Annotated in this window: 56 protein-coding genes and 2 pseudogenes (1 of these 58 running past the window's edge); 46 read left to right on the forward strand and 12 right to left on the reverse strand. The window is 40.8% G+C overall.

Annotated features, from left to right (window positions below):
• From A3GS_RS11830 to A3GS_RS0109660, 6 genes and pseudogenes are all read left to right on the forward strand, one after another.
• Window positions 1–121, forward strand: a pseudogene (locus A3GS_RS11830) (IS200/IS605 family transposase); the annotation flags it as partial.
• Between the two features lie 242 nt (window positions 122–363).
• Window positions 364–705, forward strand: coding sequence for a type II toxin-antitoxin system RelE/ParE family toxin (locus tag A3GS_RS0109640; RefSeq protein ID WP_018365185.1), 342 nt, complete (start codon window positions 364–366; stop codon window positions 703–705).
• Window positions 695–1,786 carry a HigA family addiction module antitoxin gene (locus tag A3GS_RS0109645; RefSeq protein ID WP_018365186.1) on the forward strand — a complete coding sequence of 364 codons (1,092 nt, stop codon included), beginning with the start codon at window positions 695–697 and terminating at the stop codon, window positions 1,784–1,786. Before A3GS_RS0109640 ends, A3GS_RS0109645 begins: the two co-directional genes overlap by 11 nt.
• Window positions 1,787–1,861: 75 nt before the next feature.
• Window positions 1,862–2,134, forward strand: coding sequence for a type II toxin-antitoxin system RelB/DinJ family antitoxin (locus tag A3GS_RS0109650; RefSeq protein WP_018365187.1), 273 nt, complete (start codon window positions 1,862–1,864; stop codon window positions 2,132–2,134).
• Between the two features lie 87 nt (window positions 2,135–2,221).
• Entirely contained in the window at window positions 2,222–2,329 is a 108-nt protein-coding gene (locus tag A3GS_RS13125; RefSeq protein WP_240430911.1) for a type II toxin-antitoxin system mRNA interferase toxin, RelE/StbE family, read from the forward strand.
• A gap of 72 nt (window positions 2,330–2,401) precedes the next feature.
• The gene (locus A3GS_RS0109660; RefSeq protein ID WP_018365189.1) at window positions 2,402–5,464 is read left to right on the forward strand and encodes a type I restriction endonuclease subunit R; all 3,063 of its coding nucleotides are present in this window, start codon (window positions 2,402–2,404) and stop codon (window positions 5,462–5,464) included.
• 414 nt (window positions 5,465–5,878) lie between these two features.
• On the opposite strand, the gene A3GS_RS0109670 is transcribed toward A3GS_RS0109660, so the two are convergent.
• A complete protein-coding gene (locus A3GS_RS0109670; protein WP_018365191.1) occupies window positions 5,879–6,172 on the reverse strand; it encodes a YciI family protein in 294 nt (97 codons plus the stop codon).
• Window positions 6,173–6,262: 90 nt separating this feature from the next.
• Between A3GS_RS0109670 and A3GS_RS0109675 the strand changes: the two genes are divergently transcribed.
• Together A3GS_RS0109675 and A3GS_RS11840 are read left to right on the forward strand one after the other, a co-directional pair.
• Complete coding sequence (locus tag A3GS_RS0109675) at window positions 6,263–6,577, forward strand: winged helix-turn-helix transcriptional regulator (protein WP_018365192.1); 315 nt, start codon at window positions 6,263–6,265, stop codon at window positions 6,575–6,577.
• 703 nt (window positions 6,578–7,280) lie between these two features.
• A complete protein-coding gene (locus A3GS_RS11840) occupies window positions 7,281–8,426 on the forward strand; it encodes a low temperature requirement protein A (protein ID WP_018365193.1) in 1,146 nt (381 codons plus the stop codon).
• 134 nt (window positions 8,427–8,560) lie between these two features.
• Here A3GS_RS11840 and A3GS_RS13350 read toward each other — a convergent pair whose 3' ends face one another.
• A complete protein-coding gene (locus A3GS_RS13350) occupies window positions 8,561–8,722 on the reverse strand; it encodes a transposase (protein ID WP_420805170.1) in 162 nt (53 codons plus the stop codon).
• A gap of 307 nt (window positions 8,723–9,029) precedes the next feature.
• Here A3GS_RS13350 and A3GS_RS0109685 point away from each other — a divergent pair, with 307 nt between their 5' ends.
• The 9 genes from A3GS_RS0109685 to recN all read left to right on the forward strand — a co-directional run bounded on the left by A3GS_RS0109685 (window position 9,030) and on the right by recN (window position 17,215).
• Entirely contained in the window at window positions 9,030–10,757 is a 1,728-nt protein-coding gene (locus A3GS_RS0109685; protein WP_026216364.1) for a glycosyltransferase family protein, read from the forward strand.
• 84 nt (window positions 10,758–10,841) lie between these two features.
• Window positions 10,842–11,228: a hypothetical protein gene (locus tag A3GS_RS0109690; RefSeq protein ID WP_018365196.1), complete on the forward strand. Its 387-nt coding sequence runs from the start codon at window positions 10,842–10,844 to the stop codon at window positions 11,226–11,228.
• Between the two features lie 25 nt (window positions 11,229–11,253).
• A complete protein-coding gene (locus A3GS_RS0109695; protein WP_018365197.1) occupies window positions 11,254–11,739 on the forward strand; it encodes a hypothetical protein in 486 nt (161 codons plus the stop codon).
• A gap of 112 nt (window positions 11,740–11,851) precedes the next feature.
• A complete protein-coding gene (xseA, locus tag A3GS_RS0109700; RefSeq protein WP_018365198.1) occupies window positions 11,852–13,192 on the forward strand; it encodes an exodeoxyribonuclease VII large subunit in 1,341 nt (446 codons plus the stop codon).
• Window positions 13,170–13,385 carry an exodeoxyribonuclease VII small subunit gene (locus A3GS_RS0109705; protein WP_018365199.1) on the forward strand — a complete coding sequence of 72 codons (216 nt, stop codon included), beginning with the start codon at window positions 13,170–13,172 and terminating at the stop codon, window positions 13,383–13,385. The genes xseA and A3GS_RS0109705 overlap by 23 nt, the downstream gene beginning before the upstream one ends.
• A gap of 3 nt (window positions 13,386–13,388) precedes the next feature.
• Complete coding sequence (locus A3GS_RS0109710) at window positions 13,389–14,255, forward strand: polyprenyl synthetase family protein (protein ID WP_018365200.1); 867 nt, start codon at window positions 13,389–13,391, stop codon at window positions 14,253–14,255.
• Entirely contained in the window at window positions 14,248–15,075 is an 828-nt protein-coding gene (locus A3GS_RS0109715) for a TlyA family RNA methyltransferase (RefSeq protein WP_018365201.1), read from the forward strand. Before A3GS_RS0109710 ends, A3GS_RS0109715 begins: the two co-directional genes overlap by 8 nt.
• On the forward strand, window positions 15,062–15,532 hold the full coding sequence (locus tag A3GS_RS0109720) for an arginine repressor (RefSeq protein WP_018365202.1): 471 nt from the start codon (window positions 15,062–15,064) through the stop codon (window positions 15,530–15,532). The genes A3GS_RS0109715 and A3GS_RS0109720 overlap by 14 nt, the downstream gene beginning before the upstream one ends.
• Before the next feature lie 24 nt (window positions 15,533–15,556).
• The gene (gene recN, locus A3GS_RS0109725) at window positions 15,557–17,215 is read left to right on the forward strand and encodes a DNA repair protein RecN (RefSeq protein WP_018365203.1); all 1,659 of its coding nucleotides are present in this window, start codon (window positions 15,557–15,559) and stop codon (window positions 17,213–17,215) included.
• Between the two features lie 559 nt (window positions 17,216–17,774).
• On the opposite strand, the gene trhA is transcribed toward recN, so the two are convergent.
• A complete protein-coding gene (gene trhA, locus A3GS_RS0109730) occupies window positions 17,775–18,413 on the reverse strand; it encodes a PAQR family membrane homeostasis protein TrhA (RefSeq protein ID WP_018365204.1) in 639 nt (212 codons plus the stop codon).
• An 82-nt stretch (window positions 18,414–18,495) separates the two neighbouring features.
• Between trhA and A3GS_RS0109735 the strand changes: the two genes are divergently transcribed.
• From A3GS_RS0109735 to A3GS_RS0109755, 5 genes are all read left to right on the forward strand, one after another.
• Window positions 18,496–19,332 (forward strand): DegV family protein, encoded by an 837-nt coding sequence (locus A3GS_RS0109735; RefSeq protein ID WP_018365205.1) that lies wholly within the window; start codon window positions 18,496–18,498, stop codon window positions 19,330–19,332.
• Window positions 19,325–20,164: an SGNH/GDSL hydrolase family protein gene (locus tag A3GS_RS0109740; RefSeq protein WP_018365206.1), complete on the forward strand. Its 840-nt coding sequence runs from the start codon at window positions 19,325–19,327 to the stop codon at window positions 20,162–20,164. The genes A3GS_RS0109735 and A3GS_RS0109740 overlap by 8 nt, the downstream gene beginning before the upstream one ends.
• Entirely contained in the window at window positions 20,139–20,741 is a 603-nt protein-coding gene (locus A3GS_RS0109745; RefSeq protein ID WP_018365207.1) for a YpmS family protein, read from the forward strand. The genes A3GS_RS0109740 and A3GS_RS0109745 overlap by 26 nt, the downstream gene beginning before the upstream one ends.
• Window positions 20,742–20,823: 82 nt before the next feature.
• Window positions 20,824–21,099, forward strand: coding sequence for an HU family DNA-binding protein (locus A3GS_RS0109750; RefSeq protein ID WP_018365208.1), 276 nt, complete (start codon window positions 20,824–20,826; stop codon window positions 21,097–21,099).
• A gap of 97 nt (window positions 21,100–21,196) precedes the next feature.
• Window positions 21,197–21,385 carry a hypothetical protein gene (locus A3GS_RS0109755; RefSeq protein WP_018365209.1) on the forward strand — a complete coding sequence of 63 codons (189 nt, stop codon included), beginning with the start codon at window positions 21,197–21,199 and terminating at the stop codon, window positions 21,383–21,385.
• Window positions 21,386–21,430: 45 nt separating this feature from the next.
• Here A3GS_RS0109755 and A3GS_RS0109760 read toward each other — a convergent pair whose 3' ends face one another.
• Entirely contained in the window at window positions 21,431–22,366 is a 936-nt protein-coding gene (locus A3GS_RS0109760; protein ID WP_018365210.1) for a dihydroorotate oxidase, read from the reverse strand.
• A gap of 242 nt (window positions 22,367–22,608) precedes the next feature.
• Here A3GS_RS0109760 and A3GS_RS0109765 point away from each other — a divergent pair, with 242 nt between their 5' ends.
• From A3GS_RS0109765 to A3GS_RS0109845, 16 genes are all read left to right on the forward strand, one after another.
• Complete coding sequence (locus A3GS_RS0109765) at window positions 22,609–22,917, forward strand: ArsR/SmtB family transcription factor (RefSeq protein ID WP_018365211.1); 309 nt, start codon at window positions 22,609–22,611, stop codon at window positions 22,915–22,917.
• Between the two features lie 2 nt (window positions 22,918–22,919).
• Window positions 22,920–24,800, forward strand: coding sequence for a heavy metal translocating P-type ATPase (locus A3GS_RS0109770; protein WP_018365212.1), 1,881 nt, complete (start codon window positions 22,920–22,922; stop codon window positions 24,798–24,800).
• Between the two features lie 122 nt (window positions 24,801–24,922).
• On the forward strand, window positions 24,923–25,615 hold the full coding sequence (locus A3GS_RS0109775; RefSeq protein WP_018365213.1) for a phosphoglycerate mutase: 693 nt from the start codon (window positions 24,923–24,925) through the stop codon (window positions 25,613–25,615).
• Window positions 25,616–25,692: 77 nt separating this feature from the next.
• Window positions 25,693–26,208 (forward strand): transcription repressor NadR, encoded by a 516-nt coding sequence (locus A3GS_RS0109780; RefSeq protein ID WP_018365214.1) that lies wholly within the window; start codon window positions 25,693–25,695, stop codon window positions 26,206–26,208.
• Between the two features lie 166 nt (window positions 26,209–26,374).
• A complete protein-coding gene (locus A3GS_RS0109785; protein WP_018365215.1) occupies window positions 26,375–26,929 on the forward strand; it encodes a hypothetical protein in 555 nt (184 codons plus the stop codon).
• A 175-nt stretch (window positions 26,930–27,104) separates the two neighbouring features.
• Window positions 27,105–29,159, forward strand: coding sequence for a penicillin-binding protein PBP2B (gene pbp2b / locus A3GS_RS0109790; protein WP_018365216.1), 2,055 nt, complete (start codon window positions 27,105–27,107; stop codon window positions 29,157–29,159).
• A 14-nt stretch (window positions 29,160–29,173) separates the two neighbouring features.
• Window positions 29,174–29,770 (forward strand): recombination mediator RecR, encoded by a 597-nt coding sequence (recR, locus tag A3GS_RS0109795; protein WP_018365217.1) that lies wholly within the window; start codon window positions 29,174–29,176, stop codon window positions 29,768–29,770.
• Between the two features lie 682 nt (window positions 29,771–30,452).
• Window positions 30,453–31,499, forward strand: a complete 1,047-nt coding sequence (locus tag A3GS_RS0109800) for a D-alanine--D-alanine ligase (RefSeq protein ID WP_018365218.1) — start codon at window positions 30,453–30,455, stop codon at window positions 31,497–31,499.
• 125 nt (window positions 31,500–31,624) lie between these two features.
• Window positions 31,625–32,992 (forward strand): UDP-N-acetylmuramoyl-tripeptide--D-alanyl-D-alanine ligase, encoded by a 1,368-nt coding sequence (locus tag A3GS_RS0109805; RefSeq protein ID WP_018365219.1) that lies wholly within the window; start codon window positions 31,625–31,627, stop codon window positions 32,990–32,992.
• The gene (locus tag A3GS_RS0109810) at window positions 32,992–33,669 is read left to right on the forward strand and encodes a YwaF family protein (RefSeq protein ID WP_018365220.1); all 678 of its coding nucleotides are present in this window, start codon (window positions 32,992–32,994) and stop codon (window positions 33,667–33,669) included. Before A3GS_RS0109805 ends, A3GS_RS0109810 begins: the two co-directional genes overlap by 1 nt.
• 185 nt (window positions 33,670–33,854) lie before the next feature.
• Window positions 33,855–35,399 carry a peptide chain release factor 3 gene (locus A3GS_RS0109815; RefSeq protein ID WP_018365221.1) on the forward strand — a complete coding sequence of 515 codons (1,545 nt, stop codon included), beginning with the start codon at window positions 33,855–33,857 and terminating at the stop codon, window positions 35,397–35,399.
• A gap of 199 nt (window positions 35,400–35,598) precedes the next feature.
• Window positions 35,599–37,989 (forward strand): LD-carboxypeptidase LdcB/DacB, encoded by a 2,391-nt coding sequence (gene ldcB / locus A3GS_RS0109820; RefSeq protein WP_018365222.1) that lies wholly within the window; start codon window positions 35,599–35,601, stop codon window positions 37,987–37,989.
• Between the two features lie 84 nt (window positions 37,990–38,073).
• On the forward strand, window positions 38,074–38,454 hold the full coding sequence (locus A3GS_RS0109825) for a PH domain-containing protein (protein ID WP_018365223.1): 381 nt from the start codon (window positions 38,074–38,076) through the stop codon (window positions 38,452–38,454).
• Between the two features lie 320 nt (window positions 38,455–38,774).
• Complete coding sequence (cshA, locus tag A3GS_RS0109830) at window positions 38,775–40,358, forward strand: degradosome RNA helicase CshA (protein WP_018365224.1); 1,584 nt, start codon at window positions 38,775–38,777, stop codon at window positions 40,356–40,358.
• 876 nt (window positions 40,359–41,234) lie between these two features.
• The gene (locus A3GS_RS0109840) at window positions 41,235–41,876 is read left to right on the forward strand and encodes a TMEM175 family protein (RefSeq protein WP_018365226.1); all 642 of its coding nucleotides are present in this window, start codon (window positions 41,235–41,237) and stop codon (window positions 41,874–41,876) included.
• Window positions 41,877–41,894: 18 nt separating this feature from the next.
• Window positions 41,895–43,016 (forward strand): low temperature requirement protein A, encoded by a 1,122-nt coding sequence (locus A3GS_RS0109845; RefSeq protein ID WP_018365227.1) that lies wholly within the window; start codon window positions 41,895–41,897, stop codon window positions 43,014–43,016.
• A 337-nt stretch (window positions 43,017–43,353) separates the two neighbouring features.
• Here the strand turns inward: A3GS_RS0109845 and queA are convergent, their stop codons facing one another.
• Window positions 43,354–44,382 (reverse strand): tRNA preQ1(34) S-adenosylmethionine ribosyltransferase-isomerase QueA, encoded by a 1,029-nt coding sequence (gene queA / locus A3GS_RS0109855; RefSeq protein WP_018365229.1) that lies wholly within the window; start codon window positions 44,380–44,382, stop codon window positions 43,354–43,356.
• A 360-nt stretch (window positions 44,383–44,742) separates the two neighbouring features.
• Between queA and A3GS_RS0109860 the strand changes: the two genes are divergently transcribed.
• Window positions 44,743–45,444, forward strand: a complete 702-nt coding sequence (locus tag A3GS_RS0109860) for a glucosamine-6-phosphate deaminase (RefSeq protein ID WP_018365230.1) — start codon at window positions 44,743–44,745, stop codon at window positions 45,442–45,444.
• 39 nt (window positions 45,445–45,483) lie between these two features.
• Here the strand turns inward: A3GS_RS0109860 and A3GS_RS0109865 are convergent, their stop codons facing one another.
• Complete coding sequence (locus A3GS_RS0109865) at window positions 45,484–46,440, reverse strand: glutathione S-transferase family protein (protein WP_018365231.1); 957 nt, start codon at window positions 46,438–46,440, stop codon at window positions 45,484–45,486.
• Between the two features lie 94 nt (window positions 46,441–46,534).
• Here A3GS_RS0109865 and A3GS_RS0109870 point away from each other — a divergent pair, with 94 nt between their 5' ends.
• Complete coding sequence (locus tag A3GS_RS0109870; protein WP_018365232.1) at window positions 46,535–47,251, forward strand: pseudouridine synthase; 717 nt, start codon at window positions 46,535–46,537, stop codon at window positions 47,249–47,251.
• 131 nt (window positions 47,252–47,382) lie between these two features.
• Here A3GS_RS0109870 and A3GS_RS0109875 read toward each other — a convergent pair whose 3' ends face one another.
• Window positions 47,383–48,213: an alpha/beta hydrolase gene (locus tag A3GS_RS0109875; protein ID WP_026216366.1), complete on the reverse strand. Its 831-nt coding sequence runs from the start codon at window positions 48,211–48,213 to the stop codon at window positions 47,383–47,385.
• A 135-nt stretch (window positions 48,214–48,348) separates the two neighbouring features.
• Between A3GS_RS0109875 and A3GS_RS0109880 the strand changes: the two genes are divergently transcribed.
• From A3GS_RS0109880 to asnS, 5 genes and pseudogenes are all read left to right on the forward strand, one after another.
• A complete protein-coding gene (locus A3GS_RS0109880) occupies window positions 48,349–50,808 on the forward strand; it encodes a bifunctional DnaQ family exonuclease/ATP-dependent helicase (protein ID WP_018365234.1) in 2,460 nt (819 codons plus the stop codon).
• Between the two features lie 29 nt (window positions 50,809–50,837).
• Complete coding sequence (locus tag A3GS_RS0109885; protein ID WP_018365235.1) at window positions 50,838–51,308, forward strand: cell wall elongation regulator TseB-like domain-containing protein; 471 nt, start codon at window positions 50,838–50,840, stop codon at window positions 51,306–51,308.
• Window positions 51,305–52,486, forward strand: coding sequence for a pyridoxal phosphate-dependent aminotransferase (locus A3GS_RS0109890; protein ID WP_018365236.1), 1,182 nt, complete (start codon window positions 51,305–51,307; stop codon window positions 52,484–52,486). Before A3GS_RS0109885 ends, A3GS_RS0109890 begins: the two co-directional genes overlap by 4 nt.
• A pseudogene (locus tag A3GS_RS11845) lies at window positions 52,487–52,954 on the forward strand (VOC family protein). It begins immediately after the preceding gene.
• On the forward strand, window positions 52,947–54,293 hold the full coding sequence (asnS, locus tag A3GS_RS0109905) for an asparagine--tRNA ligase (protein WP_018365239.1): 1,347 nt from the start codon (window positions 52,947–52,949) through the stop codon (window positions 54,291–54,293). Before A3GS_RS11845 ends, asnS begins: the two are co-directional and overlap by 8 nt.
• 356 nt (window positions 54,294–54,649) lie before the next feature.
• On the opposite strand, the gene A3GS_RS0109910 is transcribed toward asnS, so the two are convergent.
• From A3GS_RS0109910 to A3GS_RS0109930, 5 genes are all read right to left on the reverse strand, one after another.
• Window positions 54,650–55,072, reverse strand: coding sequence for an arsenate reductase ArsC (locus A3GS_RS0109910; RefSeq protein ID WP_018365240.1), 423 nt, complete (start codon window positions 55,070–55,072; stop codon window positions 54,650–54,652).
• Window positions 55,056–55,322 carry a thioredoxin family protein gene (locus A3GS_RS0109915; protein ID WP_018365241.1) on the reverse strand — a complete coding sequence of 89 codons (267 nt, stop codon included), beginning with the start codon at window positions 55,320–55,322 and terminating at the stop codon, window positions 55,056–55,058. Before A3GS_RS0109915 ends, A3GS_RS0109910 begins: the two co-directional genes overlap by 17 nt.
• A 12-nt stretch (window positions 55,323–55,334) precedes the next feature.
• The gene (locus tag A3GS_RS0109920) at window positions 55,335–56,330 is read right to left on the reverse strand and encodes a permease (protein WP_018365242.1); all 996 of its coding nucleotides are present in this window, start codon (window positions 56,328–56,330) and stop codon (window positions 55,335–55,337) included.
• A gap of 65 nt (window positions 56,331–56,395) precedes the next feature.
• Entirely contained in the window at window positions 56,396–56,725 is a 330-nt protein-coding gene (locus A3GS_RS0109925) for an ArsR/SmtB family transcription factor (protein ID WP_018365243.1), read from the reverse strand.
• 341 nt (window positions 56,726–57,066) lie between these two features.
• Entirely contained in the window at window positions 57,067–57,435 is a 369-nt protein-coding gene (locus tag A3GS_RS0109930) for a winged helix-turn-helix transcriptional regulator (protein WP_240430912.1), read from the reverse strand.
• 32 nt (window positions 57,436–57,467) lie between these two features.
• On the opposite strand from A3GS_RS0109930, the gene A3GS_RS13130 reads away from it, so the two are divergent.
• On the forward strand, window positions 57,468–57,671 hold the 5' portion of the coding sequence (locus A3GS_RS13130) for a hypothetical protein (RefSeq protein ID WP_240430913.1). It continues 405 nt past the right edge of the window; only the first 204 of its 609 coding nucleotides appear in the window; the start codon lies at window positions 57,468–57,470; the stop codon falls past the right edge of the window.

Consider the following 57,671-nt stretch of genomic DNA (forward strand, 5'->3'; position numbering starts at 1 on the left):
AGTTGGACTGAACGAAGCCACTATCAAAAAATATATCCAAGAACAAGAAAAACATGACCTCGCCCTAGATAAATTGAGCGTAAAAGAATACGAAGATCCCTTTAGGGATGATGGCAAGTAATACCAACGCCTCTTTAAGAGGCAAGTGACGAGTCAAAAGCAGTGAGGCTTGAACAAAGTGAAAGCCAGCGTCTTTAGGCGCTGGCTGGTGATGTGGGCTTATAGCCCCTGTTCAAACCACCCGTTAGACGGGTGGTCATGATTTTGAAAGGGTCTTACTTGAAAAAATGCGTCAAAGTTTGTATAATAAAATTACCAAAAAGGTAATTTATTTATCTTTTGGGAGATTGTAAAGGAGAATGAATGCAGGTTCAATATACCAATAAGACTGTTGAAAAACAGTGTACAAGTTTGAAACAGGCTAAGAAAGATTTCTCCGATAAGATTGCCAAAAAGTTGCTTAAATTGGTCAATTTTATAGAAAGTGCTGACAATCTAGCTTCAGTAGCAGCCTTTCCGACTTATCATTTTCATGCTTTGAAGGGTAAGCGAAAAGGGCAGTATGCTCTGGATATTGATGGCCGTCGCAGTTCCTATAGACTGATTGTTTGTTTTCATGATTATGATCCAAAAACAATCTTTTCGGATGCGGCTTCAATAGAAATTATCCAAATTGAGGAGGTTAGCAATCACTATGAGTCATAATGAACAAATCTATGAAGATTTAATCGCCTTTCATCCAGGCTCTTATGTTGAAGATATCATTGATGATATGAATATGTCACAAAAAGAATTTGCTGAAAGGCTGGGAGTCTCTCCTAAGACAGTCAGCAAGATTGTTAATGGGGAGGAGTCCATCAGTAAGGATACCGCTAATAAACTCTCAAAATTGACAGGTATTTCTATCACAACTTGGCTAAATCTGCAAAACACTTATGATATGAAGCTGATAGAAATTGAAAATCAGAAAAATGAAGATGAACGACGCATTTGTCAGATGATTGATTTCACTTATTTTAAAGAACATCATTTTGTTGAAACAAAAAAATACAATATGCCTGAAAAGTTAGCAGCACTTAGAAAGCTGTTACAAGTTTCTAGTCTTTCTTATTTAACTCAATTCAACACAAATGTTAGCTATCGAAATACCAAAGGATTCGCTGAAAAATCAATTGTCAACTCCAATATCATGCTTGAACTTGCAACTGGAATGGCTAAAGACGCTACGGATAATAAATTGGACAGAAGAAAATTAGAACGATTGCTCTCAGAGTTAAGAGCTATGACGCTTCAAGACGTAGAGACTTTTTATCCTGTCTTAAAAGAAAAATTATTAGCTTGTGGGGTTGTTCTAATCGGACTTCCTAAATTGAGAAATGCCAGTTTGAATGGTGCAACTAAACGTTTTAAAAATGGCAGTGTGCTTCTCATGATGACTGATAAGAATAAAAGTTCTGATATTTTCTGGTTTTCCCTGTTTCATGAGTTGGGACACATTTTGAATAATGATTTTTATTCGGACTATTCAGATGATGAAGTCTACCAGCAAAAAGAAGCAACGGCAGACCAGTTTGCTCAAGATTTACTGATCCCTTCAAGGGATTATGATAGGTTTATATCAGAAAAGCAGTTTGACAGAGCGTCTATTAGACATTTTGCTGAAGAAATAGGTATCCATCCTAGTATTGTAGTGGGAAGATTACAACGGGAAGAATTTATCAGTTATACACAATTTTCAGATATGAAAATCAATTACAATATTGTCATCACCCCATCTCTCTGTTGATAGTTGTTTGAAGCAAGAAAAATTATTATTTTCTCTTGCTTTTTTGATATAATGAATTCAAAAGGAGCTAATGATATGGTAGTCAAAAATAAGGCAAATATTAATATTAAAATTAATTTAGAAGACAAGGCGGCAGCAGATGCTATTTTTGCCCACATGGGTCTAACAACAAGTGCTGCTGTCAATATGTTTATTAAACGTGTCATTGATGACCAAGCTCTGCCATTTACGCCAAGGGTGAAAAATACTTTAGACATTGCTTTAGAGCAGGCTAAAATTGATGATGTTGAAAGGTTTGATAGTCTTGATGATTGGAAATCAGAGATGAGTGCCTATGCTAAAGATTAAGCAAACCAAGCAATTTAAAAAGTCTTTTAAACGTATGGTAAAGCAAGGAAAAGACATTGAGAAGCTGTTTGCGATTGTGGAACTCTTATGCAAACAATCCAATTGCCAGCGTCTTTGAAAGACCATGAGCTAAAGGGCAAGTGGCGAGGTATTCGAGAACTTCATATCGAATCAGATTGGCTTTTGGCTTATTAGATTGAAAAGGATGAGCTTGTGTTTTTGCTGATTGACACAGGCAGCCATGCACAGATGTTAGGAATGTAAGACATGAAACCAGTAGATTATTCAAAAGTAGTACTCCCTGTTGCAGAGCTAACCAACGGGATTATCTTAGAGGAATTTGTCAAAACTAATCGTTATAATCGTGATGCTTATCAGACAGAGGCTGAACTTGAAAAGCAGTTGATTGAGGATTTGTTGCAAGGGCAGCAGTACGAGCGTTTTTCTGGCAAAACCGCAGAAGACTTACTAGCCAATCTTAAGCAACAGATTGAGCAGTTAAATAGCGTCAGCTTTTCTCCTGTAGAATGGCAGCGCTTTTTGGATGAGTATCTTGATAAAGCAAATGATGGCATGATTGAAAAGACTAGAAAAATTCAAGAAAATCATATTTATGATTTTATCTTTGATGATGGTCGTATCAAGAATATCATGCTGATTGACAAAAAGAATATCCATCACAATAAGCTTCAAGTAGCCAATCAAATCACACAAAAAGGCAGTCATACCAATCGTTATGATGTGACTATTTTGGTGAATGGGCTTCCCTTGGTGCAAATTGAACTTAAAAANCGTGGTATTCCTATGACGGAGGCTTTTAACCAAGTTCATCGCTACAGCAAAGAGTCTTTCAATCAGCAGCATTCGCTGTTTCAGTATATTCAAATTTTTGTCGTGTCAAATGGGACACGTACGCGCTATTTTGCCAATACGACAGCTCAGAATAAAAATAGTTTTGAATTTACCTGTGAGTGGGCAGACCGTAAGAATAAGGTTATCCATGATTTAGAAGATTTTGCACAGACTTTCTTGAATAAACACGTTCTTTTATCTGTTTTGACCAAGTACTGTGTCTTTGATACGAATGATACACTTTTGATTATGCGTCCTTATCAGATTGCAGCAACGGAAGCTATTTTGAGACAAATTCACCTTGCACATGAAAATAAGCTTTATGGCAGTGTGGCAGCAGGAGGCTATATTTGGCATACGACAGGTTCTGGTAAAACTCTGACTAGTTTTAAAGCTGCTAGACTGGCAACAGAGTTAGATTATATTGATAAAGTTTTCTTTGTGGTTGACCGCAAGGACTTGGATTATCAGACCATGAAGGAATATCAAAAATTCCAAAAAGATTCTGTCAATGGCAGTAAGGACACGAAAGAACTTAAGCGTGCGATTGAGACCAACGATAGTAAGATTGTTGTGACAACTATCCAGAAGTTCAATGAATTCGTGAAAAAGAATCCCAATCATCCTATTTTTGAAAAACAATGTGTCATGATTTATGATGAATGTCATCGGTCGCAGTTTGGTGAGGCACAAGGAAGAGTCCGAGAGAGTTTTAAGGCCAATTATCAATTTGGTTTTACAGGGACACCTATTTTTCAAGCGAATAGTTTGACAGGCAGACAGACCAGTGATGTCTTTGGTAAACAACTTCATGCTTATATCATTACAGATGCTATCCGTGATGAAAAAGTATTAAAATTTAAGGTTGACTACAACTATATTAAGTCTTTTACACCTTCGACAAAATATCAAGAAATTATGGCAGCCGAGCAGGAAGCAGGCCACGAACGAGATGAGAAAAAACTTAAAAAGCTGGAGAAAAAATTATTGCTTCATCCAGAGCGTATTGCAACCATTTCTGAATATTTATTGAGTGTCTATGGTGATAAAACGCATCGAAATACTATTTATCAGCGAAAGCAAAAGCGTCTTAAAGGCTTTAATGCTATGTTTGCAGTTCAAAGTGTGCAGGCAGCAAAAATGTACTATGAGGAATTGAATCGTCAGCAAGATCATTTGCCTGAAGAGAAACGACTGAGAATTGCAACGATCTTTAGTTTTGCTCCTAATGAAGCCCAAGAGGCTTATGGTGCCATTGAAGATGAAACATTTGAGCCAACAGCAATGGATGCTTCAGCTAAAGAATTCTTAAGCAAGGCGATTTCAGATTATAATCAGCTTTTCCGAACGAATTTTTCAACAGAGGGCAAAGAATTTCAAAATTATTATAAGGATTTGTCTAAGCGTGTTAAAGAAAAGGAAGTTGATCTGCTGATTGTAGTAGGGATGTTTTTGACAGGTTTTGATGCGCCGACCATGAATACTCTATTTGTTGATAAAAATTTGCGTTATCATGGTTTGATTCAGGCTTATTCACGAACCAACCGTATTTTGACGAAGGAGAAACCTTTTGGCAATATCGTTTGTTTCCGTGATTTAGAGCAGGCTACTAAAGATGCCTTGACTTTATTAGGTCAAGAAAATAGTATTCAGGTGGTGTTGGAAAAGAGTTTTTCCGAATACATGGATGGCTTTACTGATGAAGAAACTCAGATTACGGTGAGAGGTTACAAAGAAGTCTGTCAAGAACTTCTTGAGCGGTTTTCTGATCCAACAGAGATTGTCTTGGAATCTGAAAAGAAAGCATTTGTCGAACTGTTTGGTCAAGTGTTGAAATTGGAAAATGTCCTCCGTAATTTTGATGAATTTACGTCAGAAGAACGTCTGATTTCAGAAGGGATGATGCAGGATTTCCGAAGTGTTTATGTGGATATTCGTGATGAAGCATACGGAGGCGGTCGTCAGGGTAAGAATGAGGAGACGGGCATTGATTTATCGGATATTGAGTTTGAAATTGAACTCTTAAAGACAGATGAAATTAGCTTGGATTATATTATTGCCTTGATTTCTGAAAAGTTAAAAGAAGACGAGTCAAAAGATGCTTTGAAAACTGAGATTTCCCGTGTTATCCGCTCAAGTATTGATATGCGGGCGAAAGAACAGTTGGTTCTTGATTTTATCAATGAGACAGATTTAGAAGAACTCAAAGATCATAATACGATTTTAGAATCTTTTTATCGTTATGCTCGAATCAGAAAATCTAATGCGATTACCTCGTTAGCCGAAAAAGACCAATTACAAGGAAATTATCGTCCGTTCATTGAAAGAGCAGTTGAAAAAGGTTTTGTCTCCCATACTGGGACAGAACTCAATGACTTATTGCCACCAACTTCGCGTCGTCAAGGGGCACGTGAACGGAAGAAACAAGAAGTATTGTTGCATATTCAAGCATTAGTAGAGACTTATACGGGAATATAAACTTGTCACAAATGATCAACACCATGGCGCCTATTGCCATGGTGTTGTTGCTTTGGTTGGGTGTAATAAAATTATCACATCAATTAGCAGACTAATCTAAAACTCTCTACCCTATACTATTTGTCATCTCTTGATGGCTTTTGACAAATGGCTGAGCGATGAGCAGATTTTGTCCATGAGCCGCCTGAAAGACATTCGATTATTTATGTCCTCCTTCTTTGCTGCGCTATTCTCCAAAGACGGACCGGTAGCTATCCAGCACCTTAGCAAATTCAAGAAAAGCACTGGTCTGATTATTGTTAATATAAAGATATTTGATGATTTTGTGCGTGTGAGCTTTCAGTATGACTATGCAGGTTTTAATTTGCCGTGCTTTGTGGTGCTTAACGAGCAGCATCTCTTATTTTGTTCATCTTATTCAGCTTCGACAAGTACTTTCAAGGACTTGGCATATTTACTTGGGACAAATTCGGTGATGTCGTACCGAGCAATGTGTTCTCTATAAAAGGGATCATGTCTGATGATGGCCTTAATCTCATCTTTACTGTCAGCCTTGGCTAAAATCACACCGCCAACACGAGGCACTTGACGGCCAGAAGCGATGAAGTGACCATTCTCATAATAGCGATCCAAGTATTCAACGTGCTCAGGCAGAAATCTTTCCACTTCTTCAAGAGGTTTTAGATAAGTTAAGTTAATGATAAACATACATCTCTCCTTGTTTCTATAAGATAATTTGATTATAATACAAGGCAAAAGGTCTGAAAAGTAGGCACATTTTTGTTAGTGGGAAGAAATATGGCACAAATTTCTTGGGATTGTAGTATCGCACCTGTACTTGAAATGATTGGTGTCAAATGGACAATCAATGTCCTTTGGCAAATTCAAAAGCATGAGGGAATTCGTTTCAATCAGCTCAATCGAGATGTTAAAGGAATTACAACGATTATGCTGACGCGGACGCTGGATAAACTTATGGCAGATGGGCTTGTCTCAAAAAAAGATTTTCAAGAAAATCCTCCTCATGTGGAGTATTTTCTGACAGATAAGGGAAGTAGTCTGATGCCTCTTTTGAGAGAGCTGAGCCAGTGGGGGCAAGATTGGAGAGATTAGCAGCTTTGTGGTGCTTTTATTTTTTTACCAATGTTTGGATATGCAGTAGGTTTTTAGGTGACAGTTTTGAAGGACAAGAGACCGGATAAAAGCGAACTTGTAAATAAAACCACACTATAACTTTAGTCTTGAAAAGAGCATTAAGATGAAGTAAACACCGTGTGGTCTTTGATTTTTAGCCCCTCAACCGCTGATTTTTCCCTAGCTCAAGTAGCAATCCCTCTTTTCTATCGTTTGAAAGCCAAGCTTATCGATTAGTTGACCTTCAGTTCTAAATTTAGAGCACAACCTATTAATTGAGCTTTAATTTTAAATTAGAGTACAACTTATCGAAGCCTTGCTATTGGCAATGAGAGCCTCGTCAATCAATCGTTTGACCTTTATTTTCAGAGACAGTCCTTAATGGACGGATGGGTGGGGGAAATCCTTGTGGTAAAAGGGTGCTACAAGCTGTCAGAACAGTGTTACAAGAGTTGTTTTATGGAAAATAAAAACGGCATCAAAGATCTGCTACGGAAAAGTTAGTTATTAAGGAAAAGAGGACAGTAATTTGACAACAAGGCGCTAGGGTGCATCAGAAACGGCTCTTTGACATGTCATCAGTGTTGATTTAGCATTCTGTAATCTCCTTTGGTTGCCAAGTGATGACTTCTTTTTTATAATATGGTCAGTATTGTTTTAGCATGATAGATTTGGAGGAATCATGGCAAAAGTAATTGCAAAGCGCGTGTCTAACTACGAGCTCTTTTATGATTTGGTTTTTGTTTTAGCCATTTCACAGCTGACATCAACACTTCACCATATCACAGACAACCCTCGCTCGATTATTGTTTTTATTGTCAATAGTCTTATGGCACTCAGTATTTGGATGCAGCAGACTTTTTATCTGAATAAATACGGTGAGCGCGACCGTCTGGATATTTATATTAATATCGGTGCTATGTTTATTGTGGGAAATTTTGCCCAGATAATCGGTAAAGTTCAATACACTAATGCGGATGTGCTGCGATACAATGGTCTTCTGGTCGCATCTTATGTATTGATTATCCTGCAATATTATCTGCGGAGTCGCAGGATTGGCCTGACACGGGACATTAAGGCTGGTATTTTAAGTTTGTCCTTGTCCGCGGCTTGTTTTGCAGTTTTGACTGCTGTTTACTTGTCTTTTCCTAGCGTTCAGGGGGCGCCTTATTTTTTCATCTTGTGGATTTTCCCACCTTTTATTCCTTGGATTTTAGCCAAGTATTTTGATTATCGGCTGATTAATTTTCCCCACCTGGTTGAGCGTTGCCAATTGATTACCATCATTACCTTTGGAGAGGCGGTTTTAGCCATTATTCGGTCTTATCCCGTGACAAGCCGACCGTTTATCGGTTTTATGGTTTTTGTCGGCATGTCCTTTATGTTCATTTCCTATATTTCACAGACTTATCTCAATATCAATCACCATCAGGTGACGCGAGCCAATGCTCTGATTTTTGCCCATATCTTCCTGATTACGGGGCTTAATATTTTTACCGTTTCCGAGGAGCTCTGGGCAAACAATCACCATCGTGAGTGGGGCATGGTTCTCTTTGTTGTTGGTTTTCTGATGTATTATACCAGTCTCATGGTGACCTCTATCTACAATGATTCTAGCTTGCGCCTTCACAAAGGCCATCATGTTCTCTATGCTGTGGTTGGCTTACTTGGGATGACACTCATTATTTTACTCAATAAGTATCGCTTTATTTCGGTGACGATCTTTGTCGCTACAGCTTACGCCTATAATCTTATCAGCCTTATACATCGTCGAAATGTTCGTCGCAAACTGGCTAAGAAATTGGCAACACATGCCCATCACAAATAAGATTGGACAATCATTAAGGAGAAGCTCTGTGAGGGTTTCTTTTTATTATTGCGAGCAATATACCAACTTCCTTTGATTTTTTACACTTTGAGAATCAATAATCGCGTAGTTTGGAGAGACGACCCTACCAGCTTTCACTCGCTTTTTTTAATAAGTTCTGTCAAAACGGAACCCCACAGACCAGTTGCCTTAGCACAACGAAAGAAGCTCCATATAGTTGGATTAGGAGGGAAGTTATGTTGGAGCATACGCCAGTGACAGCCTGTTTTGGTCATGTACAAAGTCGCATTAACCAGCTCCCGTTTAGATCATTTATAGGTGCGGTGTTTTGAGAAACAGGGTTCAAGCTTGGTATTCTTTATCAGTTAAATCAGTTTCATACGTTTGTCTTGGCATATGTTTAGTTTGACATTTTTTGTGAATACAGGTTCTCAGTTTCATTCTTCCAGTTGTTGAAATAAGAAGAGTGGGTGAGTTCATCTAGAGAAAAGGTAAATCATTGCAATAATCGCCTATTTTTGCAACAATAGTAGCATCAAGTGATTTTAAGAAGGAGAAGTGGTTTTTTTAATTCAAACTCACACTTTTTGAAGACAAGCGATCATGATAAAACATCTTAAGACTAAGCACTCGACCTACTGCCTGATGATAGCCTTCGTCGCTTTTATCTTGATATTACCACAACTCATATCTGGAAATATGGTGCTGGGGTCGGATGTCATTTTTCATTTTAATCGATTTTATGATGCGGCGGAGCAAGTGCGGCATTTGAACTTTGATTATTTTATATCTTTGTATGGTTTTCAGCAGTCGGGACGGATTGTCAATGCTTTATATGGTCCAGTACTTTCTTATTGCCAGGGAGTGCTGGTCTTGGTGAGCAGGAATTGGTTCACTTATCAACTGTTATCAAACTGGATTTTGTATTGCCTGGCTGGTCTATCAATGTATATCTTTTTGATAAAGACAAAGTTGAAAAAGCCTTATGCGTTGATAGGAAGTTTGGTTTATCTGTCCACCTATTCTATCCAGTATTGGATTATCAAGCAGGGCTTTACCAGCTGGGGAGCGGCTTTGTTACCCCTAGCGTTGAGCATTCTCTTTCAACTGACAGAGACTAAGCAAGTTCCCAAGTGGCTATTGGGGATTTACACAGCTATGATGGTTCAGACTCATATGTTGACCTCGCTTATCTTGGTGTTGATTGACATTCCTTTCTTTGGCTATGCCTTTTTCCAAAATCGCCAAAAGGGTAAATTTATCAGAGATTTGGTCAGGGAGATAGTAATCTTTATTTGCTTGACCTTAAATGTCGGGCTAGCTTATGTGAGTGTCTTTGCTCGCAATCAGATGGCTAGACCTTTCATTAATCATGAGATGAGTTATTCTACCATCAACCAGCACAGTTTTTATTGGCTCCTAAATCCTGCTATCCTTGCTCCCATTTTAGTTGTGATTTATCTTGTTTTTGTATGGAAATGGTGGTCAATGACGGCTAGTAACAGAATTTGGCTTGGGGTAATGACCTTTATGTTGCTATTGTCGACTAGTCTTGTTCCTTGGGACTGGCTAATTAAGCAGAATAATTCGGTGGCAGAACTGGTGCAATTTCCTTTTCGTTTTTTTGTCCCTGTGTCTGTCATTGCCATTTACCTGATTTTGAAGATTTGCAGTCGGGTTCAAGGTCTACAACCTTATCTGAAAATCCTGCTCCCGATTGGCCTGGTGATTAGTCTTATGCAGTCTCTGTTTCTTTTGGTTAGTGCGACAGCACATTGGAATACTGAGACAAATTTCATGCCTTCACAGTACAAGGTGATCTTTAACGGTGATATTGCTAGCGTTAAGCAGTCTTTTTACGATAGAGATAAGAAGAAAGCGTTGGACTTGGTTGCCAAGGGAACACCTGATTACTTGCCCATTTACCCCAAGCGGTCAGGTGATAAGCAAAATCGTTACGACCTCTACCTGTCGAAAATTGTGGCAGCCAATAAGAAGTTTACAAAAACAGTTACTCATGGGGGACTGCAGGTTGAGTGGCAAGGAACGTCAAGCACTGAGATGGAGGTTCCTGTGGTAGTCTATAAGGATACGGTAGTCATTCTCAATGGTAAAGAAATAGCACACAGGCAGCTGAATCTGAGTAGTATAGGAACCCCATCTGTTAAGCAAAAAAACCATCAAACAAATACTCTCTTTATCTACTACAGGACTGGGCTGTTAGAAAAAGCGATGCTGGCAGGGACAGTCTTATCATGGCTAGTTGTTTTATACCATTTAGCCCATCGCCTTGGTCGCAAGCAACTGGTGACACAGATATTTAAGAAATAAAGTCAAAAAGAGAGCGAATTATATTAGTACACTTTGAAGAAGTGATAATGCAGGCTCTAAGCAAATAAACGAAGGAGGAAATTGATGTTACTCGTTGGTGTAAAAGAAGAAAAGGGGTGGCTCACATCCAAGTGGCAATTAACCTATCCAGTAGGCTGGCAGCGAATTTGTAAGGCGGCAAATTCAGCCTATGATTATTATGATAATCTAGAAATTTTAATTGATAATGTGAAGGTTGATTTGTCATCCAAAAACGACCTTCTAAAACTTGAAGAGGGGGGAGCGATGACCATCCGAGGTATGTCAAAAATTATCAGGGTTCCGCTGATGATTACATTTTTCAACCAGTCAGATGTTGTCAATGTCTGGGTGGCTTGTGCCTCAGAAGAATTTAAAGAAGCTGACTATCAAAACTTTAATCGCTCTCTGGGACAATACCTCGGCAGTATGGAATTAGCCATGTATTATTAATGTCATAGAGTAAAGGTGAGATACTATGAATCTTGGATTTTCCTATGTCGGTCTAATGTTTCTTATCATGCTGATCATACCAAATCTAATTTGGACAAAGAATAAACCTAAAGATTATGACAGATATGTTGTTAGCGAAAATAAATTGCTTTTAGTCTTAGAGAGAATTGGGGAAGTTTCAGTATCCTGTCTCTCACTCATCTTTTTAGATTTTAACTTAACACCTTGGTCAAAATGGTCTTGGTGGTTAGTGTTGGCTTTCGTCCTCATGATCTTTTATGAGATGTTCTGGTTAAGGTATTTTAGAAGCAAGAAAACTCTGCAAGACTTTTACAGCAGTTTTTTTGGAATCCCTGTTGCAGGTGCGACCCTCCCTGTTTTAGCATTCTTTCTTTTAGCTGTTTACGGAAAAAATCACTTACTTGCCTGTGCTGTTACAATTCTCGGAATAGGACATGTTTGTATTCATTTAGAGAATAAAAGAAAATTAGGTTTTAGAGAGAATGACTGATATTAACTAGAGTGGCAATGTAGCGCTTTTCGTATTTTATATCTACTAAGTTTACTATTTTTTGGTATAATTGTATGAGTATGCAAATGAGTACAGAAAGAAGGGTGTCTGCGTGTCCGATTATTTATCGGTTAGTTCTCTGACCAAGTATTTGAAATTAAAATTTGACCGTGACCCTTATTTGGAGCGGGTTTATCTGACTGGGCAGGTTTCGAATTTCCGTCGGCGTCCTAATCACCAATATTTCTCACTGAAGGATGAGAAGGCTGTGATTCAGGCTACTATGTGGTCTGGTATTTACAAAAAACTTGGCTTTGAGTTGGAAGAAGGCATGAAGATTAATGTCATTGGTCGTGTTCAGCTTTATGAGCCAAGCGGTTCCTATTCCATCATCATTGAAAAGGCAGAGCCAGATGGCATCGGTGCTCTGGCTATCCAGTTTGAACAGCTCAAGAAAAAGCTAGCTGAAGCGGGCTATTTTGATGACCGCCACAAGCAGCCCCTACCTCAATTTGTCAAGAAGATTGGTGTGGTGACTAGCCCTAGCGGTGCGGTTATTCGAGACATTATCACGACCGTTAGCCGTCGATTCTCTGGCGTTGAGATTTTGCTTTTTCCAACCAAGGTGCAAGGCGAGGGCGCAGCGCAGGAAGTAGCGGCCAATATCGCGGCTGCCAACCAGCGTGATGATTTAGACTTGCTTATCGTCGGGCGGGGCGGTGGCTCTATTGAGGACCTCTGGGCTTTCAATGAGGAGATTGTCGTGCAGGCCATTTTTGAAAGTCGGTTGCCAGTGATTTCTTCTGTGGGTCATGAAACCGATACGACCTTGGCGGACTACGTCGCCGATCGCAGAGCAGCCACACCGACAGCGGCAGCAGAGTTAGCAACGCCTGTCACCAAGGCTGATATTGTAGCCTGGATAGCAGAGCAGCAAAATCGAGCCTACCAAGCTGTCCTGCGACATATCCAACAAAAAGAAGAACGGATAAACAAGCTCAGTAACTCAGTTATTTTCCGCCAGCCAGAGCGACTCTATGACGGTTATGTTCAAAAGCTGGATAAGTTGACGACCAGTCTTGTGCATTCAATGCGCCAGCAGTACGCCGACAGTTTACAGCAGCAGCGTCTGCTCAGTCAACGCTTATTGGCGGTAGATTTGCTAGGGCGTGTTGACCGCTATGTAGAGCGCTTGGCGACACAAAAACGCCTTTTGCTGAGTAACATGACCAGCCAATACGACAGCAAGTTGGCTAGGTTTGAAAAGGCACAGGATGCGCTGCTCTCGCTGGATACCAGCCGTATCGTGGCACGGGGCTATGCCATGGTTCAAAAAAATGACAAAGTGGTGGCCAGCACCAAGGATATAGAAAAGGGCGATAAGGTTAGTGTGCTCATGCGTGACGGTCGTCTGGAAGTTGAGGTAAAAGATGTCAAACAAGAAAACATTTGAAGAAAATTTACAGGAATTAGAGGCTATTGTGGCGAAATTGGAAAATGGTGATGTGGCCTTGGAAGATGCCATCGCTGAATTTCAAAAGGGCATGGTGCTGTCAAAAGACTTGCAAGCCACCTTGAAGAATGCGGAAGAAACCCTCGTCAAGGTCATGCAGGCAGATGGCTCTGAAAAGGAAATGGATGCTTAATTAATGGATAAAGTTGCAGGAATTGACGGTGCTATCCGCCGTTATTACGGGCAGAAGGCCGTGTCAGATGATTTGATTGAGGCCATTCTCTACTCGGTTGATGCTGGTGGCAAACGCATCCGTCCGCTGGTGCTTTTGGACTTGTTGGAAGGCTTTGGGCTGGCCTTGACAGCAGCTCACTTTGATGTGGCAGCGGCAGTCGAGATGATTCACACAGGCAGTCTCATTCATGATGACCTGCCAGCCATGGACGATGATGATTACCGTCGTGGTCGCTTGACCAACCATAAAAAATTTAACGAAGCAACTGCTATTTTGGCTGGTGACTCGCTTTTCCTTGATCCTTTTGGTCTGGTGGCAGAGTCGGATTTACCAGCTGATATCAAGGTTAGGTTATTGCGTGAGCTGTCTTATGCGGCTGGAACTTACGGCATGGTTGGTGGTCAGATGTTGGATATGGAGGGCGAAAAGCAGCAGCTTAGTCTGTCTGAACTTCAGCTCATTCATGCGAACAAGACAGGTAAACTGCTGGCTTTTCCTTTTGTGGCGGCAGGGATCATAGCAGAGCTGGCAGCGGATGACTTGGCTGATTTGCGGACAGCAGGTGAGCTGGTTGGTTTGGCTTTTCAAGTGCGTGACGACATCTTAGATGTGACCGCGACTTTTGAGGAAATCGGCAAAACACCGCAAAAAGATTTGGCGGCGGAAAAATCAACCTATCCAAGCCTGCTGGGCTTAGACAAGTCACGTCAGATTTTGGACGACTCGCTCAACCAAGCGCTAGCTATTTTCCAAAAACTAGAGGCTAATCAAGGCTTTAACCCAGATAAGATTGAGAAATTGATAGAAAGGTTGCGACTGCATGGCTAAGGAAAGAGTAGACGTGCTGGCTTATAAACAAGGGCTTTTTGAGACGCGTGAACAAGCTAAACGTGGTGTCATGGCAGGTCTGGTGGTCAATGTCATCAACGGCGAGCGCTATGATAAGCCAGGCGAAAAGATTGCAGACGATACCGAGCTCAAGCTAAAGGGTGAAAAACTCAAATACGTCAGCCGCGGCGGACTGAAATTAGAGAAGGCGCTGCAAGTTTTTGACATCTCGGTGACTGGCCTGACAACCATTGATATTGGGGCTTCAACAGGCGGATTTACCGATGTCATGCTGCAAAATGGCGCTAAGCTAGTCTACGCAGTTGATGTCGGTACCAATCAACTGGTTTGGAAATTGCGTCAGGATGAGCGCGTTCGTTCTATGGAACAGTATAACTTCCGCTACGCAGAGCTGGCTGATTTTAACGAAGACCGTCCTGCATTTGCCAGTATTGATGTCAGTTTTATCTCACTAAGATTGATTCTGCCAGCGCTAGCGACGGTGCTGGCTGACGGCGGACAGGTGGTGGCTCTCATCAAACCCCAGTTCGAAGCGGGGCGCGAGCAGATTGGCAAAAACGGTATCGTGCGTGATAAGTCTGTCCATGAAAAGGTTTTAGAAACTGTTATAAATTTTGCGACAGATGACGGTTTTACAGTTAGGGGGCTTGATTTTTCGCCAATTCAGGGTGGCCACGGTAATATTGAATTTTTGGCGCATTTGGAAAGATCAGCTGCGCCGCAAAATATGGTTGGCGATAGAATTCCTCAAATCGTCGAAAATGCACACAAGGAATTTAAAAGTAATGAAGAAAAGTGAACGATTAGAACTGATTAAAAGGATTGTTCTGGCTAATACGATTGAAACACAGCATGATTTGGTGAAGTTGTTGCAGGAGCAGGGCTTGAATTTGACTCAGGCCACCATTTCTCGCGACATGAACGAGATTGGTATTGTCAAGATTCCGTCACAGAATGGCCGCTATGTTTATGGTCTGTCTCAGGAAAATGGCAAACGTATTTCAGCGCGACCAACACCTATTAAAAGTACGGTTTTGGCTATATCTGACAAGCTTCCTGGTTTGGAACACATGTTGCATTTGGACGTTGTGCCAGGCAATAGTCGCCTGATTAAACGCCTGCTGCTGAATGATTTTGCCCAGCAGATTTTTAGTTTGATTGCGGATGATGACAGTCTCCTGCTCATCGCTAAAACACCTAGCGATACGGATGCTATTCGCCAGCAAATCATCCTATGGATGACGCCGCAAGATTAAGAAGGTTGGTAAAGAGGAAGAAGCATGCTTTTAGAAATTTCCATTAAAAATTTTGCCATTATTGAGGAAATTTCCCTCAATTTTGATCAGGGCATGACGGTGCTGACGGGTGAGACTGGTGCTGGCAAGTCCATCATCATTGACGCTATGAACATGATGCTGGGGGCGCGTGCTAGCACGGAAGTCATTAGGCATGGCACGGCCAAGGCGGAGATTGAAGGGTTCTTTTCCATTGAGAAAAATGCTGCGCTGGCTCAGTTGTTGGAAGAAAATGGCATTGACTGTACGGATGAGCTTATTATCCGTCGTGAAATTTTGCAAAATGGGCGTTCCATCAGCCGTATCAACGGTCAGATGGTCAATTTGACCACTCTGCGTGCCATTGGTCAATACTTGGTGGATATTCATGGTCAACATGACCAGGAAGAACTTATGAAGCCCAACATGCACATTGCCATGCTGGATGAGTTTGGTGATGAGGATTTCTGGGCTAGTAAGAAGTACTATCGTCAGCTTTTTGATGCTTATCGCGACCTGCGCAAGCGTGTTCTTGATAAACAAAAAAATGAGCGGGAACATAAGGCACGCATTGAGATGCTGGAATTTCAGATAGCGGAGATTGAGGCTGTTGCCCTCAAATCTGGCGAAGATGTGGCGCTTAATCAAGAAAGAGATAAATTGCTCAACCATAAGCACATTGCGGACACCCTGACCAATGCTTATATCCTGCTGGACAACGAAGATTTTTCTAGCCTGTCCAACGTTCGTTCTGCCATGAATGATCTTATGACGTTAGAAGAATTTGACCCTGAGTACAAGGAGATGTCGTCCAGTCTGGCTGAGGCTTACTATGTCATGGAAGAAGTGACCAAGCATCTTTCAGATGTTATAGATGATTTGGATTTCGATGGTGGACGTTTGCAGCAGATTGAATTACGCTTGGATGTTATTAATAGCATCACCCGTAAATATGGCGGCAGTGTAGATGACGTCTTGGATTATTTTGCCAATATCACCAAGGAATACAATCTTTTGACGGGCAATAATGAGTCTTCTGACAGTATGGAGCGGGAACTCAAGTGTTTAGAAAGAGATCTAGTTGAGGCAGCAAATGAGCTTAGTCAAAAGCGCCACGAGCTAGCTCAAGGTCTGCAAAAAGAAATCAAGCAGGAGTTGGCCGACCTCTACATGGAAAAGGCTAATTTTCAAGTTCAATTCAACAAGGGCAAGTTCAACCGCGATGGTAATGAGCTGGTTGAATTTTACATTTCAACTAATCCTGGTGAAGGTTTCAAGCCCCTAGTCAAGGTAGCTTCAGGTGGCGAATTGTCCCGTCTCATGCTGGCCATCAAGTCAGCTTTCTCACGCAAGGAAGATAAAACCAGCATTGTCTTTGACGAGGTGGATACAGGTGTGTCTGGCCGTGTAGCGCAAGCCATTGCCCAAAAAATCTACAAAATTGGCAGTCATGGACAAGTTTTAGCCATTTCTCATCTGCCACAAGTTATTGCTATTGCAGATTATCAATTTTTCATTGAAAAACGCAGCGATGAAGCAACAACTGTCTCCACCGTGCGCCTCTTATCATTTGATGAGCGCGTGGAGGAAATTGCTAAAATGCTTGCAGGCAGCGATGTGACCGAAGCAGCGCGCGTGCAGGCCAGAGAACTTTTGAAAAAATAAAAAGATAGGACGTGTTTTTCAAGCTTTCAGTCTCTTTATTTCCATTTGAAATGAAGTTGTTGAACAGTTTGAAAGACTGTCTTTTTAAATTTAGCTGGAAGCGGAAACTAATTTTGACAGCTGCAGGCTAACTTGATCAGAAAAATCAGCCATCTATCGGATAATTAGGGAAGGTTTGGTCAAATACTGAAGTATCTTAAATATAGGCTGTGAAGCCTTGTTAATCTTGATTTTCTTTGAGGATTAAAAAGTGTCTGTTGTCCCCAGCCTCTCCTCAAGTTTCCAAACTGGGAAACCTGTCTTTTCAGTTTGCCATGAATTTGCGAGAAGTCGACAATAGAATTTTTAGCCTGTCCCCAATTTGTGAGAAGATAGAGATTGACATTCTGGTTTGCTAATAAGTTGTAGAGAAGCTGTCGATTGAGTTTTCGGGCTGTCAACAGTTGTATAGAAAACAGTAACTGAGTATTGAATTAGTTTCCTTTATTTCTTCAAAATAGAAAAAAGTCTCCTAAGTTTCATAAACTGAATTTTAGGAGACTTTTCATATATTAAAAATTTAAATATAAAGGTAAACGGAGAACCACATGAGGATGGCTGCTGCGATGATGAAGAGGTGCCAGACGACATGGTTGAAGGGGAATCTGACGCTGTAAATGATAGCGCCGACAGAGTAGGCAATACCACCCGCAAGCAAGAGAAGGGCGCCGTGACTACCTAGAGCTTCCCAGATGGGTTTAGCGGCAAAAATGACCAACCAGCCCATGACGATGTAGAGTGAGGTGGAGATTTTTGGAACTTGCTTTTGCTTTGGGAGATAGATCGCTTTGAGAGTAATGCCTATGATAGCACAGATCCAAACAATGGCAAACAGTAACCACCCCAACCATCCACGTAAAGCGACTAAGCAGTAAGGAGTATAGGTGCCAGCGATGAGGAGGTATATGGCAGAATGGTCAAAAACCTGAAAAACTGTAGAGGCTTTGGTAAAAGCTAAGCTATGAGCCAAAGTCGAAAAAAGAAAGAGCAAGATAAGGGTACTACCATAGATAGTGTAGGAGACAATCTCTAAGGCCGAGCCGTTATGGGCACCTTTGACAAGGAGCAGCACCAGGCCAGCGATAGCGAGACCAAAACCGATGCCGTGGGTGACGCTGTTGAAGACCTCGTTGACAATGCGATAAGCTTTTGAATTCATAAAATTACCCCCAATAGCTAAAAATCTGTTATAATATCAATGATAACATAAAAAATTATAAAAACTTAGAATAGGATAGGAAATGGGTAAAATTAAAATTGTCACCGACTCGTCAATTACCATTGAGCCTGAATTAGTCAAAGAACTCGATATTACAGTTGTGCCTCTATCAGTTATGATTGATGGCGTGCTTTATTCTGACGCAGACCTCAAGGAGGAAGGAAAGTTCCTCAACATGATGCGACACAGCAAGAACTTACCCAAGACCAGCCAACCGCCTGTTGGCTTGTTTGCGGAAGTCTATGAGAACTTGGCCAAGGATGGAGCTGAGCACATTGTTTCCATTCACTTGACCCATACCTTGTCTGGAACCATTGATGCAGCACGTCAGGGAGCTAATCTGGCTGGCGCAGATGTGACAGTTGTCGACTCTACTTTCACAGACCAATGTCAAAAATTCCAAGTGGTTCAGGCTGCAAAATTAGCTAAAGAAGGTGCTAGTTTGGATGAAGTTCTGGCTAAGATTGAAGAGGTTCGTCAAAAATCAGAATTATTTATCGGTGTGTCAACGTTGGAAAATCTTGTTAAGGGTGGACGCATTGGACGCGTGACAGGCCTTTTGAGTTCGCTGCTCAACATCCGCGTTGTCATGGAAATGAAAGATCATGTTTTGGTGCCAGTCGTTAAGGGACGCGGTGTCAAAACCTTTAATAAGTGGCTGGACAACTTCATTGAACATGCCAAAGAAAGGGCTGTTGCTGAAATTGGTATTTCTTATTGCGGAACCGTCGAGATGGCTAATGGTTTCAAGGAAAAACTAGAAGTTCTGGGTGCACCAATTGCGGTGTTGGAAACAGGATCTATTATCCAAACCCATACTGGTGAGAATGCTTTTGCAGTCATGGTGCGTTATGAATAAAGGTCAATTTATTAAAGGACTTGCTTTTTTTGTAGCAAGTCTTCTTCTTTCAATTTTTTTACTTAATGCTCTCATTCCCAAGTCAAATTCAAAATTGACTAAGAAGGATTTTCTGGCTAAGAAGACCAAACAGCTAAACTATGTGGCTATCGGAGATTCTCTGACAGAAGGTATTGGCGATAGTACCAACCAAGGTGGTTTTGTACCCCTACTCAGCCAAAGTTTGACTCAGTCTTATGACTACAAGGTCAGCTACAAAAACTATGGCATTGCGGGCAATACCAGCCAGCAAATTCTGACCCGTATAAAGAAGCAGAAGACTATCCAGCAAAATCTGTCCAAGGCCGATGTCATGACTCTGACAGTTGGTGGTAATGACGTTATGGCTGTTATTCGTAAGAAACTCACCAATTTGACTGTCTCATCTTTCAAGAAGCCCGAGTCTACTTACCAGAAAAAATTAAGACAGATTATTGACCTTGCTCGTAGGGATCAACCTGACCTACCGATTTACATTTTGGGTATTTACAACCCGTTCTATCTTAACTTCCCTGATATGACTGAAATGCAGGACATTATCAATAATTGGAATGATGCAACGCAGACTGTGACAAAAGAATATAAGCGGGTCTATTTCGTTCCTATCAATGACTTGCTTTATAGGGGAATTGACGGACAGGAAGGAATCGTCCAGACGTCTGGAGATCAGACTACGGTGGTTAACGATGCTCTGTTTACAGGGGATCATTTTCACCCCAACAATACCGGCTATCAAATCATGTCTGATGCCGTGATGGAGAAAATCAGTGAAACAAAAAAACAATGGAAATAAATTCAATTGGTGGAAGTGGGGCTTTCTCTTTATTTTAGCCTTTAACTTGGCCTTTATTGGTGTGGCGGCCAGTCGTCTTATTCAGGTCAGGGAGCCTGATGCTGAAAAAGTGACAGCCAACAAAGTTAAGGGTGTTAAAATCGGTACCTTTTCTACCAACAAGGAACAGCTCAACGATACAATTGCAACCTACTTGACAGACTATCAGAGTAAAAAAATGTCTTACAAAATTTACGTTGCCTCATCGGAGATTCTTTTTGAAGGTTCTTATGAATTGTTGGGCTATGAAGTGCCCCTTTATATTTATTTTAAACCTTATCGTTTGGCAAATGGAGCTGTGCAGCTTCAGATAACTTCTTTCTCAGTTGGTACTCTTTCTTTGCCAGAAGCAGAAGTGCTCCAGTATATCAAGTCCAGTTATAAGCTCCCTTCCTTTGTACAAATTGTCCCAAAGAAATCTGTCATTAACATTAATTTGCAAAAATTAGATAATAGTGAGGGCTTGTATTTAAAAGCTACTAGTATTGACTTGGTGAATGACAAAATTAGCTTCGATATTTTTAAGAAAAAACGTTAAATACTTGACCTTATCGCTATTTTTAGATATGATATAACCTGTTAAAGCAATTTGCTTATAAATTAATTGGAGGATTTGTTAAATGGCTAACAAACAAGATTTAATCGCAAAAGTAGCAGAAGCTACAGAATTGACTAAAAAAGATTCAGCGGCAGCTGTAGATGCAGTTTTTGCAGCAATCGAAGGTTTCCTCGCTGAAGGTGAAAAAGTTCAATTAATCGGATTCGGTAACTTTGAAGTTCGTGAACGTGCAGCTCGTAAAGGTCGCAACCCGCAAACTGGTGAAGAAATCGAAATCGCAGCTTCAAAAGTTCCAGCATTCAAAGCTGGTAAAGCTCTTAAAGACGCTGTTAAATAATATTATAAACAGTTAAAAAAAGCCATCTGCCTTTCCAAAGGAGAGGCTTTTTTAGCATAAGAAATCATTTTTATGACACAATGAAAGTTGGATAAATATGGACAAAGGTTTATTGCTGGTTGTTATCTTTTTAGGTATTTTTTCAATTATTAAGGTTATTATGATTGTTGCCTATAGTTTTATCATGAAACCTAAAGTTGATGAGAATGGGAATTTTATCAAGCCAGCAGAAAGTAGGCCTGAAAAAAAGAAAAAAGATGATTTCTGGGATGATGACGATTGGTGAGTATAAAAAAGTGGGATTGATTTGAAAATCAATCCCGCTTTTTTATTAGTTCATGTATTGTAATTTGCCGCGAAAATCTTCAATGTTTTTATAGCCTTTCTCATCCATGATGGCCTTGAGTTCGTTGGTGATGCGTTCAAATACAGCAGGTCCTTCTTGATGAAGAATGGTTCCAAGTTGCACCATGCTAGCACCACAAAGGATATGTTCAAAGGCATCGCGACCAGTCTTAACACCGCCTGTCCCTATAATCTGAATAGACGGATTGAGACGTTGATAAAAGGCATGAACGTTGGCGAGGGCGGTTGGTTTAACATAGTCACCACCGATACCGCCAAAGCCATTTTTAGGTTTGATAACAACTGTCTCGTCGTCAATGACCAGACCATTGCCAATGGAATTGATACAGTTAACAAAAGTCAGAGGAAATTTATTAAAAACAGCAGCTGCTTGGTCAAAATGAACGATGTCGAAGTAAGGAGGAAGCTTAACACCGAATGGTTTAGTGTAGTAAGTGAAGACTTCGGTTAAAATGGCTTCCGTTGTCTCAAAATCGTAGGCAATTTGCGGCTTGCCAGGAACATTTGGACAAGAGAGATTGAGCTCAACTAGGCCGTGATAATCAGAGGCTTGTACAGCTTTTAAAATGGTGTGTGTTTCCTCTGGAGACATACCAACCAGCGACAAGAAATGATTTTTGCTATTGGGTTGATTTTGCAACTCAATCACATAATCAAGATAATATTGATAACCAAGATTTGGCAAACCCATAGAGTTAATAGAGCCCAAAGTTGTGTCAGCATAGCGTGGTTCAGGGTTACCAGCTCGCTTGGTCAGCGTTCCTGTTTTTGTCACAAATGAACCAGCAGCTGAAGCGTCGACTTCAGCCAATTCTTCACGCGTCATGCAGTAAACACCAGCTGCGTTCATGAGGCAATTATCAAAAGTAAAGTCACCAATTTTAGTATGTGTTGAAGCCATAAGATCCTCCAAAGGTAATTTTTTTCATTTTAACATGATATAAGACGAGAATCAAGGAAAAACGAGAAGCTGAAACGTAAAATCCGAACAATATTTTAATAAAAGTAATGAACAGTCAATAATTGTAAAACATTTTTTTACTTGCTTTTTGAAAAATTAAATGTTAAACTAATCAATAGATAAATAATTGAACATTTGCTCAATTATAAAACTAATTTCAAAAATCGGAAAGAATAATAAAAATGTCTCTTGAAAAGAAAAGTTTGTTAGATGGTGACTTGCTTAAAGATGTGTCCAGTTTTTTTAAGGCGCTTGGTAATGATACGCGCACACAAATTCTTTGGTGTCTGAGTCAAGGTGAGCTGCGTTCCAGTCAACTTGCTGAGATATTGGACATGACACCGTCGGCCATATCACACCAGTTAACCTTGTTAAAACATTTAAAAATCGTCTCATCGCGCCGTGAAGGAAAAAATCAGATTTACTCACTGGTTGATGAACATATTAGTCGGACGCTGATTTCAATTGTAGAACATTATCAGGAGGATTGATTATGTCAAAAAAAGACAAAATACGTCTCATCCGCATCATCGTATCAGGCTTGCTCTTGATTTTAGTAAGCCTTTGGGTGTCACTGGCCAAGCTGTCTCTGCCAGTGCAGGCTCTTATTTACCTAGTCCCCTATTTTTTAGCAGGCTATGATGTTCTCAAAAAAGCTGTACTAAAAATTAGTCAAGGTAAGGTTTTTAGCGAACATTTTCTTATGTCTCTCGCGACCCTTGGAGCCTTTGCACTGAGTTTTATGACTGGTGAAGCAGAGTTTGCGGAAGCTGTCTTTGTTATGATTTTCTACCAAATCGGCGAACTCTTTGAACATATTGCAGAAGGCAGTAGTGAGAAGTCCATCTCCGACTTGCTAGATTTACGACCTGATATTGCTCATCTGGAAACTGAATCAGGTTTAGAAGATATTAATCCCCAAAATCTTCAAAAAGGGCAGATTATTGTCATCAAACCCGGTGAAAAAGTGGCAGTTGATGGGATACTCGTTGAAGGACAATCACAGGTTGACACAGCTGCGCTAACAGGTGAAAGTTTGCCTCGCAAGGTTGAGGTTGGAGATAACATCCTATCTGGAACGGTCAATATGACGGGTCTTATTCGTGTCAAAGTTATGCGTGCTTTGTCCGAATCAACTCTGACGAAAATTCTAGATTTGATGGAGCATTCTGCGGCCAATAAATCTAAAAATGAGACTTTTATCACGCGGTTCGCTGCTATTTATACGCCAGTAGTTGTTATTTTAGCCGTGCTTTTAGCTTTTTTACCCCCTTTATTATCAGGAAACTTTGCTCAAACTTTCCCAGACTGGTTCAGCCGTGCTCTGACCTTTTTGGTTATCTCCTGCCCTTGTGCGCTTGTTATTTCTATTCCTATGAGTTTCTTTGGTGGGTTGGGAGCCAGCTCCAAAATGGGCGTCTTAGTCAAGGGTTCAAATTATTTGGAAAGCCTTGCCCATCTTGAAACACTTGTTTTTGACAAGACAGGCACCCTGACTGAAGGTATTTTTCAAGTCACTGCTCTACACACAAGTCAAATTGACGAAGAGAGTTTGTTACACCTGGCCAGCCATGTTGAGCGTTTTTCAAGTCACCCTATTGCACAATCGCTGCTCACCGCTTATCAAAAGGAAGCAGATGATTGCTTGATCAGTGACGTGGTAGAAAAGGCGGGGCAGGGCATTAGCGCCACAGTCAATGGGAAAACGGTGTCCGTTGGGAATAGGCAGTTTATGGAGCAGCTTGGTGCTCGGTGGAAAGCCTGTCATCAAGTAGGAACCATCGTGCACGTTGCTATTGATGGCATCTACGCAGGGCATATTGTCATCTCTGACTGCATCAAAGAAGATACAAAAGAAGCTCTAATTCAGCTGCGTCAGCAGGGCGTAAAACATCTTGTCATGTTGACGGGAGATCACATTGAGGTGGCCCAGACTGTGGCTGACGAATTGGATTTGACTGACTATAAAGCAGAGTTATTGCCAGCAGATAAGGTCAGCGAGGTTGAATATTACTTGCGACATAAATCACCTAAACGAACTGTAGGTTTTGTTGGTGACGGTATCAATGATGCACCAGTGCTAGCACGTGCAGATGTCGGTATTGCCATGGGTGGATTGGGTAGTGATGCTGCCATTGAAGCAGCAGATGTGGTTGTAATGGATGATCAGCTGACCAAAATTGCTCAAGCTATGACCGTTGCCAAGAAGACACTCCATATTGCTCGTGAAAATGCTATTTTTTCTATCGCAGTAAAAGTTTTAGTATTAGTTTTGGCCAGTTTCGGGTTAGCTAATATGTGGCTGGCTATCTTTGCTGACGTAGGAGTAACTGTCTTAGCTGTCCTCAACGCTATGCGAACCTTAAAAATCTAAAATTTGAAGGAATCTGTGATTTTACTAGCTTTTTTTAACATTTTTTTGTAAAATAAAAAGAGTAAATATTGGTGTAATGCTCAAAGAGTATAAGCCAGAAATTTAAAAGGAGACTTTATCTAATGGCAAAATTAGTATTCGCACGTCACGGTGAATCTGAATGGAACAAAGCTAATCTTTTCACAGGTTGGGCAGACGTTGATCTTTCTGAAAAAGGGACTCAACAGGCTATTGACGCTGGTAAATTGATTAAAGAAGCAGGTATCGAATTTGACCTTGCTTTCACTTCAGTATTGACTCGCGCAATCAAAACAACTAACTTGGCTCTCGAAGCTGCTGGTCAACTTTGGGTACCGGTTGAGAAATCATGGCGCTTGAATGAACGTCACTACGGTGGTTTGACTGGTAAAAACAAAGCTGAGGCTGCTGAACAATTCGGTGATGAACAAGTTCACATCTGGCGTCGTTCATATGATGTATTACCACCAGCTATGGCTAAAGACGATGAATACTCAGCACACACTGATCGTCGTTACGCTCACCTTGATGATTCAGTTATTCCAGATGCTGAAAACTTGAAAGTAACGCTTGAACGTGCTCTTCCATTCTGGGAAGATAAAATCGCTCCAGCACTTGTTGATGGTAAAAACGTTTTTGTTGGTGCACATGGTAACTCAATCCGTGCCCTTGTAAAACACATCAAAGGTCTTTCAGATGATGAAATCATGGGTGTTGAAATTCCTAACTTCCCACCATTAGTATTTGAATTTGACGAAAAATTGAACGTTACTGCTGAATACTTTCTTGGTAAATAATGAATGATTGAGAGTTGGGATTGCCCAACTCTTTTCTTGTTCTTGATAATCTATTTATAGGAAGAAGGTTAATTATAATGAAGGCAGTAGACCGTCGACAGAAAATAATTGATAAGTTGAGCCTTGCGCAGGTTCCCGTTTCCGCTAGTCATTTGGCAGCTGAGCTTGGGGTCAGTCGACAAATCATCGTAGGTGATGTAGCGCTTTTAAGAGCTAATAATCATGACATTATTTCCACCCCCAAAGGTTATATTCTATCACAGGCTCTTTACTCGCACCACTTCATCGGAAAAATTGCCTGCCAGCATGATTTATCTACAACTGAGGAAGAATTAGACATTATTATCTCTGCTGGAGGTATTGTTGTGGATGTGGAAGTGGAGCATCCCGTTTATGGCATGTTAACAGCACCTCTGAACATCAAGAGTAAGGAAGATGTGGATAATTTTATTGATAAGGTTGAAAAGTCTCAGGCAGCTCTCCTTTCTTCCCTGACACAGGGGATCCATGTGCACACTATTTCCTGTCCTTCAAAAGGTATTTTTGATGTTATTAAGGCAGATTTGGCTGCTAAACACTTTTTGCTAGAGTAAAATTACTGCAGGTGTCTTGACACCTGTTGTTTTTTGCTTTATAATTGGGAACAAGATTAATGGAAAGAAGCGAATGATGGCTTGTAGCGGCTTAGTTTCCTCTGTCAGAAGGAATAAATTGCTCGGTCAGTAAAATTAGCCTTTCCAATAAATAAAGGAGTTCATTATGCGACAAGCCCAGACAAAATCTTTGGCCTTTACAGCTATTCTAATTGCTTTTGGTATCCTCATTCCTATGGTTATGCCAGCGAAAATCGTCATCGGACCAGCTTCTTTTACTCTAGCCAGTCATGTTCCGCTTTTTCTGGCCATGTTTATCTCACCCCAAGTAGCAGTTTTAGTCGCTTTGGGAACTAGTCTCGGTTTTTTACTGGCAGGCTTTCCTATTGTGATTGTTTTACGGGCGGTCTCACATCTCATTTTTGCCTTGATTGGATCCATTCTGTTAAAGAAATCACCGGACTTACTTCGTCAACCTGTAAAGAGATTAGCCTTAGCTTTAGGAATCAATATTCTGCATGGCTTGGCTGAATTTTTGGTAGTCATTATTTTGACATCTGGGCAAAATGCTGGCGCTGCTTATGTTTGGTCGATGTTAGGTTTGATTGGATTTGGTTCGTTGGTTCATGGGACCATTGATTTTTATTTGGCTTACTATATCTGGAAATTTTTAGGAGATAAAGCTGGTATTGATTTCTCTTTAGAGAAGAAGGGTAACTAGATTAGCCTTGAGGTGTTCTGGTTCAATAAAAAAGGTTGGTTTCGCCAGCCTTTTTGTCTGGTCAAAATCAAATTAATCTTGGGAATGTTTTCAAAATATTTTTCATTCTTGGTTTCAGTTTCTTTGCCTTTTTTGTGATAAAATAATAGTCATAGTTTTCAGTGGTGGGGGAGAAATGTCAGAACGAAAAAATTGGAAAAGTCTTCTCTTTAAAAAGGGAGAAGCCAGCATTCATAGGCGGATTTATCTATTATTCTTTGTTATTGTCTTGCTGTTTACAGTCATCCTTTTGAGGTTGGCTCAGATGCAGCTTGCTGATAAAAATTTTTATGTCAAGAAATTGAAAGCGTCAACTACCTACACGGTTAAGACCTCTAGTCCGCGTGGTCAGATTTATGATGCAACGGGTGCTGCTTTGGTTGCTAATGAAGAAAAACAAGTTGTTACCTTTACGCGAAGTAACACTATGACTGCGGCTGATATCAAGAAAACAGCCAAGGTTTTATCGGTTTATGTTGATTTGACTGAGACCCAGGTCAGTGACCGTGCCAAGAGAGATTATTATCTGGCAGATTCGTCTGTTTATAAGAAGGTCGTAGAGAGCCTGCCAAGAAAGAAAAAGTATGACAGTTACGGCAATAATCTAACAGAATCAACGATTTATAACAATGCAGTGGCAGCTGTCCCTGATAGCGCAGTCGCTTACTCAGATGATGAGTTGAAATTGGTTTATATCTTTAATCAAATGAACTCAGTGTCCACCTTTAACTCAGTTAACCTGACAACGGGAACTTTGACTGCCAATCAAATTGCCTACTTAACTGCTAATCAAAAGAAATTACCGGGGATAACGGTAACTAGTAGTTGGGATCGTCAGTCTAGCAACAGCAGTTTGTCAGATATCATGGGGACAATTTCTAGTGAAAAGGCTGGTTTGCCCCAAGAAGAGGCAGACGTCTATTTGAAGAAGGGTTATTCACTAAACGACCGTGTCGGAACTTCTTATCTTGAAAAGCAATATGAGGATTCTCTGCAAGGAACTCACACGGTGCGCACTATTAAGGTCAATAAAAAGGGTAAGATTGTTAGCAATAAGCTAACTGCCAAGGGAAGCAGAGGTAAAAATCTGAAGTTGACCATTAACTCTGGCTTCCAAACAAGTGTTGAAAATATTTTGAACCAATATTACAATTCAGAGTTATCTAGTGGCAATGCTAATTACTCTGAAGGGGTATACGCTGTGGCTTTGGAGCCATCAACGGGTAAAATCTTAGCTATGGCTGGTCGTTCACATGAACAAGGACAGTTAAGCACAGAAGAAGATAATATCGGCACCATTAACAACACCTATACACCCGGTTCTGTTGTCAAGGGAGCAACCATTAGTTCTGGTTGGGAGAATGGTGTCTTGTCTGGAAATGAAGTGCTCTATGATCAAGAAATTGCAGGTATCAAATCTTGGTTTACTAAGGGTTTGACCCCCATTACAGCAGCGCAAGCCTTGGAATACTCATCCAATACCTACATGGTCCAAGTCGCGCTGCGTTTAATGGGACAAAATTACACAACCAGCTCTGCTATGACAACGAGTGGCTACAAGGAAGCCATGGAAAAACTGAGAAATACTTATGCCGAATACGGTTTGGGAACATCAACGGGTATTGATTTGCCTGAATCAGAAGGCTATCTGCCTAAGGACTTTGAAATGAATAATGTTCTGTTCGAAGCTTTTGGTCAGTATGATGGCTACACGCCCATGCAGCTGGCTCAATATGGGGCAACCGTGGCCAATAATGGCAATCGTGTGTCTCCTCACATCGTTGATGGCATTTATGATAGTAATGAAAACGGTGATTTGGGCAATCTCTTGCAGACTGTTGATGGTAAGACCCTTAACAAGGTTAATATTTCAGATGATGAGATGGGCATTGTTCAGCAGGGATTCTATAATGTGGTCAATAGTTCAAGTGGTTATGCGACGGGGACATCGCTCAGAAGTTCGGTGACGACCGTAAGTGGTAAAACAGGGACTGCCGAAACCTTTGCTAAAAGTGCCTCAGGTACAACGGTCGCTACCGTCAACTTGAACGTTATTGCCTACGATGCAGACAGAAAAATTGCTGTCTCAGTTATGTATCCTCATGCTGCTGACGACGAAACAAAGGCCCACCAGCTAATTGCTAGGGATATTATTAATCTCTATCTTTCTAATTATGCTGGAGGCAATTAGAGAAAGGAGATCTGGTGCTATATCCAACACCTATCGCAAAGTTAATTGAAAGTTTTACTAAATTACCGGGAATTGGGATCAAGACAGCGACGCGTCTAGCCTTCTATACCATTGGCATGTCAGACGAAGACGTCAATGAATTTGCCAAAAACCTGTTGGCAGCTAAACGCGAGCTGACTTACTGCTCGGTTTGTGGTAATCTGACTGATGAAGACCCCTGCAATATCTGCACAGATGAGACACGAGATCGTTCTGTTATTCTAGTCGTGGAAGAGAGCAAGGATGTCTCTGCCATGGAAAAAATTCAGGAATATCATGGCCTTTATCATGTACTGCATGGCCTCATTTCCCCAATGAACGGGGTAAGTCCAGATGATATCAATCTAAAAAGTCTGATTACGCGTCTAATGGATAGCGAGGTCAATGAAGTCATCATCGCAACAAACGCTACGGCTGATGGTGAAGCAACCTCTATGTATATTTCCCGCGTGCTAAAGCCAGCAGGTATTAAAGTGACGCGCTTGGCGCGTGGTTTGGCAGTTGGTTCAGACATTGAATACACAGATGAAGTCACCCTCCTGCGCGCCATCGAGAATCGTACAGAATTATAAAGCAAAAGGATTAAAGTCAGAAGTGAGAAGCAGACCTTCTTCAACTGATTTTAATTCTTTTTTCTTTCCTCCAGGAATTAAAAGTCTAAGTAAGAGAAAGAAGAGCTGCCTTATTATGATTATCTACAGTCTGTTATGATTTTTGATTAGAACAGAGCTATCAGCCATTCTCAATGGTTCATTGATAAGGTGTGCGACAGTCTTAGGTTGCCAAGAAAAGACTAAGAAAGAGTCAGCTTGCTCGGTCATCCGCGATGGTAAAATTTTTAAGAACGTGGTTTAGGTCAATTTCTGCTGGCATCGGATAGAATGAAGACTTAAAGACCTAATCCCACCTGGCATTGACTAGAACGGATGTTAAAAGTCTCCGATTCCAACTGGCATTAGGCAGAATGGAGGTTAAAATTCCCAATTCCAGTAGACCTTGACTAGAATGACTGGTCAAGGGGACTGTGGGGCAAGTATAGGGGAGTTAATGACGAGCTAGATGAATCAGTTTCAAGTGAGAGACAGGGATTTAGAAAGACGAAAGTAATTTTCCTCTAGTCCGACTGGCTGCTAGCCTGCTAGAAAATCTCGCTCCTTTTTCTTAAATAGCAGTGATAGGCTTTGAAAGCTCCTCCAAATTATGGTAAGATAGAACAGAATTAAATCAGAAGTATAAGAATAGAAAAGAGAGCTTATGTCTAAACAAACCTTGGTTTTACTTTATGGTGGACGTTCTGCGGAACGTGAAGTGTCTGTCCTATCTGCTGAGTCAGTCATGCGTGCGGTCAACTATGATAAGTTTTTGGTCAAGACTTACTTTATCACACAGGCTGGAGACTTCATTAAAACACAAGAATTTACTAGCGCACCAGCTGCTGATGAAAAACTCATGACCAATAGGACCGTTGTTGCTAGCCAACAAATCAAGCCAAGCGATATTTACGAAGATGGAGCAGTGGTTTTCCCTGTTCTCCATGGTCCTATGGGAGAAGACGGCTCTATTCAGGGTTTCTTAGAAGTTTTAAAAATGCCTTACGTGGGAACGAACATCCTCTCTTCAAGTGTGGCTATGGACAAGATTACGACTAAACATGTGCTTGAGTCTGCTGGTGTTCCTCAAGTGGCTTATGTGACTTATATGGAGGGCGCTAATCTTGATATGACGGTTGCTCAAGTCAATGCAAAGCTGACTTACCCTGTTTTCATCAAGCCAGCTAACATGGGCTCCTCAGTTGGCATCTCCAAGGCTGATAATGATGATGAGCTGCGCTCTGCTATTGACCTAGCCCTCAAATATGACAGTCGTATCCTCATTGAACAAGGTGTCGTTGCACGTGAAATCGAAGTCGGTATTCTGGGAAACAGCCATGTTAAGACGACTTTGCCAGGTGAAGTCGTCAAAGATGTTGCTTTTTATGACTATGAGGCCAAATATATTGACAATAAAATCACCATGGATATCCCAGCTAAGATTGACGAGGTTATTATGGATAAAATGCGCGACTATGCAGCTACGGCCTTTCGTGCTATTGGTGGCTGCGGTTTGTCACGCTGTGATTTCTTCTTGGCAGAAGACGGTCACATTTACCTTAATGAGCTGAACACCATGCCTGGCTTTACCCAATGGTCTATGTACCCGCTTCTCTGGGAAAATATGGGCTTGGCCTACTCAGAACTCATTGAAGAATTGGTCAAACTCGCTCAAGAAATGTTTGACAAGCGGGAAAGGCATTTGATTTAAAAGAATGAAGTAGCCAAAAACAACGAAACTCTTGCCTTGTGTAGGAGTTTTCTTCTGCATTTAGGGACAGGTATGCTATAATAGAGCTACTAGTATTGGTTTTTTTCATAGAAAAAGGATAGAAAATGAAGTTAACATTGTATGAAGTCGCCAAGGTTGTTGGCGCCAAGAACAAGGTGTCGGATTTTGACGACTACCCCTTAGGAAATATTGAATTCGACAGTCGCAAGATTGAAAAAGGCGGCCTCTTTCTCCCACTCAAGGGTGCGCGTGATGGTCATGAGTTTATTGAGACAGCCTTTGACAATGGCGCTGTCGCAACTTTTTCAGAGCGCGAGATTAAAGGACATCCCTACATTCTAGTTGACGATGCTTTAGCTGCGCTGCAAGAATTAGCAGCCTATTACCTTAAAAAAATGCGCGTTGATGTTATTGCTGTTACAGGTTCCAATGGTAAAACGACCACCAAGGACATGATAGCAGCTATTTTAGAGACGGAGTATAAGACTTATAAGACCCAAGGCAACTATAACAATGAAATTGGCTTGCCTTACACAGCGCTACACATGCCAGACGATACTGAAAAAATTGTTTTGGAGATGGGGCAAGACCACATGGGCGATATTCATCTCTTGTCTAGCCTTGCCAAGCCTCACATTGCAGTAGTAACTCTGATCGGAGAAGCCCACTTGGAATTCTTTGGCAGCCGTGAAAAGATTGCAGAAGGTAAGTTACAAATCACAGACGGTATGGACTCCGATGGCATTCTCATTGCGCCAGCTGATAAGATTATTGACGCTTATCTTCCTGATAATCAGAAAGTCATTCGTTTTGGTGACGGTGCAGAAATATATTTGGATAATCTTGTGGAACATAAAGACTCCTTGACCTTCACAACTAATGTTATTGACCAGCCTATTACTCTTCCTGTACCAGGTAAGTACAATGCCACTAACGCAATGGTTGCGGCCTATGTTGGAAAGCTGTTGGCTGTAGCGGATGACGATATTGTAGAAGCTTTGGCTAATCTTAATCTGACCCGCAACCGCACAGAATGGAAAAAAGCTGCCAATGGCGCTGAAATTCTCTCCGATGTTTACAACGCTAATCCGACAGCCATGCGTTTGATTTTGGAGACTTTCTCAGCTATCTCAGCCAATGAAGGTGGTAAAAAGATTGCGGTCTTAGCTGATATGAAAGAACTTGGTCAAGACTCTGTTCAATTGCACACCAACATGATTACGAGTTTATCGCCTGATGCTCTTGATACGGTCATTTTCTATGGTGAAGACATTGCAGAACTCGCTCAACTTGCTAGCCAAATGTTCCCACTTGGTCATGTTTACTACTTTAAAAAGACGGCTGAGGAAGACCAACTTGAGGACTTGATTAAACATGTTAAAACAATCCTTGGTTCAAAGGATCAAATTTTACTTAAGGGAAGTAACTCTATGCAGCTCAGTAAAGTGGTTGAAGCTTTGGAGACTGATTAATGACACCTTTCTTTTCAGGACAGCCTAGTAACCCCTTTCATCTATCTCTTGGTGGTTACCTAAGTGTTATGATAACTTTACTGCTTTTAGTGGGCCTTTCCTTTCGGTATTATGATAGGAAAAAATTCCAGAGGATTTTTAAGCTACTTCAGTGGGTGCAGATTATTTTTCTCTATACTTGGTATGCTTATCATCGTTTGCCCTTGTCAGAGAGTTTACCTCTCTATCATTGTCGAATAGCCATGTTTGCCTTATTGTTGTTATCAGATCAGGTCAGCTTCAAATATTACTTTGCCCTTTTGGGTTTATGTGGTTCACTGCTAGCGATAGTCTATCCGATTTTTGATCCCTTTCCTTTTTGGCATTTAGCGACTTTTTCTTATTTACTAGGCCACTATGCTCTTGTTGTCAATGCCTTGGTCTATTTGTTGAATGACAAGTCGTCTAGTATGATTACCGAATCGAACATAGTTGCATTTACCGCAGGTCTAAATGCCTTGCTGATTATCGCAAATACTCTGACAGGTGGTAATTATGGTTTCCTGCGACAAAGCCCAATCATCAATAATCACAATTTATTAATTAATTATGTTCTTGTTACTTTGGTTCTATCTATGATATTGATTGGTCTTAATCAACTATTGAAAGGAAAGACTAGAGAGTATCTGACACATTAAAGAACCTTTTTTACACTAGCTAACAGTCATTGATGATTGATAAAGCCGCCATTTTCCGATATAATAAAAGAGCTGTATATACAGTTCTTTTTGTATGCTACATAGTCAAGGAGTAAAGTCCACGTAGTTATTAGTTGAAGGATGAAAAGAGCTCTGCTATTGACAAAAAATAAAAGGAAAATAAAATGACAATTCAAGACGACATTAAGAAACGCCGAACGTTTGCCATCATCTCTCACCCAGATGCTGGTAAGACGACGATCACAGAACAGTTGCTCTATTTTGGGGGTGAAATTCGCGAAGCTGGTACTGTTAAGGGGAAAAAGACTGGTAATTTTGCCAAGTCTGACTGGATGGACATTGAAAAACAACGTGGGATTTCGGTGACATCATCTGTTATGCAGTTTGACTACGCTGGTAAACGTGTTAATATCCTTGATACACCAGGGCACGAGGACTTCTCTGAAGACACTTACCGTACCCTTATGGCGGTAGATGCTGCGGTTATGGTTGTCGATTCTGCAAAAGGTATCGAAGCACAGACCAAGAAACTTTTTGAGGTTGTCAAACACCGTAACATTCCAGTTTTCACTTTTATTAATAAATTGGACCGTGATGGACGCGAGCCTTTGGATTTATTGGAAGAGTTGGAAGAAGTGCTGGGAATTGCTAGCTATCCAATGAATTGGCCAATCGGTATGGGGAAATCATTTGAAGGGCTATATGATCTCTATAATAAACGTTTAGAGCTTTATAAGGATGATCAACGTTTTGCTTCTATTGAGGATGGTGACAGCTTATTTGCCAACAATCCTTTCTATGAGCAAGTAAAAGAAGATATCGAGCTTTTGCAGGAAGCGGGAAATGAATTTTCAGAAGAAGCTATCTTGTCTGGTGATTTAACACCTGTATTCTTCGGTTCTGCCCTTACAAACTTTGGGGTGCAAACTTTCCTAGATACTTTCTTACAATTTGCGCCAGAACCTCATGGACACAAAACAACAGAAGGCAATGAAATCAACCCTTACGATAAAGATTTTTCAGGATTTGTCTTTAAAATTCAAGCCAATATGGACCCACGTCACCGTGATCGTATTGCCTTTGTTCGTATTGTTTCAGGTGAATTTGAGCGCGGTATGGCTGTTAATCTAGCTCGCACAGGAAAAACTGTCAAACTTTCCAATGTCACCCAGTTTATGGCTGAATCACGTGAGAATGTGGAAAATGCTGTCGCAGGTGATATTATCGGGGTGTACGATACAGGAACTTACCAGGTCGGAGATACCCTGACTGTTGGTAAAAATAAATTTGAATTTGAACCACTGCCAACTTTCACACCTGAATTATTCATGAAAGTGGCTGCTAAGAATGTCATGAAACAAAAATCATTCCACAAAGGCATTGAGCAATTGGTCCAAGAAGGTGCCATCCAACTTTACAAGAATTACCAAACAGGTGAATACATGCTGGGCGCTGTCGGGCAGCTTCAATTTGAAGTCTTCAAGCACCGCATGGAAAGTGAATACAATGCTGAAGTTGTCATGACGCCGATGGGTAAGAAAACTGTTCGTTGGATTAAGGAAGAAAATCTCGACGAGCGTATGAGTTCTAGCCGAAATATCTTGGCACGTGACCGCTTTGATCAACCTGTCTTCCTTTTTGAAAATGACTTTGCTCTGCGCTGGTTTGCGGATAAATACCCAGATGTTGAGCTGGAAGAGAAAATGTGAATGGAACTTAATAAAATAAAAGGGGAAATAAAAATATTTCTTCTTTTTATATTTTTTGAAATCTTTGCGAATATATAAGTGTAAGGAAAATGCAATGCAATATCGTTACAGAAGTGTTACAATTATTACAAAATGAATTGACAAACCTTTTCAAAAGAGATAGAATAAGGTGAGAATAATTAGAAAGTAGGATATACCTATGAAAAAAGCATTTATATATGAAAAACAACGTTTTTCCATTCGTAAATATTCATTTGGCGCTGCATCAGTTTTACTTGGAGCAAGCCTTTTCTTAGCTGGGCAAGCTTCTGCTGACGAGCAAGTAGGCTCTTCTCAAAATTCTCTTGCGACAGCGCAGACAACAACAGTGAGTGGGGCTGTTCAAATTTCTTCTGAAGCTATTCAATCATCGGCTGTAACTCCAACAGAAACCTCACTTTCTAATTCTTCTGCCACAAATATTTCTGCTGAGGCAGCAAGCACAGAAACTCAGGCTATACCAAATGTAGAATCTTCTAACCAAGCTTTAGAAGCGACTGAAGTAACAGTTCCAGCAGTAGCAGATTCAACTTCATCTGTTCAAACTGTTCCTGAAGTCGCTGCAAATGAAGAAGTTGCTACAGAAACTGTCAAAGATAAACCTGCTGTTGACACAGAAAAGGTAGTGGCTGCATCAGTACCCTCAGCTGAAGTGACAGTTCCTTCAGAAGTAAAAGCAGCAACAAGTGATGAGGCTAATGTGGCAGACCCTGTAAAAAAAGATGAGCTAACAGTTGCAGTCAAATCTCAACAAGGGACTCCAGTTGCTAAAAAGACAGAAGAGGCTGTATTAGATGCTAAACAAGAAGAAAAATCACAAGCTATCTATCGCCTTTATAATCCAAATTCTGGCGAACACCACTATACTGCTAGCCTTTGGGAAAATAATAATCTAGCTAAATTAGGTTGGAAGGCAGAAGGAATTGGTTGGTACGCTCCAAGAAGTGGTGATGCTGTCTATCGTCTTTATAATCCAAATTCTGGTGACCACCATTACACTGTCAACAAGGCAGAAAGTAATTATCTAGATGAAATTGGATGGAATTATGAAGGTGTTGCTTGGTATTCAGGTGGTAGCAAGGCTGTTTATCGTCTCTACAATCCGAATGCCAAAGGTGCAGGTAGTCACCACTATACCTTGTCAAAAGCAGAAAGCACCTACTTAGATAATATTGGTTGGAATGCAGAAGGAATTGGTTGGTATGCACTTGATGTCAAAGAACCTCAACCAACGCTTCCTGCACAAGGTACCTATAAATTTACAAGTGAAAAAGAAGTTAAAAATGAACCAAAAGTATCAGCTAAAACAGAATTTACCTTTAGGAATGGTGATTCAGTCAACTATGATAAGGTTCTAGAAGCTGATGGTCACCAATGGATTTCTTACGTGTCTAATAGTGGGATTCGTCGCTATGTTGATATGGCAGTTTTGACTACAGATTCCGATTCCACACCTAATAAGCAAACATTGACAGGCAAACTATCCATCCAAAATCAAATGAATGGTGATTTCAATGTTGTTATTTCTAATGTTCAAGATAGCAACGGCATCACAGCAGTTAAGGTACCTGTTTGGACAAGTCAATCTGGACAAGATGATATTGTTTGGTATGATGCATCCAAACAAACAGATGGCACTTATAAGGTTAATGTGAAACTATCTGATCATAAGAACGAACGTGGTGAATATAATGTTCATCTTTACTATGTTGAAAAGAATGGTAAGCTTCAAGGTGTGTCATCAACTAAGGTAACTGTTCCAGAAGCTAGTAAATCACCTGTAGTTAATAACGGTTCTTACTATAGCATCCAAGGCAAATATGATGAAATCGTCATTGCTAATAAGAAGTATCCAATGTCCTCTTCTTATAATCCTGGAGAAAACTCAGCTGCAAAAGCTGCCTTTGTCCGCTTACGTGACGATATGATTAAAAAGGGGTATAATGTTGGCACAGGTTACAGCGGTTTCAGAACCTACAGCGCACAAGCATCGCTCTACCAAAGTTATGTCAATCGTGATGGTCAAGCCGCAGCAGATCGTTATTCAGCTCGTCCAGGATACAGTGAACACCAAACTGGTCTAGTTTTCGACTTAACAGATAAATCAGGCAACCTTTTGGAAGATAAAACAGCCACAACTTGGCTAGCTCAAAACGCTCACAATTATGGCTTCGTTGTTCGTTATCAACCAGGTAAGGAAGCTATCACTGGTTACATGCCAGAAGCTTGGCATATTCGATATATTGGTAAGGAAGCCAAGGAAGTTTATGAATCAGGTTTGAGCTTGGAAGAATATTATGGCTTCCAAGGTGGTGACTATGCTAATGTTTCAAATTCATCTTCATCGGCGACCACAAACTTACCAGCTCAAGGAAAATATAATTTTACTAGCTCAAAAGAAGTTAAGAATATCCCAAGTCTATCAGCTAAGACAGAATTTACCTTGAGAAGTGGTGATTCTGTCAATTACGATAAAGTTTTGACAGCAGATGGTCGTCAATGGATTTCTTATGTGTCATACAGCGGTGTCCGTCGTTATGTTCTTCTTTGAAAAATCATTTTGTAAAGGTGCGGGAAGAGGTTTCTCGCCCTTTTTGTTATAATAAAGAAAATAACATAACAAAGGAGAAGACTAATGGGACTTTTTTCAGGTTTGATTGGAAATGCGTCGCAAAAGGATAATGATAAGGTTGAACGTCAGTTAGCAGATATTTTGATTCCAAATGAGCAGGTGGAGTTGGCTTTCGTACTTATTCGTGATTTAATTGTTTTTACGGAGAAACGACTGATTTTGGTGGATAAACAAGGTGTGACTGGCAAGAAGACTTCTTACAAGTCCATTCCTTATCGGTCTATTTCACGCTTTACGGTTGAGACATCAGGTCATTTTGACCTTGACGCAGAATTGAAAATCTGGGTGTCCTCAGCAGTGGAGCCGGCAGAAGTTTTGCAATTCAAGAGTGATGATAATGTTGTTGAGATTCAGCAAGCTTTGGCAGCTGCTGTCTTGAAATGAGTGCAGCTATACACTATGATGGGGCAAAAAGTAGGAGAGCTGAGGTCTTGCTCAACTCTTCTTTTTGACTGCTCTGCTATTTTCAAAAAAAACATGAAAACGAATTATTAGTCAAATAAAGTCAAATGTCTTTTTTTTCATGTGGATTGTGTTATAATGGATAAGTTGTTAAACAATACTCAAAGAAAATCCGTCTGGGTAAGGCCGTATGCTGTATTGATGTGTGGCAAGTTGAAGTTAGTACCCTGTAGTTGTGATTTTTAAAGAGTATAAAAGGTTGATAAGGCAGCTTCGCACTGCCTTTTAGAAAAGAGAATAAATTGAAATTTACAGAACTAAATCTTGCAGAAGATATTATTGCAGCAGTCGAAAAAGCTGGCTTTGTTAAGCCATCACCTATTCAAGAGATGACTATTCCTCTTGCCCTTGAAGGCAAGGATGTTATCGGTCAAGCTCAAACAGGGACAGGTAAAACAGCCGCTTTTGGTTTGCCAACCCTCAATAAAATTGATGTGGCAAACAACACGATTCAAGCGCTTGTCATTGCACCAACGCGTGAGTTGGCTGTGCAAAGTCAGGAAGAACTTTTCCGTTTTGGCCGTGAAAAGGGTGTGAAAGTCCGCTCGGTTTATGGTGGTTCGTCCATTGAAAGACAAATCAAGGCTCTTCGTTCAGGCGCTCATATTGTTGTCGGAACGCCAGGTCGTTTGTTGGACTTGATTAAACGCAAGGCACTTAAGCTTAACCATATTGAAACCCTCATTTTGGATGAAGCGGATGAAATGCTTAACATGGGCTTCCTTGAAGACATTGAAGCAATCATCTCTCGTGTGCCTGAGGAGCGCCAAACGCTGCTTTTCTCGGCAACAATGCCAGATCCCATCAAACGTATCGGCGTGAAATTCATGAAAGAGCCTGAACACGTTAAGATTGCAGCTAAAGAATTGACAACGGAATTGGTAGACCAATATTATATTCGTGTCAAAGAAAATGAGAAATTTGATACTATGACTCGTCTCATGGATGTTGATCAACCAGAATTATCAATTGTCTTTGGTCGTACTAAACGTCGTGTTGATGAGTTGACTCGCGGTCTAAAACTGCGTGGTTACCGCGCAGAAGGGATTCATGGGGATCTTGATCAAGGGAAACGCTTGCGCGTGCTCCGCGATTTCAAAAATGATAATTTGGATATTTTGGTCGCAACAGATGTGGCTGCGCGTGGTTTGGATATTTCGGGTGTGACTCATGTTTACAACTATGATATTCCACAAGATCCTGAAAGTTATGTCCACCGTATTGGTCGTACAGGGCGTGCTGGTAAGCATGGTCAGTCTATTACTTTTGTTTCGCCAAATGAAATGGGCTATCTATCTATCATCGAAAACTTGACTAAGAAACGCATGAAGGGTCTCAAGCCAGCAACGGCTCAAGAAGCCTTCCAAGCCAAGAAAAAAGTTGCCCTTAAGAAGATTGAAGCTGATTTTGCGGATGAAAAAATCCGTGCTAACTTTGATAAATTCAAGGGGGATGCTGTTAAATTGGCTGCAGAATTCAGCCCAGAAGAGCTGGCTCTTTATATCTTGACCTTGACGGTGCAAGACCCAGATACTCTGCCAGAAGTAGAAATTGCACGTGAAAAACCATTGCCATTCAAACCATCAGGCGGTGGCTTTGGTGGTAAAGGTAAGGGGGGACGTGGTCGTAATGATCGCAACCGTCGTGACGGAGATCGCCGTGGTGTTTATCGTGGGGACCGAAACCATGATGACCGACGCCGTGACTTCAAACGTAAATCAAACAAGAACCGCAAGGACTTTGAACAAAAAGACAACAAGCGACCACACCGCACATCAAGCGAAAAGAAAAACGGTTTTGTTATCCGTAATAAGGGCGATAGGTAAGTAAAAGCTGAGACTATAACATCTCAGCTTTTACTTTGCTTGTAACTTGTTTATAACTTGCTGCTTTAGTAGAATAGAGATAGTACGGCTTATCTTTGTATCTATTTTAATGTTTGTAATTTCTTTTAGCTTTTACAATTTTTTCATCCTAGGCTATTTAATATCCCTAAACATGTTGATAAGATTGTCCTAACGGAGGCTAATTATAGCCTGTCATCAGACGATCAAATAGAGGTAACATTCAAGTACCTGTTGAAAAGTTTTTTTGGTTTAGAAGGGGTCAACAGCTAAGATCGGGCAAATCTTGAATCAGATCAATATTCAGGAAAACATGTGCTTGTTCTGTCTTGATTCAAAGAATCAGGCTTTTTGGAATTTAATCTTGAAAGTTATTTTATCTAGTACGGTAGGATAGCGCTAGCTATTCCTATAAAAGACACGGAAATTTAGGTATATCACGAGGCTATCCTGATAAGACTTTTTGAGCTGATGCCTAAAGAAAGTCTCTAGAAATCCACCTATTATGATAACGCCTACATTGATGAGTGTGCCTAAAACAAACATATCAAACCTCCTAAGTCATTCTTTAGTATTATAGTAAAAGCTGGGACTATCTTCTAGGTACACCTGAATTTCCTTTGGTGGCAGGATTGTGCTATAATAAATCTCGATTTGTCAATGTAATACTGGCTGAAAACTAAAACGTTAATTGACCTAGGCTAACTGGAGCGAGCGAAGTGATCTCAAAATGAACCTTCCAGAGTAATGAATGGCTAGTGATAAGCCATGAATTCCTAAGAAGGTTGCTAGCATCCGTACCACTTCCAAAAGTTTCAAAATGAATATTTTGATATTAAATTAGTATAAGGAGTTCCCATGAAAAAGTTAAAAGAACGTTTTGATACACTAAGTGATGCTATTATTGCTATCATCATGACCATCTTGGTTTTGGAAATTAAAATCCCTGAAAACATGGTCCAGCTGCCTCGGTTGGCAGAGGCTATTGGTTTATTTTTGGTGAGTTTTATCATCGTGACTAATTTCTGGTATCATCGTATGCAGATTAGTGTTAATTCAGATCGCACGACCTTTCTTATTTTTATATTGGATGTGCTGGCCCATGCCCTCTTATCCCTTTATCCGCTGGCGACTAAGATGCTGGTTGAGTTTGACATTAAGTGGGTGGCTATTCTCATCTTTGGAATGATCAATGTCTTGACAGGTATCTTGCTTGGTGTTATGGGGAATCTCATGATGTGCGATGTGGTCTCTGAACTGCCTGAGCGCGCTGGCCATCTCTTTCAAAGCTGGCAGAATCGTCGGATGATTTTAGTTTCTATTAGTGACGTCCTTGTCTTACTCATCGCTCTTTACTTCAATCAATTTGGCATTTACTTCTATATCCTGTCACCTTTCATTGAATTTCTGCTGAATTATAAACAAGGCCGACGCTATGAAGAGGCTCTCAACAACGGTCAGACTTTCAAAGACTTGCTCGAAAGACGCTACGGTGAATAAAAATAGAAAGGATCTCATATGAAACACAAAAAAGTTGAGCTGACTGAACTTTTTTATGATTTAGTCTACGTTTATGCTATTAGTCAGGTGACTTCACTCATTCATCATGTCCATCATGGATTTGTGACGCCATCTGCCTTCTTTACCTTTGCTATGGGGCTGATTATTTACGTTAATTCTTGGATGGTACAATCTGTTTACACTAACCGTTTTGGAAAGAACAGCCTGACTAATATCCTCATGATGTTTTTTCAGATGGTTTGTCTGATGATTTCATCAACCGCCATCACAGGAGATTGGTCACGTGACTTTATCTGGTTCATCCTTCCTATGGCTGGCATTTCCTTGCTCCTTTTGGGACAATACGTGCTGAGCTTCTACCAGACAAAAAATCTGGCTGATAAGCGTCTCATCAAACAATTCTTTTACATCTTGGGCATCCGCTCTGCTATGTTACTTCTCTCAGCCTGCCTCCCCTATCAAAGTGGTCTGCCGGTGGCAACTATTGGGATTTTGCTGACTTGGTTACTGCCAGCCTTTCTGGTAAGTCCACAAACGTCTGTCATCAACGCAAAAGTTACACCAATCAACTTTCCTCATTTGATTGAACGGTTATCTCTTTTAGTCATTATTACCTTTGGTGAGATGATTATTGGTATTGCTGATTATTTTATGCCTGAGAATTTATCAGTCTATTCCTTCCTCGCCTTTCTTATCGTCAGCAATCTTTTCATGATTTATATCGTAGAAATTGATCACTGCATCAATGATGAAGTGACTGGCGTGACAGGCAATAAGGCTATCTATGCACATTACCCCATTTTTGCAGGGTTGAGCCTTGTCACTGTGTCTCTTGGTTTCTTGAGTAATCAAGAGGCAAAGTCAGGCTTTGCTTTTGGCTTAATGCTAATAGGACTTTTATTGTTTATGCTAGGGCTGTTTAGTCATAATTCTTATAATAAGTCCAGCCATTATTTCACCAGAAGTTTAGTCATTAGCGAGTTCGGCTTCCTTGCAGTAACTGTTGTCCTTGGTACCTTTGTGCTGGGAAATTGGCATCAGCTCATGCTGCTCATTGCCATTGCAACAACAGTAATGATGGTCATTTTTGTCAACTTTAATGTTAAACGCATGCACTAAAAGCAGTCTTCGGACTGTTTTTTATTTTGGGATAACTTTTTCTTTGACTTGAAGTCGACTACAAGTAGTATAATGACTGTATCAAATGTAAAGGAGTCTGAAAATGTACCTAATTGATATTACGATTCATGCTGATAGGGTGCCAATTGATAAAGCTGGTGAGCTTTTAGCTGGACATCGCGCTTGGTTTACCAAACAAGCTTAAGCAGGCTACTTTCTGCTTGTAGGGCCTTCTTTATGGTGCTTTTTCGGGAATAGTGACAGTAGTTTAATTTTCTTTTGCAGACATAAAAATTCCCCATCACAGATTTTGTGGTGGGGATAGTTTGGTAAATTTTTATTCGACGAACATGGCGTCACCGAAACTAAAGAAGCGGTAGCGTTCGTCAACAGCATGCTTGTAGGCTTCAAGAACAAAGTCACGACCAGCAAAGGCTGAGACTAGCATGACTAGGGTTGATTTGGGTAGGTGGAAGTTGGTTGAGAAGGCATCCACGACTTTAAATTGATAGCCGGGCTTGATGAAGATATTTGTCCAGCCGCTATCAGCTTGAATCTGTCCGTTAAATTTTGAACCGATGGTTTCTAGGGTGCGGATAGATGTTGTTCCGACAGCAACAATACGCCCACCAGCGGCTTTGACATCGCGGAGGGTTTGAGCAGCCTCTTCAGACAAACTGTAGAATTCAGAGTGCATTTCATGTTCTTCCACATTGTCAACTGAGACAGGTCGGAAGGTTCCGAGCCCAACATGCAGCGTTAGATAGACTAATTTGATACCTTTAGCTTGAATTTTCGAGAGCAGCTCTTGTGTGAAGTGCAGACCAGCCGTCGGAGCAGCAGCGGAGCCATTTTCTTTAGCATAAACGGTCTGATAACGTTCGCGATCTTCTAATTTTTCATGGATATAAGGTGGGAGTGGCATTTCGCCTAGGCTCTCCAGTACCTCAAGAAAGATCCCCTCGTAGCTGAACTTGACAATTCGGCCGCCGTGGTCCAGTTCTTCCTTGACGGTGGCATTCAGACGTCCGCCACCAAAGGAAATTTTAGCACCGACACGCAGGCGCTTGGCTGGCTTAGCCAGAACTTCCCAGTCATCGCCTTGAGTATTCTTGAGCAAGAGCAGCTCCACATGTCCGTGGGTATCAGGCTTTTCACCATAGAGGCGGGCAGGGAGGACGCGGGTATTGTTCATGACTAGAGCGTCACCAGGATTGAGTTGATCAATGATGTGGTCAAAGTGAGTATCGGTCATTTGATGCGTCTTACGGTCAATGACTAAGAGCTTAGACGAATCGCGCTTTTCCAGAGGCGTTTGAGCAATCAGTTCTTCGGGTAAATGGAAATTAAAATCTTCAGTGTTCATACAAATCCTTCTTTGTTCAGTTTTTCAGCCTTTTCATTATAACACGATAAAAGATTCTCGTCACCTTGAGACGTTTTAATCGCAGTCCCTATAAGAAAATAATGGGTTTTGTCTGATTATGCTTGATAGGAGATCTTGCCACCTGCTTCTTTCCGAGGTAAATTGGACTATAACTTTAGATTTTGTGCTATGAAAATAGCAGAGGTTTAATGGGAATTGAAAATCATTTGTCGGTTTTTGTTTTTTGAAGAATCTTTCTGTGCAACGCTGTGCAGATCCTGAGAAACTTTTCTTGACAATTATTGGTCTATACCATAAAATGGAAATAGAATATTTGGTATAGACCGACGGAGGTTGATAATGAAAATAATCACTGTAAAAGACCAAGTGGAAGGTGGGAAACTTGCCTTTCATCTGTTAGAAGAGGAAATGGCTGCTGGTGCTAAAACATTGGGATTAGCAACGGGCAGCACACCGTTGACTTTTTATCAAGAAATGCTGGCAAGTCAGCTTGATTTTTCTGCTATGACCAGTATCAACCTAGATGAATATGTAGGCCTGTCGGCAGATAATCCACAGAGCTATGCATATTTTATGTATCAACATCTTTTCCATGCCAAACCCTTCAAGCATTCTTACCTGCCAAATGGTTTGGCAACTGATTTACAGGCTGAAGTCAAGCATTATGATGATATTATCGCTGAGCATCCTATTGATTTCCAGATTTTAGGAATCGGTCGAAATGGACATATCGGCTTTAACGAACCTGGTACACCTTTTGAAATGCTAACACATGTGGTGGACTTGACAGAAAATACTATTCAGGCCAACAGTCGCTTCTTTGATAAGATTGAGGATGTGCCAACACAGGCCATTTCCATGGGCATTGCTTCCATCATGTCCTCTAAAACCATTGTCCTTATGGCTTATGGTTTTGATAAAGCGGATGCTATTTCTAAAACTGTCAGTGGCCCAGTTACAGAAGCCCTGCCAGCCAGCATTTTGCAGAAACATGAAGATGTGGTGCTTCTATTGGACTATGATGCAGCCAGTAAGTTATAAAAAAGAAGTTTCCCAAGCGGTTTGGGAGACTTCTTTTGATTATAGTGACCAATCCAATTCTGGTCCGACAGGGATGATGCCTGTTGGATTGATGGTTTTGTGGCTGCCATAGTAGTGCTTTTTGATATGATCAAAATTGACAGTATCGGCAATGCTAGGTATGTTATAGATTCGTTTAGTGTAGTGCCACAGATTTGGATAGTCTACCAAGCGGCGGATATTGCATTTGAAATGGCCATAGTAGACAGCGTCAAAGCGCACTAAGGTGGTAAAGAGACGGATATCCGCTTCGGTGAATTGATTGCCCACCAGCCAGTCTTGAGAAGATAGCAAAGCTTCTAATTTATCTAGTGCTGCAAAGAGATTTTGGACTTCCTCTTGGTAAACTTCCTGAGAAGTGGCGAAACCTGCCTTGTAGACGCCGTTGTTGATGTTAGGATAGACAAAGTCATTCATTTGGTCAATGTCAGCCTGCAAGTCTGCCGGGTAATAATCATCAGTATTGCCAGTGATGTCATTGAAGGCAGTGTTAAGCATGCGCATGATTTCAGCAGACTCATTATTAACGATGGTTTTTCTTTTCTTGTCCCAGAGGACAGGCACAGTCACACGGCCAGAATAGTCTGGCTGAGCTGCCAAATAAACTTGGTAGAGGTAGTCGCTATGAAGTTCTGAATCTACTATGACACCGTCGCCCTCCTCAAAGGTCCAGCCATTTTCCAGCATGAGCGGATGAACAATAGAAATAGAAATGTGCTTTTCCAAGTCCTTGAGAGCGCGCATAATAAGGGTTCGGCTAGCCCAAGGACAGGCTAGGGAGATATAGAGATGGTAGCGACCAGATTCAGCCTTGAATCCACCTGTGCCAGTTGGCCCAGCCAAACCATCAGCTGTTATCCAGTTGCGAAATTGTGTGGTCGTGCGGACGAATTTACCGCCAGTAGACTTGGTATCGTACCATTTATCCACCCATTTGCCGTCTTGTAAAAGTCCCATGAGATCCTCCTTTAATTTTATTACGATGTAGTGATAGTCTACTACGTTTTTACTGGAATGGCAAGAAACTTGCTTCATATGCTACAATAGAAGCATGCGTTTAGACAAATTATTAGGTAAGGCGGGCTATGGCTCGCGTAATCAGGTCAAAAAACTTATTCGTAGCCAGCAGGTACGCGTGGATGGAGAGCTAGCTCAGGCTGGTAACCTCAATGTGGATTCGAACCTGCAAGTCATCACTGTGTCTGGTCAGTCGCTCAGCTATTCTCCAGATGTCTACTACCTGCTCAACAAGCCTGAGGGTGTAGTGTCAGCCGTGACGGACAGAAAGCACCAGACGGTCATTGACCTCATTGCACCAGCTGACCGAAGGGAGGGACTCTATCCCGTGGGACGTTTGGATCGCGACACGGAAGGGTTGATTCTCATCACCAACAATGGTCCGCTGGGCTTTCGCCTGCTCCATCCCAAGCATCACGTCAGCAAGACCTACTATGCCGAGGTCAACGGCCTCTTGGCACCTGATGCGCCAGCTTTTTTTGGCAATGGCATAGCTTTTCATGATGGCACCGTCTGCAAACCAGCTAAACTGGAGATTATCTCGTCTAGTCCAGTCTTCAGCTGCGCTCATATCACCATCTCCGAAGGTAAATTTCATCAGATTAAGAAAATGTTTCTTGCCTACGGAGTCAAAGTTACTTACCTGCGCCGCATCAGCTTTGCTCAGTTTCAGCTAGGCGAACTTCCTCCGGGTTCTTACCGCCAACTGACTCATGAAGAAAAAGAATTATTAAAAGTCTATTTGGGATGAGGAAAAGTGTCAAGTAGACCTTAGATGGTGAAGAACTTAGTCAATACCAAAATCAACTAGACGACTTCATCAGCTAGCTCCATCTCTCTTAAAAAACAAAAAGCGTTGATTACTCAGCGCTTCTATATCTTTTATTCGGTTAGGGTGAATTGTAAGAATTCTAGAAAATGGTCTGCCCAGTATTTTTCGTGATGGATTTCGTTGGCCATCACGCGCAGTTGGATATGATCCATAGCTAGTCCTGTTCGGAGAAGAGATTGGTAATAGTGCAAGCTACAATCAATATAGGCCTGATTCATGTCAGGAGCAAATTGTTCATCAACCTCATCCCCTTCTTTAGTGCCAACTTGGATATAAACCTTGTTGGCTGGATTAAGGGGATGATTGTCACAAAAGCGTAGAAAATCACGTTCGCTGAACCAAGAGGCTAATGAGAAGACACCAAGATTTCCAAAAATATCAGGATAGGCAGCTCCCATATAAGCAGTGATGATACCGCCCATTGAAGATCCAGCAAGGAGAGTGTGTTCGCGGTCGGCTTTGGTACGATAGGTCTTGTCAATGAAAGGCTTAACCACGTCAACTACCCATTGACCATAAGCCATTCCATCACCGCCAACAGAAGCTGTTTCGGGGGTTGTCCCCACATCAGTCATCCAAGGAGCGTATTCATTGAGGCGATTATCTTCCGCATTGTCAATGCCTACCACGATGACCTTTGGTAATTCTTTGTTATTCTTAATCGTTGGGATAATTTTCCAAGAGTAGCCAGAGAAGGATTCCTTGCTATAAAAGACATTTTGCCCATCGTGCATGTAAAGGACTGGATAGCGAGCCCAGTCTTCCTTGGCATAGTCTTTGGGTAGGAGAACACGGATGCGACGTTCTTCATCATAGTAGGGAACATGGAGATAGTGTTCTTCCATTTCAAGGTAATAATTGTTTAACTTGGTTTTTTTCATAAAATAGTCCTCTTTTGATTTGACTTTATTATAGCATAAATGACTGGTTTTGTAAGTGTATTTGGAATTTTCAGTCATTTTCAAAATTGTGCTTAGCTGCCGACTTTGTCCTCTTTATGGTATAATTTTACTGTTATGACAAAAGATTTTTCACGAAGATATGCAGTGGTGGACTTGGAGGCGACTGGTGCCAATCATACCGCATCTATTATTCAGGTTGGGATTGTCATTTTGGAGGACGGCAAGATTGTCCAGACCTATGAGACGGATGTCAATCCCCATGAAGCGCTGAATGAGCATATTATTAAATTGACAGGGATTACAGATGAGCAGCTTGCGCAGGCACCTGATTTTTCTCAGGTGGCGCGTGAGATCTACGAGCTGATTGAAGACTGCGTTTTCGTTGCCCACAATGTCAAATTTGATGCTAACTTATTGGCTGAACACTTATTTTTAGAAGGTTACGAGTTGCGGACGCCGCGTGTTGACACGGTTGAGTTGGCTCAAGTCTTTTATCCTACCCTTGAAAAATATACGCTTGGTAATCTGGCTAATTATCTGGGACTTGACTTATCGCACGCCCATACGGCCATTGATGATGCCAAGGCAACAGCTCAGCTATTTTTCAAAATAAAAGAAAAAATGGCTTCCTTACCTAAATTGGTTTTGGAAAATATTTTAAACTTGGCTGACAATCTTTTGTTTGAAAGCAGAATGGTGATTGAAGAAGCTTTTGAAAAGGCTCAGTCAAGCTTGCCTGACTGCTATCTCGAGGTGGCAGGACTAGTTTTGCGAAAAGAAGAAGCGATGTCGCCTCGTCGAAAATTATCTGCTGATTTTGATGTCAATTTGGCACTCTTAGGCTTGGATGCAAGAGCTAAACAGCAGCTTTTTGCGGACTTGGTGTCAGATGCTTTCGACAAACCTCAGATCAGCTTTTTAGAGGCTCAGGCTGGATTAGGCAAAACTTACGGCTATCTTTTACCTTTACTTTATCTGGCTCAGGAGCAGGTTATTGTTTCTGTTCCAACAAAGATTTTACAGGATCAGATTATGGCTAACGAGGTCAAGAAAATCAAAGAAATCTTTCATATTTCTTGCCACAGCATCAAGGGACCTCAGAATTACATTAAGTTGGATGATTTCTATGCCAGCCTTCATCATGTTGGGGACAATCGTTTGGTTAATCGCTATAAAATGCAGATTTTAGTCTGGCTTTTAGAAACTGAGACGGGAGATCTTGATGAAATCAAGCAAAAGCAACGCTTTCAGGCTTATTTCGACCAGATTAAGCATGATGGCAATCTTAGCAGCAAGTCCTTATTTGGCGAACAAGACTTTTGGCATAGGTCTTACGCAAAATCTCAGGCCAGTCAGCTTTTGCTCGTCAACCACGCTTATTTCTTAGATCGGGTTCAGGATGACAAGGCTTTTGCGGCTAAGAAGGTTTTGGTTTTTGATGAAGCGCAAAAATTACTTTTAAATTTGGAACAGTTTTCAAGACGACAGCTCAATGTTACCAAGCTACTCCAGCAGATGACTAAAGATTTACAGGAATCGTCTTCTTTACTGGAAAAACGTCTCTTGGAAAGTTTGTCTTTTGACCTCAGTCATTTGGTCAGTCGTTTTTATAAGTCGCGAAGGGCGAATTTGTCAACTGAGGATTTGCAAGCTATCAGACAAAGCAGTCTAGAATTGTCAAGCGGTGGTTACGAAACCTTAAAAGAAATGTTTCTAGGACATTTTGATGATTTCTGGTTGGAAACAGCTATAGAAAATGAAAAACGTGTAACCTACTTAAATGCCAGCAGTAATGCTTTTCTTAATTTCAAAAAATTTTTACCTGAAACCCGTAAGACTTACATGGTTTCAGCAACTCTACAAATCAGTTCCCAGGTCAGTTTGGCTGACCTTATGGGATTTGATGACTTTGATTTTAGTAGCATAAAAAAAGATCGTAATCAGTCGCAGACTGTTTTTATTGACAAGCAAATGCCAGACCTAAGCCAGCTGTCTGAAGAAACTTACGCGCAGGAAATTGCTCAACGTCTGATTAGTCTTAAGCAGCTAGACCAGCCAGTTTTGGTTCTCTTCAATGCTAAGAAGACGATGCTGGATGTCTCTGACTTGCTGGATAGGGCTGATCTGAATCACCTCACCCAGGACAAAAATGGCACGGCCTACAATATCAAGCGTCGTTTTGAAAATGGTGAAAGTCAATTTTTACTGGGCACAGGAGCCTTTTGGGAAGGTGTTGATTTTGTGCAAGCTGACCGAATGGTTGAAGTTATCACACGACTACCTTTTGAGAATCCCAAGGATGCCTTTGTCAAGAAGATTAATTCCTATCTGACAAGTCAGGGTAAAAGTCCATTCTATGATTACTCGCTACCTCTGACTATTCTTAAGCTAAAACAGGCTATTGGCAGAACCATGCGGCGAGAAAATCAGCGTTCGGCAGTTCTTATCTTGGACAGTCGTATCATCAACAAGCGTTATGGGAAAACGATTTACCAAAGTTTGGAAGCAGAATTTGACCTGTCAAGTCAAAAATTTACTAACTGCCTCACTGAAATAAGGAATTTTTTGATATAATAGAGGGCATAGTAGATAAGGAGAGCAAAGTGAAAAAATTAAGTACCTTTCAGCAATTTCTCATCGGCTTTGACAGCATTTTGCTTATCCTGCTGATTCTTGTGCCAAGCCTCCTTTACCTATCTGTGAAGCCTAAGCTTGATGGCGAAAAATCAGCCCAAAAAGTGGCTCAAAACTACGCTAAGTTTAGTCAAGTCAGTGATGTTGAAACTTTCAATGGTCAAAAAACTTACTATAGTGTTTTTGGAAAAGGTTCGGACGGAAGTGACCGAGTTGTTTTGGTAGATGAGGATGGCAAGGTGATTGAGCAGCTGAGACCGACCGATGGCATTACTGCTAAGAAAGCCTTGACTCTGGCCAATCAGGCTGGTGCAAGTAATGCTAGTAAGGTCGTCCTAGGCGTTTACGATAAGGATGTGATATGGGAAGTAACTGCGGCTAACGGTTACTACCTGATTAATTTTAAAACTGGGGAGCTCGTCAAAAAGGAGGAAGTATGACAAAACTATCAAATCGTGTTTTAGACATGGAAGAAAGCGTAACATTAGCAGCAAGTGCGCGTGCTAAAGCTTTGAAAGCTCAAGGGCGTGACATCTTATCCTTGACCTTAGGAGAACCTGATTTTGTGACCCCTAAAAATATCCAAGATGCAGCCATTGAAGCTATTCAAAATGGTAAAGCAAGTTTCTATACAGTTGCTTCTGGTTTACCTGAACTTAAGGTTGCCATCAGCGACTACATGGAAAAATTCTATGGCTATGCTGTACCAGCCAATGAAATTGTCGTTGGGACAGGTGCCAAGTTTATTCTTTATGCTTTCTTTGCAACGGTGCTTAATCCAGGTGATGAGGTCATCATTCCAACTCCATGTTGGGTATCTTATGTTGACCAAGTAAAAATGGTTGATGGTGTGCCAGTGACTTTCCAAACGACAGAGGCTAACGATTTTAAGGCAACTGTTAAACAGCTAGAAGCAGCACGCACAGACAGAACCAAAGTTCTCTTGCTGAATTCACCTTCTAATCCAACAGGAATGATTTACAGCAAGGATGAATTGCAAGCCATCGGTGATTGGGCAGTCGAACACAACATTCTGATATTGGCGGATGATATTTATGGCCGTTTGGTTTACAATGGCAATGAATTTACAGCAATTTCTGGTTTGTCAGAAGCTATTCGTAAACAGACTATTGTGGTCAATGGTGTGTCTAAGACCTATGCTATGACAGGCTGGCGTGTCGGTTTTGCCGTTGGTAATCCTGAAATCATCGCAGGTATAGCTAAAATCATTAGTCAGACCACTTCTAATCTGACCGCTGTTTCCCAATACGCAGCCATTGAAGCCCTGACTGGGGATCAATCGTCTATTGAAGTTATGCGTCAGGCCTTTGAAGAGCGTCTCAATACCATTTATCCACTTCTTAACGAAGTACCAGGATTTGAGGTTATCAAACCGCAAGGAGCCTTTTACCTCTTCCCAAACGTCAAGAAAGCCATGGAAATGAAGGGTTACACTGATGTCACTGAATTTACCAATGCCATTCTTGAAGAAGCAGAAGTGGCCTTGGTAACCGGTGCAGGATTCGGTGCCCCTGAAAATGTTCGCCTCAGTTATGCAACTGACCTTGATACCCTTAAAGAAGCTGTTCGTCGTCTTAAGGCATTTATGGAGAAGTAAATGATTGATCATTTTGGCATCAAAGTAAAGAATTTAGGAATTCCTAAGGCTTTTTATCAAGCAACCCTAGCTCCTTTGAACTATAAAATTCAATTTGATAATGAGTAGGCAGCGAGCTTTGCAGAGCCAAGAAACGCAGATCCGACAGGTGATTTTTGGTTAAATGTTGGTCAACAAGAGCCTGAGCATTTTGCCTTTAGTGCCCAGAATGAAAAGGAAGTAGAAGCCTTCTATCAAGCAGCTTTGGCAGCCGGTGGCAAGGACAATGGTGCTCCAGGTGAGCGCAGTCAGTATCATCTAGGTTATTACGCTGCCTACATCATTGACCCAGATGGAAATAATATTGAGGCGATTAGGAGCTTTCTTGCCCACATCCCCCTTGTAGCTACATCATTGACCCAGATGGAAATAATATTGAGGCTGTTTATCATAAAAATAAAAGAAAAGAGAAAAGAATTTAATGACTAAAGATTTAGTAAGCATTATTGACATTCCCAAGCATGTTGGTAAAGAAGTTACCATAGGTAGCTGGGTTGCCAACAAATCAGGAAAAGGTAAAATTGCCTTCCTACAACTTCGTGACGGGACTGCTTTCTTTCAAGCAGTTGCTTTCAAACCAAACTTTATTGAAAAATATGGTGAAGAAGCAGGTCTTGAAAAATTCAATACCATCAAGCATCTGAGCCAAGAAACTTCTGTTTATGTGACAGGTCTTGTCAAAGAAGATGAACGTTCAAAATTTGGTTATGAGCTAGATATCACTGATATTGAAGTGATTGGTGAGTCACAAGATTATCCAATTACGCCAAAAGAGCACGGGACAGACTTCCTTATGGATAACCGCCACTTGTGGTTGCGTTCCCGTAAACAAATGGCTATTATGCAAATTCGTAACGCAATCATCTATGCGACTTACGATTTCTTTGATAAAAATGGTTTCATCAAGTTCGACAGCCCAATCTTGTCAGGAAATGCTGCCGAAGATTCAACAGAATTGTTTGAAACGGATTACTTCGGTCAGCCAGCATTTTTGAGCCAATCCGGCCAGCTTTATCTTGAAGCAGGTGCTATGGCCCTTGGTCGTGTCTTTGACTTTGGTCCAGTATTCCGTGCTGAAAAATCAAAAACACGCCGTCACTTAACTGAGTTCTGGATGATGGATGCCGAATACTCATTCCTTAGCCACGAAGAATCTCTTGACCTTCAAGAAGCTTATGTTAAAGCCCTTATCCAAGGTGTTATTGACCGTGCGCCACAAGCCCTTGAAATCATGGAACGTGATGTGGAACTGCTCAAGAGCTATATTGAAAAACCATTCAAACGAGTGTCTTACGATGATGCTATCGACCTTCTTCAAGAACATGAAAATGATGCAGATACAGATTACGAACATGTTGAACACGGAGATGACTTTGGTTCACCTCATGAAACATGGATTTCAAACTACTTTGGTGTGCCAACCTTCGTTGTTAATTACCCAGCAAGCTTTAAGGCCTTCTACATGAAACCAGTTCCTGGGCATCCAGAGCGCGTCATCTGTGCGGATCTCTTGGCACCAGAAGGCTACGGCGAAATCATTGGTGGCTCTATGCGTGAAGAAAACTACGATGCCCTTGTTGCTAAGATGGACGAGCTTGGAATGGATAAGTCTGAATACGAATTCTACCTTGATCTCCGTAAATATGGCTCAGTGCCACACGGCGGATTTGGTATTGGTATTGAACGTATGGTAACTTTCGTAGCAGGAACAAAACATATCCGTGAAGCCATCCCATTCCCACGTATGTTACATCGTATTAAACCATAAAAATGACTTAAACCGTCCCCTCTTAGGGAATTTCTAGAGGGGAACGGTTTTTTGTTTGTGAAATTCACGTTTTCTTCAACTTTTCATTTTTAAATATGATAGATGGTAAATTAATACTTAATAAAAATCAAATTCTGAATTACAATGATGATATGAACTTTACACAATCCCAAATAAGAGAACTCAAATCAGCTCTAAAAGATAAAACATTGACTTCCTATCACAAATGGATTCAAGTTGTGTATTTTCGCTCCCCAAAGATGACTTATTTTGATTTTCATTGAGTATAAATTTTAAAAAAGGAAATTAACAAAAATAGGGCCTGCTCAATATTAAAGAGCAGGCCTCATTTTTGATTAGGAAAAGTCATCTTGTGAGTTGGTTGCTATCCTATCTGATAGGTATTGTAATCGATGTTGAATGTGATAAATTACTGACAGAAATGTTTCGTCGTCTTGGCCGCTTGGATCTTCTAAGCCCCAATCTTCTCTGAAGCGGCAAGGAAGATTAGGACAATGGACATTGCAGCCCATAGTAATCAGAATATCAATAGCTGGTAAGTCACTGATAAGCTTTGGGTATTGCTCTTTTTCCATATCAAGGTCAAATTGCTCTTTCATGATACGAACAGCATCCTGATTGATTTGTGGTTTTGTTTCTGTTCCTGCGGAGTACGCGTCAAAGATGCTGGAATAGTCCTTTTTAGCAAGAGCTTCAGCCATCTGACTTCGACAAGAATTATGGACACAGACAAAGGCTACCTTAGGCTTTCGTGTCATGGAGTTTCTCCTGAATGATGACTTTCACTTCGTCAACAGTTAAGACTTTCCCTGCTGATACAACTTTTTCATTTAAGACAAGAGCAGGTGTAGACATCACTCCATAAGCAGCGACTTTAACAAAATCCCTTTCATGATCAATGGTGACGACCAAATGTTCTTCTTCACAGGCTTGTTTCACATGAGCTTCTAAGAGGTTGCATTTTTTACAACCAGAACCGAGTATTTTGAAAATGATTTCTTGAGACATGATAATTTTCTCCTAAAAAATAATAGTTTGTAAAGCATTAAATAAATAGCCTACAACAATGATACCGACGGAACAAACCGCTATAAATGTGGCTAATAATTGCGGTTTTATAGCCCTCCTTAACATGATAAGAGATGGTAGGCTGAGGGTTGTGACAGCCATCATAAAGGATAAAATGGTTCCTAATTGTGCTCCCTTGTCCAACAAGGCTTCGGCGACTGGAATTGAACCAAAAATATCAGCGTACATCGGAATCCCTATGAGAGTTGCCAGAACCACTCCAAAAGGATTACGGCTGCCTAATACCATTGCTATCCAATTTTCTGGTATCCAATTATGAATGACTGCGCCAATACCAACGCCGATTAAAATATAAGGAAAGACTTTTTTAAAGGTTTCACTGACCTGTGCTTTGGCAAAGTGAAGCCTATCCTGATAAGATAAGGTTTCTGGTTCTCTATTAGCAACCCGAGCAGTCTTGACAAAATCCTCGACATACTTCTCCATGCCCAGTTTTTCAATAAGACTTCCTCCAATAACGGCAATGACAAGACCCAAGATAACATAGATAATGGCTATTCTACTTCCAAAAATACTCATCAAAAGGATCAAACTTCCCAAGTCCACCATAGGTGATGAGATCAAAAATGAAAAGGTCACTCCAACTGAAAGTCCAGCACTGGTAAAGCCCATAAAAAGCGGAATAGATGAACAAGAACAAAACGGAGTAATAGTTCCTAATAAGGCAGAAATCATATTTGCTGTGAGACCATCAAAGCGGCTTAAAATCCGACGACTGCGCTCTGGTGGAAAATAACTTTGGATATAGGAAATGGCAAAGATGAGGACACAGAGAAGAATGGTAATCTTGATGATATCAAAGAAGAAAAATTGTAAACTTCCTCCTAGTCTGGACGATAAATCAATTCCAAACAGTGATAAGACTTTCCCGATGACCTCATTTAGCCAGGTCATTTTTAGTAGCTGATCTTGAACAAAAGACCACATGATAAGAATCTCCTTTATAATATATCAATTTTTTTTGATATGTTTTGTAAAATGGAAAGCCATAACTAAGATGACTTTCGTTGGCACTGACAATTGCTGATATATTCAGTTTGAATATTGGTTACTTCTGTTAATAGTTGCAGGGCATGCTGGCTACCTTCTGTGCTGAGACTGTAATGTTTCCATTTTCCCTCCTGTCTACTGGATACAATACCAGACTGACATAAGATTTTCATATGATAAGAAAGAGCAGACTGGGCAATTCCCAGCTTATCAATTAGCACACAAGCACAAGTTTCTCCGTTTTTTAAGTAGTCTAGTATTTGCAGCCGTTTATCATCAGATAGGGCCTTAAAGACTTGAGCTTCCCTTACAAAATTTGTTATAACGATCACCTCATATCAAAAACATTTGATTTAAAACCACTTTCAGAATACTACTTCACGCATTATTTGTCAACGATTCGAATGAGAGATAGGTCAGTAAGCATCAATTGCTTGCTGCTTCATCACATTATATTTTTATCACTCCCTACATATTCTGTTTCTACTTTGTAAACTCAGACAGGTCTTTTCACAAGAATTTTTATTATTTACATGTGTTGAGTGGGTTTCTTCATATAGAATTTTTAGATTTTCTAGCTATCACCCAATAGTTTGATAAGTCCAGTGACCAGATGTTAGTTTTTGATGATATATGTAGGATAAGGGTGAAGGGTTAATGTCAAAAGTGAGGTTTACATTTTAGTATTGAGCAATGCTTCATTTTCTTTGATCCAATTTTTGATTTGGTAAACAAGGGGGACGAGAGATTTTCCTAAATCGGTCAAGCCATAGTAGGTCTTGAATCCTGTGCTGCTTTTTCCTTTTTTGTACAGTATATTGATTTGAATTAAATCATTTAGGTTCTGAGTTAACACTTTTCGAGAAACTTTTCCCAGCTGTCGCTCAATCTCTGCAAAATACATTTCTTTTTGGTCTAAAGATAGAATAATAAAAACAGACCATTTTCCTAAAAGTGGTAGGGCTAACTGTCTTAAACGGCTTTCATCTAACATGGTTACCTCCAAGTAACTTCTTACTTTATGGTATTTTTTTCTATACAATTATACTATATTCATTTTAAAAAGGAGTTATTATGGTATTTTTTAAGACGTTTGAATTTGAGTTCGAAGCACGTAGGCTGATGTGGTATGCACCAAATGGAGGTAGTGATTTTGCGGAAGTTTCTAAAACATGTGAGAAGATTAAGGAAGGAAATTATGATTCTTGGTATAAGGAATGGAAGACTTGTGCAGACCAGCTCCTTATTAGAAGCAAGGAATATTCAGAACAGATTTCT

This window comes from Streptococcus caballi DSM 19004 (assembly GCF_000379985.1).
GTDB classification, from domain to species: Bacteria; Bacillota; Bacilli; order Lactobacillales; family Streptococcaceae; genus Streptococcus; species Streptococcus caballi.

What these genes read in the sequence shown, in the direction of transcription:
- A3GS_RS0109640 (WP_018365185.1), top strand. Translation starts at nt 364, where the DNA reads ATGCAGGTTCAATATACCAATAAGACTGTTGAAAAACAGTGTACAAGT.
- A3GS_RS0109645 (WP_018365186.1), top strand. Translation starts at nt 695, where the DNA reads ATGAGTCATAATGAACAAATCTATGAAGATTTAATCGCCTTTCATCCA.
- A3GS_RS0109650 (WP_018365187.1), top strand. Translation starts at nt 1,862, where the DNA reads ATGGTAGTCAAAAATAAGGCAAATATTAATATTAAAATTAATTTAGAA.
- A3GS_RS13125 (WP_240430911.1), top strand. Translation starts at nt 2,222, where the DNA reads ATGCAAACAATCCAATTGCCAGCGTCTTTGAAAGACCATGAGCTAAAG.
- A3GS_RS0109670 (WP_018365191.1), bottom strand. Translation starts at nt 6,172, where the DNA reads ATGTTTATCATTAACTTAACTTATCTAAAACCTCTTGAAGAAGTGGAA.
- A3GS_RS0109675 (WP_018365192.1), top strand. Translation starts at nt 6,263, where the DNA reads ATGGCACAAATTTCTTGGGATTGTAGTATCGCACCTGTACTTGAAATG.
- A3GS_RS11840 (WP_018365193.1), top strand. Translation starts at nt 7,281, where the DNA reads ATGGCAAAAGTAATTGCAAAGCGCGTGTCTAACTACGAGCTCTTTTAT.
- A3GS_RS0109685 (WP_026216364.1), top strand. Translation starts at nt 9,030, where the DNA reads ATGATAAAACATCTTAAGACTAAGCACTCGACCTACTGCCTGATGATA.
- A3GS_RS0109690 (WP_018365196.1), top strand. Translation starts at nt 10,842, where the DNA reads ATGTTACTCGTTGGTGTAAAAGAAGAAAAGGGGTGGCTCACATCCAAG.
- A3GS_RS0109695 (WP_018365197.1), top strand. Translation starts at nt 11,254, where the DNA reads ATGAATCTTGGATTTTCCTATGTCGGTCTAATGTTTCTTATCATGCTG.
- A3GS_RS0109705 (WP_018365199.1), top strand. Translation starts at nt 13,170, where the DNA reads ATGTCAAACAAGAAAACATTTGAAGAAAATTTACAGGAATTAGAGGCT.
- A3GS_RS0109710 (WP_018365200.1), top strand. Translation starts at nt 13,389, where the DNA reads ATGGATAAAGTTGCAGGAATTGACGGTGCTATCCGCCGTTATTACGGG.
- A3GS_RS0109715 (WP_018365201.1), top strand. Translation starts at nt 14,248, where the DNA reads ATGGCTAAGGAAAGAGTAGACGTGCTGGCTTATAAACAAGGGCTTTTT.
- A3GS_RS0109720 (WP_018365202.1), top strand. Translation starts at nt 15,062, where the DNA reads ATGAAGAAAAGTGAACGATTAGAACTGATTAAAAGGATTGTTCTGGCT.
- recN (WP_018365203.1), top strand. Translation starts at nt 15,557, where the DNA reads ATGCTTTTAGAAATTTCCATTAAAAATTTTGCCATTATTGAGGAAATT.
- trhA (WP_018365204.1), bottom strand. Translation starts at nt 18,413, where the DNA reads ATGAATTCAAAAGCTTATCGCATTGTCAACGAGGTCTTCAACAGCGTC.
- A3GS_RS0109735 (WP_018365205.1), top strand. Translation starts at nt 18,496, where the DNA reads ATGGGTAAAATTAAAATTGTCACCGACTCGTCAATTACCATTGAGCCT.
- A3GS_RS0109740 (WP_018365206.1), top strand. Translation starts at nt 19,325, where the DNA reads ATGAATAAAGGTCAATTTATTAAAGGACTTGCTTTTTTTGTAGCAAGT.
- A3GS_RS0109750 (WP_018365208.1), top strand. Translation starts at nt 20,824, where the DNA reads ATGGCTAACAAACAAGATTTAATCGCAAAAGTAGCAGAAGCTACAGAA.
- A3GS_RS0109755 (WP_018365209.1), top strand. Translation starts at nt 21,197, where the DNA reads ATGGACAAAGGTTTATTGCTGGTTGTTATCTTTTTAGGTATTTTTTCA.
- A3GS_RS0109760 (WP_018365210.1), bottom strand. Translation starts at nt 22,366, where the DNA reads ATGGCTTCAACACATACTAAAATTGGTGACTTTACTTTTGATAATTGC.
- A3GS_RS0109765 (WP_018365211.1), top strand. Translation starts at nt 22,609, where the DNA reads ATGTCTCTTGAAAAGAAAAGTTTGTTAGATGGTGACTTGCTTAAAGAT.
- A3GS_RS0109770 (WP_018365212.1), top strand. Translation starts at nt 22,920, where the DNA reads ATGTCAAAAAAAGACAAAATACGTCTCATCCGCATCATCGTATCAGGC.
- A3GS_RS0109775 (WP_018365213.1), top strand. Translation starts at nt 24,923, where the DNA reads ATGGCAAAATTAGTATTCGCACGTCACGGTGAATCTGAATGGAACAAA.
- A3GS_RS0109780 (WP_018365214.1), top strand. Translation starts at nt 25,693, where the DNA reads ATGAAGGCAGTAGACCGTCGACAGAAAATAATTGATAAGTTGAGCCTT.
- A3GS_RS0109785 (WP_018365215.1), top strand. Translation starts at nt 26,375, where the DNA reads ATGCGACAAGCCCAGACAAAATCTTTGGCCTTTACAGCTATTCTAATT.
- pbp2b (WP_018365216.1), top strand. Translation starts at nt 27,105, where the DNA reads ATGTCAGAACGAAAAAATTGGAAAAGTCTTCTCTTTAAAAAGGGAGAA.
- A3GS_RS0109800 (WP_018365218.1), top strand. Translation starts at nt 30,453, where the DNA reads ATGTCTAAACAAACCTTGGTTTTACTTTATGGTGGACGTTCTGCGGAA.
- A3GS_RS0109805 (WP_018365219.1), top strand. Translation starts at nt 31,625, where the DNA reads ATGAAGTTAACATTGTATGAAGTCGCCAAGGTTGTTGGCGCCAAGAAC.
- A3GS_RS0109810 (WP_018365220.1), top strand. Translation starts at nt 32,992, where the DNA reads ATGACACCTTTCTTTTCAGGACAGCCTAGTAACCCCTTTCATCTATCT.
- A3GS_RS0109815 (WP_018365221.1), top strand. Translation starts at nt 33,855, where the DNA reads ATGACAATTCAAGACGACATTAAGAAACGCCGAACGTTTGCCATCATC.
- ldcB (WP_018365222.1), top strand. Translation starts at nt 35,599, where the DNA reads ATGAAAAAAGCATTTATATATGAAAAACAACGTTTTTCCATTCGTAAA.
- A3GS_RS0109825 (WP_018365223.1), top strand. Translation starts at nt 38,074, where the DNA reads ATGGGACTTTTTTCAGGTTTGATTGGAAATGCGTCGCAAAAGGATAAT.
- A3GS_RS0109840 (WP_018365226.1), top strand. Translation starts at nt 41,235, where the DNA reads ATGAAAAAGTTAAAAGAACGTTTTGATACACTAAGTGATGCTATTATT.
- A3GS_RS0109845 (WP_018365227.1), top strand. Translation starts at nt 41,895, where the DNA reads ATGAAACACAAAAAAGTTGAGCTGACTGAACTTTTTTATGATTTAGTC.
- queA (WP_018365229.1), bottom strand. Translation starts at nt 44,382, where the DNA reads ATGAACACTGAAGATTTTAATTTCCATTTACCCGAAGAACTGATTGCT.
- A3GS_RS0109860 (WP_018365230.1), top strand. Translation starts at nt 44,743, where the DNA reads ATGAAAATAATCACTGTAAAAGACCAAGTGGAAGGTGGGAAACTTGCC.
- A3GS_RS0109865 (WP_018365231.1), bottom strand. Translation starts at nt 46,440, where the DNA reads ATGGGACTTTTACAAGACGGCAAATGGGTGGATAAATGGTACGATACC.
- A3GS_RS0109870 (WP_018365232.1), top strand. Translation starts at nt 46,535, where the DNA reads ATGCGTTTAGACAAATTATTAGGTAAGGCGGGCTATGGCTCGCGTAAT.
- A3GS_RS0109875 (WP_026216366.1), bottom strand. Translation starts at nt 48,213, where the DNA reads ATGAAAAAAACCAAGTTAAACAATTATTACCTTGAAATGGAAGAACAC.
- A3GS_RS0109880 (WP_018365234.1), top strand. Translation starts at nt 48,349, where the DNA reads ATGACAAAAGATTTTTCACGAAGATATGCAGTGGTGGACTTGGAGGCG.
- A3GS_RS0109890 (WP_018365236.1), top strand. Translation starts at nt 51,305, where the DNA reads ATGACAAAACTATCAAATCGTGTTTTAGACATGGAAGAAAGCGTAACA.
- asnS (WP_018365239.1), top strand. Translation starts at nt 52,947, where the DNA reads ATGACTAAAGATTTAGTAAGCATTATTGACATTCCCAAGCATGTTGGT.
- A3GS_RS0109910 (WP_018365240.1), bottom strand. Translation starts at nt 55,072, where the DNA reads ATGACACGAAAGCCTAAGGTAGCCTTTGTCTGTGTCCATAATTCTTGT.
- A3GS_RS0109915 (WP_018365241.1), bottom strand. Translation starts at nt 55,322, where the DNA reads ATGTCTCAAGAAATCATTTTCAAAATACTCGGTTCTGGTTGTAAAAAA.
- A3GS_RS0109920 (WP_018365242.1), bottom strand. Translation starts at nt 56,330, where the DNA reads ATGTGGTCTTTTGTTCAAGATCAGCTACTAAAAATGACCTGGCTAAAT.